This is a genomic window from uncultured Jatrophihabitans sp. (assembly GCF_964244045.1).
Classification (GTDB): Bacteria; Actinomycetota; Actinomycetes; order Mycobacteriales; family Jatrophihabitantaceae; genus Jatrophihabitans.
In genome coordinates this window covers 1-56,874 of sequence record NZ_CAXTHK010000008.1, presented here as the reverse complement: position 1 = coordinate 56,874, position 56,874 = coordinate 1, and the positions used below count along the sequence as shown (strand labels likewise).

General features: G+C 70.0%; 51 protein-coding genes and 2 pseudogenes (1 of these 53 only partly in view). 27 read left to right on the top strand and 26 right to left on the bottom strand.

Going from position 1 to position 56,874, the window contains the following annotated elements; translation table 11 throughout:
• The 3 genes in view from ACFFC4_RS08445 to ACFFC4_RS08435 are tightly spaced (at most 33 nt apart) and all read left to right on the top strand, a layout consistent with a single transcriptional unit that may run on beyond the window.
• On the top strand, positions 1-382 hold the 3' end of the coding sequence (locus tag ACFFC4_RS08445; protein WP_375499721.1) for a trypsin-like serine peptidase. The gene continues 422 nt to the left of window position 1, outside the view; the window shows 382 of its 804 coding nt (coding positions 423-804); its start codon lies off the left edge, out of view; its stop codon occupies positions 380-382.
• 33 nt (positions 383-415) lie between these two features.
• Complete coding sequence (locus ACFFC4_RS08440) at positions 416-1,864, top strand: aromatic amino acid lyase (RefSeq protein WP_375499719.1); 1,449 nt, start codon at positions 416-418, stop codon at positions 1,862-1,864.
• Positions 1,861-2,652, top strand: a complete 792-nt coding sequence (locus ACFFC4_RS08435; protein ID WP_375499717.1) for a class II aldolase/adducin family protein — start codon at positions 1,861-1,863, stop codon at positions 2,650-2,652. Before ACFFC4_RS08440 ends, ACFFC4_RS08435 begins: the two co-directional genes overlap by 4 nt.
• Before the next feature lie 4 nt (positions 2,653-2,656).
• Here the strand turns inward: ACFFC4_RS08435 and ACFFC4_RS08430 are convergent, their stop codons facing one another.
• From ACFFC4_RS08430 to ACFFC4_RS08420, 3 genes are all read right to left on the bottom strand, one after another.
• Positions 2,657-3,457 carry an alpha/beta fold hydrolase gene (locus ACFFC4_RS08430; RefSeq protein WP_375499715.1) on the bottom strand — a complete coding sequence of 267 codons (801 nt, stop codon included), beginning with the start codon at positions 3,455-3,457 and terminating at the stop codon, positions 2,657-2,659.
• Positions 3,458-3,554: 97 nt separating this feature from the next.
• Positions 3,555-4,862 (bottom strand): PQQ-binding-like beta-propeller repeat protein, encoded by a 1,308-nt coding sequence (locus ACFFC4_RS08425; protein WP_375499713.1) that lies wholly within the window; start codon positions 4,860-4,862, stop codon positions 3,555-3,557.
• Between the two features lie 209 nt (positions 4,863-5,071).
• On the bottom strand, positions 5,072-6,814 hold the full coding sequence (locus ACFFC4_RS08420) for a DEAD/DEAH box helicase (protein ID WP_375499711.1): 1,743 nt from the start codon (positions 6,812-6,814) through the stop codon (positions 5,072-5,074).
• 175 nt (positions 6,815-6,989) lie between these two features.
• Here ACFFC4_RS08420 and ACFFC4_RS08415 point away from each other — a divergent pair, with 175 nt between their 5' ends.
• A complete protein-coding gene (locus ACFFC4_RS08415; RefSeq protein ID WP_375499709.1) occupies positions 6,990-7,640 on the top strand; it encodes a ferritin-like fold-containing protein in 651 nt (216 codons plus the stop codon).
• 1 nt (position 7,641) lies between these two features.
• Here ACFFC4_RS08415 and ACFFC4_RS08410 read toward each other — a convergent pair whose 3' ends face one another.
• The 4 genes from ACFFC4_RS08410 to ligD (ACFFC4_RS08395) form a co-directional block, all read right to left on the bottom strand.
• Positions 7,642-7,869: a DUF3107 domain-containing protein gene (locus tag ACFFC4_RS08410; protein ID WP_375499708.1), complete on the bottom strand. Its 228-nt coding sequence runs from the start codon at positions 7,867-7,869 to the stop codon at positions 7,642-7,644.
• A 97-nt stretch (positions 7,870-7,966) separates the two neighbouring features.
• Positions 7,967-8,557: a TetR/AcrR family transcriptional regulator gene (locus tag ACFFC4_RS08405; RefSeq protein WP_375499883.1), complete on the bottom strand. Its 591-nt coding sequence runs from the start codon at positions 8,555-8,557 to the stop codon at positions 7,967-7,969.
• 82 nt (positions 8,558-8,639) lie between these two features.
• A complete protein-coding gene (gene ligD, locus ACFFC4_RS08400; protein ID WP_375499706.1) occupies positions 8,640-9,593 on the bottom strand; it encodes a non-homologous end-joining DNA ligase in 954 nt (317 codons plus the stop codon).
• On the bottom strand, positions 9,593-10,504 hold the full coding sequence (ligD, locus tag ACFFC4_RS08395; protein WP_375499704.1) for a non-homologous end-joining DNA ligase: 912 nt from the start codon (positions 10,502-10,504) through the stop codon (positions 9,593-9,595). Before ligD (ACFFC4_RS08395) ends, ligD (ACFFC4_RS08400) begins: the two co-directional genes overlap by 1 nt.
• A 48-nt stretch (positions 10,505-10,552) precedes the next feature.
• Here ligD (ACFFC4_RS08395) and ACFFC4_RS08390 point away from each other — a divergent pair, with 48 nt between their 5' ends.
• The 5 genes from ACFFC4_RS08390 (at position 10,553) to ACFFC4_RS08370 (ending at position 15,577) form a co-directional block, all read left to right on the top strand.
• Positions 10,553-11,539 (top strand): Ku protein, encoded by a 987-nt coding sequence (locus ACFFC4_RS08390; protein ID WP_375499702.1) that lies wholly within the window; start codon positions 10,553-10,555, stop codon positions 11,537-11,539.
• 42 nt (positions 11,540-11,581) lie between these two features.
• The gene (locus ACFFC4_RS08385; protein ID WP_375499700.1) at positions 11,582-12,577 is read left to right on the top strand and encodes an alpha/beta fold hydrolase; all 996 of its coding nucleotides are present in this window, start codon (positions 11,582-11,584) and stop codon (positions 12,575-12,577) included.
• Positions 12,578-12,624: 47 nt separating this feature from the next.
• Positions 12,625-13,698 (top strand): DUF3152 domain-containing protein, encoded by a 1,074-nt coding sequence (locus tag ACFFC4_RS08380; RefSeq protein ID WP_375499698.1) that lies wholly within the window; start codon positions 12,625-12,627, stop codon positions 13,696-13,698.
• 73 nt (positions 13,699-13,771) lie between these two features.
• On the top strand, positions 13,772-14,932 hold the full coding sequence (gene moeZ, locus ACFFC4_RS08375; RefSeq protein ID WP_375499696.1) for an adenylyltransferase/sulfurtransferase MoeZ: 1,161 nt from the start codon (positions 13,772-13,774) through the stop codon (positions 14,930-14,932).
• A gap of 27 nt (positions 14,933-14,959) precedes the next feature.
• The gene (locus ACFFC4_RS08370; RefSeq protein WP_375499694.1) at positions 14,960-15,577 is read left to right on the top strand and encodes a TIGR03086 family metal-binding protein; all 618 of its coding nucleotides are present in this window, start codon (positions 14,960-14,962) and stop codon (positions 15,575-15,577) included.
• 160 nt (positions 15,578-15,737) lie between these two features.
• On the opposite strand, the gene ACFFC4_RS08365 is transcribed toward ACFFC4_RS08370, so the two are convergent.
• Positions 15,738-16,106: a hypothetical protein gene (locus tag ACFFC4_RS08365; protein ID WP_375499692.1), complete on the bottom strand. Its 369-nt coding sequence runs from the start codon at positions 16,104-16,106 to the stop codon at positions 15,738-15,740.
• Between the two features lie 249 nt (positions 16,107-16,355).
• The gene (locus ACFFC4_RS08360) at positions 16,356-17,780 is read right to left on the bottom strand and encodes a hypothetical protein (RefSeq protein ID WP_375499690.1); all 1,425 of its coding nucleotides are present in this window, start codon (positions 17,778-17,780) and stop codon (positions 16,356-16,358) included.
• 83 nt (positions 17,781-17,863) lie between these two features.
• Here ACFFC4_RS08360 and ACFFC4_RS08355 point away from each other — a divergent pair, with 83 nt between their 5' ends.
• Positions 17,864-18,166 carry an MGMT family protein gene (locus ACFFC4_RS08355; RefSeq protein ID WP_375499688.1) on the top strand — a complete coding sequence of 101 codons (303 nt, stop codon included), beginning with the start codon at positions 17,864-17,866 and terminating at the stop codon, positions 18,164-18,166.
• On the opposite strand, the gene ACFFC4_RS08350 is transcribed toward ACFFC4_RS08355, so the two are convergent.
• Complete coding sequence (locus ACFFC4_RS08350; protein WP_375499686.1) at positions 18,156-18,923, bottom strand: DUF429 domain-containing protein; 768 nt, start codon at positions 18,921-18,923, stop codon at positions 18,156-18,158. The two genes, ACFFC4_RS08355 and ACFFC4_RS08350, sit on opposite strands and share 11 nt — an antisense overlap.
• 62 nt (positions 18,924-18,985) lie before the next feature.
• Between ACFFC4_RS08350 and ACFFC4_RS08345 the strand changes: the two genes are divergently transcribed.
• From ACFFC4_RS08345 to ACFFC4_RS08335, 3 genes are read left to right on the top strand one after another with little or no spacing between them, the layout of a single operon-like run.
• On the top strand, positions 18,986-22,057 hold the full coding sequence (locus tag ACFFC4_RS08345; RefSeq protein ID WP_375499684.1) for an ATP-dependent helicase: 3,072 nt from the start codon (positions 18,986-18,988) through the stop codon (positions 22,055-22,057).
• Positions 22,054-25,329, top strand: coding sequence for a UvrD-helicase domain-containing protein (locus ACFFC4_RS08340; RefSeq protein ID WP_375499682.1), 3,276 nt, complete (start codon positions 22,054-22,056; stop codon positions 25,327-25,329). The genes ACFFC4_RS08345 and ACFFC4_RS08340 overlap by 4 nt, the downstream gene beginning before the upstream one ends.
• Entirely contained in the window at positions 25,326-25,943 is a 618-nt protein-coding gene (locus ACFFC4_RS08335) for a VOC family protein (protein ID WP_375499680.1), read from the top strand. The genes ACFFC4_RS08340 and ACFFC4_RS08335 overlap by 4 nt, the downstream gene beginning before the upstream one ends.
• A gap of 10 nt (positions 25,944-25,953) precedes the next feature.
• Here the strand turns inward: ACFFC4_RS08335 and ACFFC4_RS08330 are convergent, their stop codons facing one another.
• Positions 25,954-26,424 (bottom strand): FAD-dependent oxidoreductase, encoded by a 471-nt coding sequence (locus tag ACFFC4_RS08330; RefSeq protein WP_375499678.1) that lies wholly within the window; start codon positions 26,422-26,424, stop codon positions 25,954-25,956.
• A complete protein-coding gene (locus tag ACFFC4_RS08325; protein ID WP_375499676.1) occupies positions 26,315-26,977 on the bottom strand; it encodes an FAD-dependent oxidoreductase in 663 nt (220 codons plus the stop codon). Before ACFFC4_RS08325 ends, ACFFC4_RS08330 begins: the two co-directional genes overlap by 110 nt.
• 23 nt (positions 26,978-27,000) lie before the next feature.
• Between ACFFC4_RS08325 and ACFFC4_RS08320 the strand changes: the two are divergent.
• The 4 genes and pseudogenes from ACFFC4_RS08320 (at position 27,001) to nudC (ending at position 31,675) form a co-directional block, all read left to right on the top strand.
• Positions 27,001-28,084, top strand: a pseudogene (locus ACFFC4_RS08320) (M20/M25/M40 family metallo-hydrolase).
• Positions 28,085-28,104: 20 nt separating this feature from the next.
• Positions 28,105-29,412, top strand: a complete 1,308-nt coding sequence (locus ACFFC4_RS08315; RefSeq protein WP_375499674.1) for a M16 family metallopeptidase — start codon at positions 28,105-28,107, stop codon at positions 29,410-29,412.
• Positions 29,409-30,752, top strand: coding sequence for a M16 family metallopeptidase (locus ACFFC4_RS08310; RefSeq protein WP_375499672.1), 1,344 nt, complete (start codon positions 29,409-29,411; stop codon positions 30,750-30,752). Before ACFFC4_RS08315 ends, ACFFC4_RS08310 begins: the two co-directional genes overlap by 4 nt.
• Positions 30,749-31,675: an NAD(+) diphosphatase gene (gene nudC, locus ACFFC4_RS08305; RefSeq protein WP_375499670.1), complete on the top strand. Its 927-nt coding sequence runs from the start codon at positions 30,749-30,751 to the stop codon at positions 31,673-31,675. Before ACFFC4_RS08310 ends, nudC begins: the two co-directional genes overlap by 4 nt.
• Before the next feature lie 7 nt (positions 31,676-31,682).
• On the opposite strand, the gene ACFFC4_RS08300 is transcribed toward nudC, so the two are convergent.
• Entirely contained in the window at positions 31,683-32,183 is a 501-nt protein-coding gene (locus ACFFC4_RS08300; protein WP_375499881.1) for a LysR family transcriptional regulator, read from the bottom strand.
• A 69-nt stretch (positions 32,184-32,252) separates the two neighbouring features.
• Positions 32,253-33,245, bottom strand: coding sequence for an NAD-dependent epimerase/dehydratase family protein (locus tag ACFFC4_RS08295; protein ID WP_375499668.1), 993 nt, complete (start codon positions 33,243-33,245; stop codon positions 32,253-32,255).
• Between the two features lie 207 nt (positions 33,246-33,452).
• On the opposite strand from ACFFC4_RS08295, the gene ACFFC4_RS08290 reads away from it, so the two are divergent.
• Positions 33,453-33,977: a TrmH family RNA methyltransferase gene (locus ACFFC4_RS08290; protein ID WP_375499666.1), complete on the top strand. Its 525-nt coding sequence runs from the start codon at positions 33,453-33,455 to the stop codon at positions 33,975-33,977.
• Here ACFFC4_RS08290 and ACFFC4_RS08285 read toward each other — a convergent pair.
• A complete protein-coding gene (locus ACFFC4_RS08285) occupies positions 33,953-35,446 on the bottom strand; it encodes an MFS transporter (protein WP_375499664.1) in 1,494 nt (497 codons plus the stop codon). The two genes, ACFFC4_RS08290 and ACFFC4_RS08285, sit on opposite strands and share 25 nt — an antisense overlap.
• Entirely contained in the window at positions 35,447-39,187 is a 3,741-nt protein-coding gene (locus ACFFC4_RS08280) for an ABC transporter ATP-binding protein (RefSeq protein WP_375499662.1), read from the bottom strand.
• A gap of 31 nt (positions 39,188-39,218) precedes the next feature.
• On the opposite strand from ACFFC4_RS08280, the gene ACFFC4_RS08275 reads away from it, so the two are divergent.
• Entirely contained in the window at positions 39,219-39,401 is a 183-nt protein-coding gene (locus ACFFC4_RS08275; RefSeq protein ID WP_375499660.1) for a hypothetical protein, read from the top strand.
• Positions 39,402-39,422: 21 nt separating this feature from the next.
• On the opposite strand, the gene ACFFC4_RS08270 is transcribed toward ACFFC4_RS08275, so the two are convergent.
• Positions 39,423-40,046 (bottom strand): uridine kinase, encoded by a 624-nt coding sequence (locus ACFFC4_RS08270; RefSeq protein WP_375499658.1) that lies wholly within the window; start codon positions 40,044-40,046, stop codon positions 39,423-39,425.
• Complete coding sequence (locus ACFFC4_RS08265; protein WP_375499656.1) at positions 40,043-40,276, bottom strand: mycoredoxin; 234 nt, start codon at positions 40,274-40,276, stop codon at positions 40,043-40,045. Before ACFFC4_RS08265 ends, ACFFC4_RS08270 begins: the two co-directional genes overlap by 4 nt.
• A gap of 108 nt (positions 40,277-40,384) precedes the next feature.
• On the opposite strand from ACFFC4_RS08265, the gene ACFFC4_RS08260 reads away from it, so the two are divergent.
• Together ACFFC4_RS08260 and ACFFC4_RS08255 are read left to right on the top strand one after the other, a co-directional pair.
• The gene (locus tag ACFFC4_RS08260) at positions 40,385-42,382 is read left to right on the top strand and encodes an ATP-dependent helicase (protein ID WP_375499654.1); all 1,998 of its coding nucleotides are present in this window, start codon (positions 40,385-40,387) and stop codon (positions 42,380-42,382) included.
• 1 nt (position 42,383) lies between these two features.
• Positions 42,384-42,815 carry an ASCH domain-containing protein gene (locus ACFFC4_RS08255; protein ID WP_375499652.1) on the top strand — a complete coding sequence of 144 codons (432 nt, stop codon included), beginning with the start codon at positions 42,384-42,386 and terminating at the stop codon, positions 42,813-42,815.
• A 3-nt stretch (positions 42,816-42,818) separates the two neighbouring features.
• Here ACFFC4_RS08255 and ACFFC4_RS08250 read toward each other — a convergent pair whose 3' ends face one another.
• The gene (locus ACFFC4_RS08250; RefSeq protein ID WP_375499650.1) at positions 42,819-44,369 is read right to left on the bottom strand and encodes an MFS transporter; all 1,551 of its coding nucleotides are present in this window, start codon (positions 44,367-44,369) and stop codon (positions 42,819-42,821) included.
• A 174-nt stretch (positions 44,370-44,543) separates the two neighbouring features.
• On the opposite strand from ACFFC4_RS08250, the gene ACFFC4_RS08245 reads away from it, so the two are divergent.
• Both ACFFC4_RS08245 and ACFFC4_RS08240 read left to right on the top strand, forming a co-directional pair.
• Positions 44,544-44,795 (top strand): hypothetical protein, encoded by a 252-nt coding sequence (locus ACFFC4_RS08245; protein ID WP_375499648.1) that lies wholly within the window; start codon positions 44,544-44,546, stop codon positions 44,793-44,795.
• Positions 44,796-44,938: 143 nt separating this feature from the next.
• Positions 44,939-45,238, top strand: coding sequence for a WhiB family transcriptional regulator (locus ACFFC4_RS08240; RefSeq protein ID WP_375499879.1), 300 nt, complete (start codon positions 44,939-44,941; stop codon positions 45,236-45,238).
• A 316-nt stretch (positions 45,239-45,554) separates the two neighbouring features.
• On the opposite strand, the gene ACFFC4_RS08235 is transcribed toward ACFFC4_RS08240, so the two are convergent.
• The 4 genes and pseudogenes from ACFFC4_RS08235 to ACFFC4_RS08220 form a co-directional block, all read right to left on the bottom strand.
• Positions 45,555-45,785 carry a hypothetical protein gene (locus ACFFC4_RS08235; protein WP_375499646.1) on the bottom strand — a complete coding sequence of 77 codons (231 nt, stop codon included), beginning with the start codon at positions 45,783-45,785 and terminating at the stop codon, positions 45,555-45,557.
• Positions 45,786-46,041: 256 nt separating this feature from the next.
• A pseudogene (locus ACFFC4_RS08230) lies at positions 46,042-46,404 on the bottom strand (iron-containing alcohol dehydrogenase); the annotation flags it as partial.
• 79 nt (positions 46,405-46,483) lie between these two features.
• Complete coding sequence (locus ACFFC4_RS08225) at positions 46,484-47,875, bottom strand: ABC1 kinase family protein (RefSeq protein WP_375499644.1); 1,392 nt, start codon at positions 47,873-47,875, stop codon at positions 46,484-46,486.
• Between the two features lie 4 nt (positions 47,876-47,879).
• Positions 47,880-48,971 (bottom strand): thiamine biosynthesis protein ThiF, encoded by a 1,092-nt coding sequence (locus ACFFC4_RS08220; RefSeq protein ID WP_375499642.1) that lies wholly within the window; start codon positions 48,969-48,971, stop codon positions 47,880-47,882.
• Positions 48,972-49,218: 247 nt separating this feature from the next.
• Between ACFFC4_RS08220 and ACFFC4_RS08215 the strand changes: the two genes are divergently transcribed.
• Positions 49,219-49,785 (top strand): M48 family metallopeptidase, encoded by a 567-nt coding sequence (locus ACFFC4_RS08215; protein ID WP_375499640.1) that lies wholly within the window; start codon positions 49,219-49,221, stop codon positions 49,783-49,785.
• Positions 49,786-49,788: 3 nt separating this feature from the next.
• On the opposite strand, the gene ACFFC4_RS08210 is transcribed toward ACFFC4_RS08215, so the two are convergent.
• Positions 49,789-51,090 carry a zinc-dependent metalloprotease gene (locus ACFFC4_RS08210; protein ID WP_375499638.1) on the bottom strand — a complete coding sequence of 434 codons (1,302 nt, stop codon included), beginning with the start codon at positions 51,088-51,090 and terminating at the stop codon, positions 49,789-49,791.
• A gap of 102 nt (positions 51,091-51,192) precedes the next feature.
• On the opposite strand from ACFFC4_RS08210, the gene ACFFC4_RS08205 reads away from it, so the two are divergent.
• Together ACFFC4_RS08205 and ACFFC4_RS08200 are read left to right on the top strand one after the other, a co-directional pair.
• A complete protein-coding gene (locus tag ACFFC4_RS08205) occupies positions 51,193-51,402 on the top strand; it encodes a hypothetical protein (protein WP_375499636.1) in 210 nt (69 codons plus the stop codon).
• Positions 51,403-51,424: 22 nt separating this feature from the next.
• Positions 51,425-52,516, top strand: a complete 1,092-nt coding sequence (locus ACFFC4_RS08200; RefSeq protein ID WP_375499634.1) for a PDZ domain-containing protein — start codon at positions 51,425-51,427, stop codon at positions 52,514-52,516.
• A 7-nt stretch (positions 52,517-52,523) separates the two neighbouring features.
• On the opposite strand, the gene ACFFC4_RS08195 is transcribed toward ACFFC4_RS08200, so the two are convergent.
• On the bottom strand, positions 52,524-53,045 hold the full coding sequence (locus ACFFC4_RS08195) for a PPA1309 family protein (RefSeq protein WP_375499632.1): 522 nt from the start codon (positions 53,043-53,045) through the stop codon (positions 52,524-52,526).
• A gap of 162 nt (positions 53,046-53,207) precedes the next feature.
• Between ACFFC4_RS08195 and ACFFC4_RS08190 the strand changes: the two genes are divergently transcribed.
• Positions 53,208-56,162 (top strand): UPF0182 family protein, encoded by a 2,955-nt coding sequence (locus ACFFC4_RS08190; RefSeq protein WP_375499877.1) that lies wholly within the window; start codon positions 53,208-53,210, stop codon positions 56,160-56,162.
• Positions 56,163-56,166: 4 nt separating this feature from the next.
• On the opposite strand, the gene ACFFC4_RS08185 is transcribed toward ACFFC4_RS08190, so the two are convergent.
• On the bottom strand, positions 56,167-56,784 hold the full coding sequence (locus ACFFC4_RS08185) for a pyridoxamine 5'-phosphate oxidase family protein (RefSeq protein WP_375499875.1): 618 nt from the start codon (positions 56,782-56,784) through the stop codon (positions 56,167-56,169).
• Between the last annotated feature and the right edge of the window lie 90 nt (positions 56,785-56,874).

The window sequence follows — 56,874 nt, the reverse complement described above, 5'->3', positions numbered from 1 at the left end:
GGTGCGCCTGCAGGACGTCACCGGCGGCTCGCTGCTCGGCGTTGCACCGCGGGCGGGTACGACCGTCACCAGCGTCGCCTACCCCTACGGCATCGACGACGAGCCGATCCAGTGCGTCAACACCATCGTGCTGACCCAGGGGTACCCCACGTTCAACTGTCACGGCTACCCCGGCGGGACGAGTGGCAGCCCGTTCCTGTTGACGCACCGCGGCCTGCCGAACATCGTCGTGGGACTGATCGGCGGCCTGAACCAGGGCGGTTGCTACGAGTGGAACTCGTTCTCGTCACCGTTCGGACGCGACACGTACATGACCTACTTGCGCGCGGCAACGGGACGGCCCGCCGACACCGTGCCCAGCGCGGGCAGCGACGGCTGTTGAACCGGTTAAACGCGATGCGCTAGCGTCTCGGGAGTGCTCGAGCTCGACGGATCCTCGCTGGCGGTTGCGGACATCGCGCGCGTGGCCGCCGGCGGCGAGACGGTCCGGGTCACCTCACTCGCCCGGGCAACAGCCGCGCAGGCATATGCCGATCAGGCGGCAGCGCGCCGCCCGGTCTACGGCCGCTCGACCGGGGTCGGCGGGAACCGGCTGATCCCGCTCGATGACGTGCTGCCCGGGGTCGGCGACGACCCCGCTTTGGCCCTGCTGCGCAGCCACGCCTCGTCGCTCGGGCCGCTGCGCTCACCCGAGCGCGTCCGGGCCACGTTGGTGGTCCGGCTCAACCAGCTGGCCGCCGGGGGGAGCGGCGTCGACCCGGTGGTGATCGACGGCCTGGCCACGATGATCGCTATCGATGCCCTGCCGCCGCTGCGTGAGCTGGGCGGTGTCGGCACCGGCGACCTGGCCGCCCTCGCGACGGTGGCCCTGACCCTGCTGGGCGAGATACCCGTCGCGCGTCCACTGCCGGCCCCGATCCCGGTCGGCATCGGCGACGCGCTGCCCCTGCTCTCGAGCAACGCAGCCACGATCGCGGACGCCGCGCTGGCCAGCACCGCGTTGCGTCACCTCGCCGAGGAGTCCTTACTCATCGCCGCCGCCACCTTTACGGGCGTGCGCGGGAACCCCGAGGCCTTCAGCCATGGGGTCGAAGAGGTCACGCCGTTTCCCGGCGCGCAGCAGGTGTGCCGTCGGATGAGGGAGCTCGTCGACGTCGAGAGCGGGGGAGCCCGCATCCAGGATCCGTTCGCGCTGCGGGCGCTGCCCCAGGTACACGGCCCGCTGCTCGACACCCTGAACACACTCGACGCAGTGGTGAGCAAGCTGTCCAACGCGCCGAGCGAGAACCCGATCTTCCTGCCGCACGAGGAGGTCGCCCACCACGGCGGCTTCCACGTGGCCTACCTGGCCCAGGCCCTCGACGCGGTGCGGCTGGCCCTGGCTCAGGCCGCGCAGCTGTCGCTGGCCCGGCTGTCGATGCTGTGCGACCCGTCGATCACCGGGTTGCCGCCGTTCCTCGGCGACGGTCGTCCCGGGGCGTCGGGGGTGATGACGGTGGAGTACGTCGTCGCCTCGGCACTGTCGTCCCTGCGTGCGCTCGCGACGCCGGCCAGCCTGCAGACGGTGACGCTCTCGCACGGCGTGGAAGAGGACGCCAGTTTCGCCTCGCTGGGGGCGCGACAGGCGCTTGACGCGGTTGGCGTCTACCGCAGCGTGCTGGCCGGCGAACTGATCGCCGCGGTGCGCTGCCTGCGGATGCGCAAGCTGGAACCGGCGCCGCTCGCCGGGTGGCTGACCCGCTGCGCCGGGATCAACCCGTCGCTAGCCGACCGGGACCTGACCGCAGACCTGCTGCTTGCGCAGGATCTGCTGACGGACCGAACGTGGGAATCTGTGCTAGGACGGGACATACTGCAGTGGTGACGACCACAGCCGCTCGTACCCTGCACGTCCCCAGCCCGCCGACCTTCGACTCGATCGAAACCGAGCGCGCACACCGCAAGACCACGCTCGCCGTCGCGTTCCGGATGTTCAGCAAGGCCGGCCTGGACGAGGGCGTGGCCGGCCACGTCACCGTGCGCGATCCCGAGTTCCCGCACACCTTCTGGGTCAACCCGTTCGGGCTGCACTTCGCGATGGTGCGCAGCTCCGACCTGGTCCGGGTCGACGCTGAAGGCGACGTCCTCGAGGGCGACCGGGCCGTCAACCAAGCCGCGGTCGCCATCCATTGCGCGGTGCACGCGGCCCGACCCGACATCGTCGCGGCGGCGCATGCGCACGGCCCGTACGGCAAGACGCTCTCCGCGCTCGAGATGGGCATCGAACCGCTGACCCAGGACGCCTGCGCGTTCTACGACGACTTCGGCGTGTTCGACGATTTCACCGGCGTGGTCCTGGACCCCGAGGAGGGCCGACGCATCGGCGCGGCCCTCGGTTCGCACAAGGCCGTCATCCTGCGCAACCACGGCATACTCACCGTCGGCGAGACGGTCGACAGTGCGGCCTGGTGGTTCCTGACCCTCGAACGCACCGCACAGAGCCAGCTGATGGCCTATGCGGCCGCCGCCGGGCTGGGTTCGCAGCCGCGCCAGATCGGCGACGCGGAGGCGACGATCACCCGTGGGCAGGTCGGCAACGAGCACGCCGGCTGGTTCCAGTTCCAGCCGCTGCGTGAGCGCATCCTGCGCGACCACCCCGACGTGGCTGACTGAGCGGTCAGCGCCAGAAGTCGAGCAGCACCGTTAGGAGGTCGACGGGGTTTTCGACGGCCGCCGAGTGCGCGGCGTGCGAGACCACGGCGTACCGCGCGCCGAGCCGCTCGGCCATGTCCTGCTGCGTCGCCGGATCCCACGCGTCGTCGTGCTCGCCGTGCACGACGAGGGCGGGCACACCGGTCGCGGCGAGCTCCGCGACGCGATCGGGTTCGAGCCGCAACGCCTCGCCCATACCCTGCAGCATGGCCGGTGAGCCGGCGAGGAAGCGCTGACGCAGGAACTCCGCGAGCTCGACCGGCGGCTCGACGTATCCGGGCTCAGCGGTGGCAGCCGCCTGCATCGCCGCATAGACGCCGTTGAGGCCGGACGCGGCCAGGAGTGGCTCGAGCTGCTCGATGCGCTTCCGTCGCACCCCACCCAGCGCGGCCGGACCGGACGACAGCAGCACAAGCGAGGCGAAGGCGGACGGTGCGGCGATCACCGCGGCCCGCGCAACGAGTCCACCGAACGAGTGGCCGAGCAGACGGACGCCCGGACCCAGTAGCTGCGCGGCCGCCACCACGGTTCTGGCCAGGGCGTCGGGGCGGTAGGCGTCCGGGTCGTCGGGGCCGGGGGACTCGTACTGCCCGGGCAGGTCGATGGCCACCGCGCGCAACCCCGCCTCGCCGATCGGACCCAGCAGCGGCGCGAAGTCCTCCTTGCTGCCGGTGTACCCGGGCACGAGCAGCACCGGCGGCGCAGCCGACGGCCCGGCCGTCAGCGCGACCAGGGACGCACCGTCGATCTCGAGCAGCTCCGTCACCGACACTCACCCCGACCACTCGCTGCGCTCGGGCCCGGCCTCGCGCCGATACGCGGCTGCGCCGCGATGATCACATCGTTCGCTCCGCAAGCGTCGCTCACCGGTACGCCACGGTGCCGGCCGGGCCGGTTGCCAGCTCACCCGCTCCGAGTGGGTAGATCGACGAGCCGGCCGGGGGGAGCGGGGTCAAGGTGACCGCGTGGACCACCTGTCCGGAGACGCCGTCGAGCACGGCTGCGCCCGTCGACGTCGGGACGGTGATGCGCGCGTCGTCGATGGTGAGGTCGGCCGAATCCGCAGTGGGCACGGCGGTCAACGGCGCGGTCACGCTGCGGGCCCAGGTCGGCCGGTTGGGATCGCCGCCCAGCGCGGCCGCCACGCCGCGCACCGTCACCAGCAGGTCGTCGCCCGCCGAGGTCACCGTGATGGCGCCCGACGCGGCCGGCGCGGGGGACAACGTGGTCGATCCGTTCGGCTGGCCGCTGGTCGAGCTGAACAGGTCGAGCTCGCTGGTCGTGGTGTTCAACGCCGACACCCTGTTGTCGACGGAGACCGGTACGTCGGTGTTGCCGATCAAATTCCAGATGATCTTGTCGTAGTTGGTGGGGTTCTTGCTCTTGTCGTCGGCCGGGTCGTTGCTACGCAGCAGCAGCTGCGGTCCCCGTCCACAGAACTTCAACGTGCCGCAGCCGGGGTCGGTGCAGGTCTGGCTGATCAGGACGTTCAGGCTGCCCAGCACAGCTCGCTGGATGCTGCACCCGAAGCGGGTGTAGACCCACTTGTCGTACGGCTGGGTCCCGCCGGTCTGGATCGTGTAGATGACGCCGGCGGTCGTGAACATGACCAGGTCGTTCATGACCTGGATCTGCGGGTGGCCGTTCAGCGGCCGGCCGTCCTCGTCGAGCGTGCGGGTCCACCTCCGGCGCCCCGTGCCGGAGTCGAGCCCGGTGAGTTCGTCGCAGTTGCCGCCGACCTCGTAGACCGCGACCGTTGTGCCCTGTGCCTGCGCAGCTGCGCACACCGTTCGGTTCGAGCGCGTGTATGACCAGGTCTGCTTGCCGGTGCGGGCGTCGACCCCGCGGACCGTGTGCCGGCTGTAGACCACGACCGTGCCGCCGGAACGCGGGTTGCCGATCGCGGCGCTGTCGCTGGTGCGCCATGCGACCTGTGCAGCGGCGGCCGGCGAGGCGATAGCCAGGTTGGCCGGCGGTGCGGTCACGGTGCGCAGCGTGGTGTTGGCTGCCTCGCCTCGCGACCAGGCGATGGACACCGTCACGACAAGCGCAACGACGATCGCGCCGACGACGGAGAAGTACACGAGCCGCTGTTTGCGCAGCCCGACGCGGTAGCGCGCAAGCGCCGCGTCCGACTCCTCCGCCGGCGCGTCAACCCGTGACGCTGTCATGCGACGACGTAGTCGGAGCAGGACGAGGGGGCGTGGCCTTCGGCGCCCGGAGCGCAGCGGAGGGTGGTCATGCGACGACGCAGTCGGAGCAGGACAGATCGGAATGGCCTTCGGCGCCCGGAGCGCAGCGGAGGGTGGTCATGCGACGACGCAGTCGGAGCAGGACAGATCGGAATGGCCTTCGGCGCCCGGAGCGCAGCGGAGGGCGGTCACGCAGATTCGCCGGTGGCCGTCCCGCCCGTGCTGGTGCCGGACTCGACGGCGCCGGCGGCGCCACCCCGGCCGCGCCCCCGGGAGCCGCGGCGGCGGCGGCGGGGCCCGTCGCCCTGCTCGCCGCTGGTCGACGTCGACTCGACAGGGCCGCCGGCCGCGACGACGCTGGGTGCGCTGTTGTCAGCGGTGCTTTGGCCACCGCGGGTCCGGGTACGTGTGCGGGTCCCGCTGCGGGCCGGGCGCTCGGGACGTTCGCGAGCAACCTCGCGCTCACCACCGCGCCCGCCACTGCGCCCACCTTGCTGGCGCTCGGTTCGGCCGGCGTCGCGACCCCGGTCGCGACCGCGCGCCGCCGGACGCCCGCCGAGGTCTTCGAGCTCCTCTGCGTCCAGACCGGCCCGGGTGCGCGATGAGCGGGGGAGCGTGCCGGAGACACCTTCGGGGATATCAAGGTCGGCGTAGAGGTGCGGCGAGGTCGAATACGTCTCGGCCGGGTCGGCGAACGGCAGCTCGAGGGTCGCGCAGATCAGCTTCCAGCGCGGTACGTCGTCCCAGTCCACGAAGGTGACCGACGTGCCCTGCTTGCCCGCGCGGGCCGTGCGTCCGATGCGGTGCACATAGGTCATCGCATCCTCGGGCGCCTGGTAGTTGACGACGTGCGAGATGCCCTCGACGTCCAGCCCCCGGGCCGCGACATCGGTGGCGACCAGCACGTCCACCTTGCCCGAGCGGAACGCGCGTAGCGCCTGCTCGCGGGCGCCTTGGCCGAGGTCGCCGTGGATCGCGGCGGCCGCGAAACCGCGGTCCTCGAGATCGTCGGCCACCTTCTGCGCAGTGCGCTTGGTGCGAGTGAAGATCAACACCAGCGAGCGGTTACGGGCCTGCAGGACCCGCGAGAGCATCTCGGCCTTGTCCATGGCGTGCGCCCGGTAGGCGAACTGATCGACGTGCGAGGTGCTCGGGATGGACGTCTCGGCCTCGGCCCGGATCTGGATCGGCTGGATGAGGAACTGCCGGGCCAGCGTGACGATCGGGCCGGGCATGGTGGCCGAGAACAGCATGGTCTGACGGGCAGCAGGCACCATCGTCAGCAGCTTCTCGATGTCCGGCAGGAAGCCGAGGTCGAGCATCTCGTCGGCCTCGTCGAGCACAAGGATCCGGGCGTCGGCGAGCGACAGGTGACCCTGCTGGGCGAGGTCGAGCAGCCGCCCGGGCGTTCCGACCACGACGTCGACGCCTTTCTTCAGGACCTCGATCTGCGGCTCGTAGGCGCGGCCGCCGTAGATGGTCAGCACGCGTGCGCCGACGAGCTTGCCGGCGCTCGCCAGGTCGGCCGACACCTGGACGGCCAGCTCGCGGGTGGGCGCCACGACCAGGGCCTGCGGCCGCGCGCCGGCACCGCCGGGCAGCGTGATGCGGTTGAGCAGCGGAACGCCGAAACCGAGCGTCTTGCCCGACCCGGTGCGCGCCTGGCCGATCAGGTCGTTGCCGGCCAGCGCGATCGGCAGGGTGAGTTCCTGGATCGCGAACGTGCGCTCGATGCCCACGTCGTTGAGGGCCTGGACGATCTCGGGCTTGATGTCGAAGCTGGAGAACAGCGGGCTCTCGGTGCTCACCGGGGCCTTGGCGGCCAGCGGTTCGGGCTCAACCGGCGCGATCTCGGCCTCGGTGAGGTCCGAGCGGTGGTCGAGTTCGGCCGGCGTCAGCTCAGCGGTCAAATCAGCCAGTTCTTCGGTCACAGCGCATCCTCGCGTAGGTGCGTCGACCGATGAGGGAAGGTGCCCGGCGGCTGCGACCCGCGTGGTGCGGGCGGCGCCTGCGGTCAACGCGCAGATTCATTAGTGGTGCTCTGGATTGGTTCCAGCACGTCCATGGTATCCGTTGGCTGGTCAGGGCGGACGCTAACCTGCGCGAATGGCCCCCGCTGCGGAAAACGCCGTCGTCGACCTGCTCGGCGTGCTGGCCTACGGCGAGCTGAGCGCGTTCGACCGACTGGCCGATGACGCGCGGCTTGCACCCAGTCTCGCCGGACGGGCCGAGATGTCGGCGATGGCCGCCGTCGAGTTCGGGCATTTCCGCCGCTTGGCCGACCGGTTGCTCGAAATCGGCCAGCAGCCCGACGAGGCCATGGCACCGTTTGTTGCGGCGCTCGAGACCTTCCACTCGCTCACCGCGCCATCGACATGGCTCGAGTGCGTCGTCAAGGCGTATGTCGGCGACGGAATGGGCGCGGACTTCTACCGCGAGGTCGCCGCGCTGGTCGACGACGCGACGTCCGCACTCATCCACGAGGTGCTCACCGACGAGGGCCGGGCGGAGTTCGCGGTGCGCGAGGTGCAGGCCGCGATCGCCGTGCAACCGGCCGTCGCCGGTCGGCTTGCGCTGTGGGCCCGGCGGCTCGTCGGCGAGGCCATCAGCCAGACGCAGCACGTGCTCGCCGATCGCGAGTCGTTGATGATGCTGCTGGTCGAGGGCACCGGTGGCCTTGCCGGCGTGCCTGCGTTGATCACCCGGATCACCGACCGGCACGCCGAGCGCATGGTTGCGCTGGGGCTCGACTCGTAACTCAGCCGGCGACGAACCCCACGCGGCGGGTGTCGCTCGGGGCGATGTCGACGTAGGCGACGAGGTTGGCCGGAACGATGATCTTGCGGCCCTTCTCGTCGGACAGCACAAGTTGGCCGTCGATGCTCTTCAGCGCGGCGTCGACGAGGGCCTGCACTTCCTCGCCACTCTGCGGGCTGTCCACGACGATCTCGCGGGACGTGTGCAGCACGCCGACCTTGACCTCCACGCCGAACCTCCAGCTCGTTGATAATGCGTACCGACCACGCTAGTCGAGCGTCGACGTGCTTGCCGCGGCGACCGCTGCGCCGACAGCGAACAGTCCGTCAGTCCTCGCGGCGCGGGAAGTTCGAGATGCCGCGCCACAGCAGCGTCTCGAGCAGGGTGATCGCATCCTCCTGGCTGACCGGGCGGTCGCTGGCCAGCCACCACCGGGCCACCACCTGTGCCGATCCGGTGAGCGCAGTAGCCAGCAGTTCGGCCTCGGCCCGGCTCAACCCGGTGTCGGACGCGACGGTGTCGGCCACCGCTTCCATGGTGCGGGCGGTGACGGACTCGACGCGCTTGCGGACCTCGGGGTCGTTGACGAGGTCGCTTTCGAAGATGAGCCGAAAGGCGCCGTCGTGATCGTCGCGGTCGACGAAGCCGAAGTACGCCAAGAGCACGCGGTGAATGCGTTCGCGGTTGTCGCGCGTGCCCTCGAGCGACGCGCGGACGCCCTCTGCCAGCGCCGAGGTCTGGGTGTCGAGCAGGGCGAGGTACAGATCGAGCTTGCCGGGGAAGTGCTGATAGAGCACCGGCTTGGAGACGCCGGCGCGCTCGGCGATGTCGTCCATCGCGGCGGCGTGATAGCCCTGCGCGACGAACACCTCCTGGGCGGCGGCGAGCAGCTGTATGCGCCGCGCCGACCGGGGCATCCGGCCGCCCCGGCCCAGTTCGGCACCTACCGCGCTCGACACGCTGTCGCCCCTTCTGCCGCTCGATCCTGTCCGCGGAATCCTACCCGCGGGTAGCTGTGGCCACCGTCTTCGCAGTAAGCCGCGCGCGCTGCCCGTCGTCGAGGACCCCGGCGAACAGGTCACCGAACTCGGCCACCCGCTCGAGCACGTCGGCCGCGGTGAATGACAGCAGTTCGCCGGATCCGGCTTCGTCCCACGTCAGCGGGGTGGACACCGTCGGCTGCGGGCGGGCGCGCAACGAGTAGGGCGCCACCGTCGTCTTCGCCGGGTTGTTCTGGCTCCAGTCGACGAGCACCTTGTTCGGCCGCAGCTCCTTCGCCATCCGGGAGACGACGAGGTCGGGGCGGTCGGTCTCGAGCCGCCGGGCGAGCAACCGCGCGTAGGTGGACGGCAGCTCGGGGTCGTCGCACTCGATCGGAACGCTGACCTGCATGCCCTTCGATCCGGACGTCTTCGCCACCGGCGAGAACCCGTCGGCCACGAGCAGATCACGCAGCAGGATCGCGACCTCGCTGCACTCGACGATCGTGGCCGGCGGCCCCGGATCGAGGTCGAAGACGATCAGGTCGGTGCGCGGCTTGCGAGCGCGTGGCGGCACCCGCCACTGCGGCACGTGCAGCTCCAGTGCGGCCAGGTTCGCCAGCCACACGAGGTCGGGCAGCGCCTCGACGACGACATAGTCGATCGTCTCGCGGTTCTTCGTCGAGCCCGGCACCGGCAGCGTCTTCGTTCGCACCCAGCCCGGGGTGCCGCGCGTGGCGTTCTTCTCGTAGAAGAACATGCCGTCGACGCCGTTCGGATAACGCTTCACCGTCAGCGGCCGGTCGGCCAGGTGCGGCAGCAGTACCGGCGCGATGCGCGTGTAGTAGTCGATCACCTCGCCCTTCGCGAAGCCCGCTTCGGGGTAGAGCACCTTGTGCAGGTTCGACAGCGTCAGGTGGCGGCCCTCGACGTCGACGGTCACTTTGTTGCCAGCCGCGGACGCAGCGTTCATCAGCCCCTCGCCTCCTGCACCGTCTTGTCGTCGCGGACGCCGCGGAAAACCGGGTGGCGCAGCCGGTGATCGCCCGTCCACGACGCGAACTCGACCTCGACGACGAGGTCCGGCTCGACCCAGTGCATCTGCCGCCCGCCGATCGAACGCGGCACGTCCGGGACGGCCGACGCCGTGGTCGCGGTCAGCCGGCGCTGGATCGTCGACGCCGTCCGTCCGGACAGCCCGCTACCGACCTTGCCCGCGAACCGCAGCCCGTCGTCGGTGACTATGCCGAGCAGCAGCGAGCTCAGCGTGTCCGGGTTCTCGGCCGCGCCCTCCCAGCCGATGACCGAGAAATCGCCAGAGCGGACGAAGCGCAGCTTGCGCCAGTGCTCGCTGCGCCGCCCGGGGTGGTAGTTGGAATCGGTGCGCTTGGCCACCACGCCCTCCAGGCCGTGCTCGCGCGCGACCAGCTCCGTCGCCGGGCCGTCGTCGAACGACGGGCTCAACGTCCAGCCCTCGTACTCGGCCGCGAAGCGTTCCAGCGTCGCGCGGCGCTCGGTGTAGGGACGGGTGGTGAGATCGACGCCAAAGCGGCGCAGCAGGTCGAATGCGACGAACGTCACCGGCGCGTCAACGGCCGCCCGTGCGACGTCCTTCGCCCCGCGCAGATGCATCCGCGTCTGCAGCTGTCCGAAGGACGGCCGACCGTCGACGAAGGCCACGATCTCGCCGTCGAGCAACGCGTCACCCACGTCCGCCGCCTGCGCCACGAGTTCGGGATAACCGGCCGAGATGTCGTTGCCGCGTCGGCTCGTCATCCGCACGCCGTGGTCGCCGACGTCTACCAGCGCCCGGATGCCGTCCCACTTGAACTCGTACGCCCAGCCGGCGCCGACGGGCAGCGCGGTGGTTGCGGTAGCGAGCATCGGGTACACCCGTCCAAACTATGGGCTAACCGTCGATGAGGAGAGTTCATGCGCTCGATCTGGAAGGGCAGTGTGTCCTTCGGGCTGGTGAGCATCGGCGTCAAGCTCTATGCCGCGACCGAGGAGAAGAGCGTCAGCTTCAACCAGGTCCGCCGTAGCGACGGCGCGCGCATCCGTTACAAGCGGGTGGCAGAGAGCGACGGCGAGGAGGTGCAGTACGCCGACATCGCCAAGGGCTACCAGCTCGGTTCGGGCGAGACGGTGGTGCTCACGGACGACGATTTCAAGGACCTGCCACTGCCCAGCGCGCGCGTGGTGGACGTCGTGCAGTTTGTGCCCGCCGAACAGATCGACCCGATCTACTACAACAAGAGCTACTACCTCGAGCCGGACAAGAGTGCGGTCAAGCCGTACGTGCTACTGCGCGACGCGCTTGCCGACAGCGACACGGTCGGCGTGGTGAAGGTGGCCATCCGCAACCGCGAGCAGCTGGCCGTCCTGCGCGTGCGTGATGGCGTCATCCTGCTCGAGACGATGATCTGGCCCGACGAGGTGCGCGAGGCCGACTTCGCCTTCCTGGACGAGGACGTCGAGCTGCGCCCGCAGGAGCAGCAGATGGCACGCTCGCTCGTCGAGAGCATGGCCGGCGACTTCGAACCCGAGTTGTACACCGACAACTACCGTGAGGCGCTCGAGTCGGTCATCGAGGCCAAGGTCGAGGGACGCGAGATCGTCGAGGTCGACGAGCAGCAGCCGACCGCGGGCAATGTCGTCGACCTGATGTCCGCGCTGCGGGCGTCGGTCGAGGCGGCCAAGAAGGGCCGCGGCGAGAGCTCGGCCGGCAGTTCTGCGGGCGGGGCGGCCGCGGCGAAGAAGGCGCCGGCGAAGAAGGCGCCCGCCACGAAAGCAGCTGCGAAGGCGGCTGTGACGGCGGCTGCGAAGGCGCCGGCCAGAAAAGCCGCGGCGAAGAAGGCCGCCAAGAAGGCACCCGCGAAGAAGGCCGCGGCCAAGAAAGCAGCGCGCAAGACTGCCTGACTTCACCAGGCGACGGACGCGTCGGAAAAGTACGCTGTTCGGATGCCGAAACCGCCGTCTCGTACCGCACCCACAGCTCCGCTCGCCGATCTCGAGCTGCCTGCCGTCGACCTCGATGCACCGTCGTGGCCGTTGCGCGAGGTCGACATCGGCGGCGTCAGCGTGACGGTGCGCAGCACGCCGAGCAACGATTCGGCGGCGGAGCCGGCCGTCTTCGTCCACGGGCTCGGTGGTTCGGCGACCAACTGGACCGATTTCGCCGGTCTGCTGAGGGGCCGGCTCGCGGTCGACGCCATCGACCTGTACGGCCACGGGCACTCCGGTCCGGCGCCGCGCGGGCGCTACACCCTCGACGCCTTCGCCGACCTCGTCATCGCCTACATCGAGCAGTCCGGCCGCGGCCCGGTGCATCTGGCCGGCAACTCGATGGGCGGCGCCATCAGCATCGTGGTGGCTTCGCGTCGTCCGGACCTGATCCGGACGTTGACCCTCGTCTCGCCCGCTGTGCCCGACAACCGGCTGCGCGTCTACCCGATGAAGCATGACAAGACGATGGCGGTGCTCATCCTGCCGCTGCTCGGCGAGCTGCTGGTCAAGCAGTTCAACAAACGCTACGCGGTGGACGTCCGGGTCAAGGGGACGATCAAGCTCTGTTTCGCCAAGCCCGAACGTTTCCCGCCGGCCCGCATGGCCGAGGCCGTCGCGGAGGCGACGTACCGCGCCGACCTGCCGTGGGCCGAGTCTGCGGTATTGCGTTCGCTACGCGGCCTGGCGCTGTCGCAGTTCCTGCGCAGCAGCACGGCCTGGAAGGCGATGCGGGCCATCACCGCGCCGACGCTCGTGCTGTGGGGCGACGAGGACCGGCTCGTGGCCCCGGACCTCGCGCCCTACGTCGCCGCGGCGATCCCGAACTCCCGGCTGCTCGTGCTCGAGGACATCGGGCACACCGCGATGATGGAGGACCCGGTGGCCTCGGCTCGCGCGGTCATCGCGCTGCTCGACTCGTCGCGGAAGGCTTCCGAGGGCTCGGTCGCCTGACGGCTGTCAATACCGCGGTTTTCGCGGGGCTGTGGAAGTGTGGATGCGTGTCGTCATGGCAGGACGGGCGGGGGCCGACGATGATCGACCCCCGCGAGGGGCGTGCGCTGCGTCAGCGCGACCCCCTCGACGACGTCCGTGCCGCGCATGACGGAGCGCGTCGCGCCCAGGTCGGGTACGGCCCGCGCTCCAGCCGTCGCCCGCCCAGGCGCACCTTCGCGTCGTTCCTTCGGACCTTCGTCCGGCGTTGGGGCTGGCGCGCGTATGCCATCCCGGTGCTGGCCGTGGTCACCGTTGTGGCCCTGATGACGTCGAGCGCGACGTCCAAGCCGGCAAAGCCCCTGGCCGAGGCCATGGGTGCCTCGAACAGCGCGACCTCGCCGCCGCCCGCGCCGGCACAGATGCCGCTCAAAGGCGATGCGACCAACGCGGGGGACAACAACGTCGCGCTCAAGGGCTACGCACTCCCGAGTGGCCCGGCGTACACGACCAAGGGCAACGGGACGTTCCGCGTGCTGAAAGGCACCTCGCCGGTCGTCGGTAGAGGCAAGCTATACCGCTACTCGATCGACGTTGAGAACGGCGTCAAAGGCATCGACCTCGCGCAGTACCAGGCGCTGATCGTGTCGGTGCTCTCGGACAAGCGCAGCTGGTCCGGGCACGGCGTCTCGCTGCAGCGCGTCGACTCGGGTCCGATTGACTTCCACATCACCCTGACGTCGTCGCTGACCGTGCGCACGTACTGCGGCTATTCGATCCCGGTCGAGACGTCCTGCTATGCCCCGGCCGGGGCCGTCGACGGGTTGACTACGAACCGGGTGATCTTCAACGACGCCCGGTGGGTACGCGGCTCGGCGGCCTACGTGGGCGACGTCGCCCTCTACCGGATCTACATGATCAATCACGAGGACGGGCACGCGCTCGGGCACAACCATGCCCACCAGTGCCTGCCCGGCGGGCTGGCGCCGGCGATGATGCAGCAGAGCTTCGGACTTCGCTCCGCGGTCACCAAGCAGATCTGCCAGGCCAACCCGTGGCCGTACCCACCAGGCGTCTCAGGCGCTCCCGGTGCCGAGCAACCCGACACGTCGAAGAACGACGAGTACAAGCTCGGCGACTAGCCTGGGGTGGAATGACGCGGGCACGCCCGTCGTTGTCCCAGAGTTCGTAGTCGACCCGTGAAGGACGTTCGTCGTGAGCCTGCCCCCACTCGTGCAGCCCGCTGAGTCGCTGTCGATCGATGAGGTCCGCCGCTACAGCCGGCACCTGATCATCCCGGACGTCGCCATGGACGGACAGAAGCGGCTGAAGAACGCCAAGGTGCTGTGCGTCGGCGCCGGTGGACTCGGGTCGCCTGCGCTGATGTACCTGGCTGCAGCTGGTGTCGGCACGTTGGGCATCGTCGAATTCGACGTCGTCGACGAGTCGAACCTGCAGCGTCAGATCATCCACGGGCAGAGCGACATCGGCCGCTCGAAGGCCGAGTCCGCGCGGGATTCCGTGCTCGAGATCAACCCGCTGGTGAACGTCGTGGTGCACGACACCCGCCTCGACAACGACAACGTCCTGGAGATCTTCGGCCAGTACGACCTCATCGTCGACGGCACCGACAACTTCGCGACTCGTTACTTGGTCAACGATGCGTGCGTACTGCTCGGTAAGCCCTATGTCTGGGGTTCGATCTACCGCTTCGACGGTCAAGTGTCGGTGTTCTGGGACGAGTTCGGCCCGAACTACCGCGACCTCTACCCCGACCCGCCGCCGCCCGGCATGGTGCCGTCGTGCGCCGAGGGTGGCGTACTCGGCGTGCTGTGTGCGGCGATCGGTTCGATGATGGTGGCCGAGGCGATCAAGCTGATCACCGGCATCGGCGACACCCTGCTTGGTCGCCTGCTCGTCTTCGACGCCCTGGAGATGACGTGGCGCGAGCTGAAGATCCGCAAGGACCCGGCCGCCCCCAAGATCACCGAACTGATCGACTATGACGCGTTCTGCGGCGTGGTGTCCGAGGAGGCGCAGCGGGCTGCTGCCGGTTCGACGATCACCGCATCCGAGCTCAAAGAGCTGCTGGACTCCGACAAGCCGGTCTACCTCGTCGACGTTCGCGAGCCGGCCGAGTGGGAGATCGTTCGGATCCCGGGTGCCACCTTGGTCCCGAAGGACGAGATTCTGCGCGGTGACGCCCTGGCCTCGATGCCGCAGGACAAGCAGATCGTCATGTACTGCAAGACGGGAGTGCGCTCGGCCGAGACGCTCGCCGCGGTCAAGGGCGCCGGCTTTAAGGACGCCGTGCACGTGCAGGGCGGGGTCACTGCCTGGGTTAATCAAGTGGATCCGTCACTGCCCGTGTACTGACGAGGGGTCCCGGGGTACGGGTCGTATGTGCCCGAACATGATCTTGTTCAGATCTTTCTCACCCTGCAGCGTGAGTTCGGCGCCCGAGTCCACGCGGTCACCGACGACCAGTGGGACGGGCCCACACCGAACGCCGCCTGGAGCGTTGCCGATCTTGTCGCACACCTGATCACCGAGCACCTGTGGGTCGAGCCGCTGTTGAACGGGCTCGAGCTCGACGCCGCTGCAGACGCGGTGGATCGAGCCCGCTCGTTCGTTCGTGAGGACGGGGTCGGCGCCTCTTACATACAGGCCTGGGACCAGACCGCGGAGCAGGCCGCCACGGCCGTGTCGGTGCCCGGCGCGCTGGAGCGGACGGTGTCGCTGTCGCGTGGGGACACCCCGGCCAGCGGTTACCTGCGCGAGATGATCTTCGACATCACCGTGCATGCGTGGGACCTAGGCCGGGCCATCGGCTACCCAGGCGCGCTGCCCGCCGACGTCGTCCAGGCCGTATGGCAGGAGTCCCGTAAGTTCGGCGACCTGTCCGCGAGCGGCATGTTCGACCACCCCGTCGCGGTGCCCCCCGACGCGCCGGCCCTTGATCGGCTCATCGCCATGACCGGCCGTGACCCGCGCTGGTCGGATTCGGTGTATGACCGCTGACCTTGCGTCCGTAGCCGGGCCGCACTGCGTCCGACCGCCTGTAGAGATCAACTTGCCGGCAATGTGCGGTACCAAGCCGGCCTGGGTCGCTTGTCACCCTCCAATCGCGCTCTTGGGCGGCCCAGATCGCGATTCAAGAGTGACAAGCAACGGCGTCGAGCTACGACGGGAGGAATTCCGGGTCGACACGGGAGAGCAGGTTCGGCCCGAACAGCGCTACGACCTTCGGCTCGTCCTGCACCATCTCCACAAACGACACATCGATGAGGTTCTGCACGTCCTCGTCTGCGGTTGGGTAGCTGGTCTCGAGCAGGTCGAGTAGCCGGGCCGCTTCGGTCGACGGGCCATGCGCGGTCGTCTGGTCGATGAACCATCGGCTGACGTCACCGAAGTACAGGTGCGGCAGCATCTCGCTGAGGTTGTCGTCGAGGTGCTCAGCAAGAACGGACGTCAACGCGGGTGCGACTTTCGTGGTGAGCCGACAGAACCGTTGGTTGACCTCGCTGGCGCGATACTCGCCGTCAGGCATCGTTCAGTGTCGCGAGCTGCGCCGTCGGGTCCCAATTCGGCGGCGGCTCTTCGTCTCCGTCCCCTCCCCAGGGCATCCCTCGCGCGATCCATTGCTCCCGCCACTGTGCAAACGTGAAGCCTTGGTCGTCATCGTCGTAACCGAATTGGAAGGTGCAGCACTCACAAATTTCAAAGGAAGCGTTGCCAGACGCCAGTTGATGGGGTCTCTCAAGCCCGTGGAAGCCGCAAACGGGGCACTGGTAGGCGCTCACTTTGTAGTCCCTCGTTGCTCGTTCCAATATCTGATGCCGTCTCTGGGTTTGAACATCGTGCGCGTTTTGCCTGTTTCCGTGTAAACGCCAAATGTGTTGCTGGATTCGTCATATATAAGCATGTCGCCCTCTTCATCAACCTTCATCGGTAACCCCTCCGCTTTCGCACGGTCATAGAACGCGGCAGCCGCGTCCGCATAGTCGTCGGCCGTCTCGTACTCAAACTCCTTCTTGTGCTTGGCAAAATGTTCGCGGAGCTTCTTGCCGCTGGTCCATCGGGCTCGACCCGTCCCAGCGGTTGAAGCTTCGACTGCAAGCTCGTCAAGCGCCGCCTCCTCGCCGGCGGTGACTCTCGTCGTGGTTGCTGCTTCGCTGCCAGTCCGTTCGACGCGCGCGACCTGGTAGACCCGCAGGCCGGGAACGGCGCTGACCTCGACCTGGACGATGCGTAGATCTTTGAGCCACGCAACGGCCGCACGGACGTCGGCGACGGCGCCGGCGAGCGGAGCGATCTCGGCGAGCACGGTCTGCACCGCCGCCATGAAGTCCCGCAGGATGGCGATCACCTTCAATGCCGTCGCCGCGATGCGCGCGGCCTGGCCGGCCTGCGTCGGCCCCTCTGCGGTGCCGAAGCTGAAGATCGAGGCGACGGCGCCGACGGCCTGGATGCCCCCCGTCCACGCGAGCAACTCGACCAGTTCGTGCTCGATGCGGGAGTGGGCGTTATCGATGTGCCCAGCGAGCTCGGTACACGCGTGTGCGAGCCCGCGGTGCGCACAGGCGACCGCCTGCAGGTGCCCGCTCAGCGCGTTGCAGACCGTCGAGATGTCCGGGCCCTCGCGTAGCCCGTCGACAAGCGGCCGGATGTCGATGAGGACTGCGTCCAAGGCGTAGTCGTCGAGGGCCTGGGCTGACGCAGTCCAGGCCCGGGCGGTGGCGCGCAGGCGGTCCTGATGACCGTTGGGCCAGACGAGGCCGCCCAGGCGATCGGCAATGAAGTGCCAGCCCGGTGGCCCGCCCGAGCCACCGCCCGCGGCGGACGGCACGGCTGACGGCAACCCGATGCGGGTGTCGTCCGGCAGCGTCGCGACGGCGCTGGTGATGTGCGGATCGACGTGATGGCCCCGCACCGTCGAGGCTGCTTCGGCCTGTGCGTAGTTGCGAGCGGTGGCTCCGAGCATCGCCGAAACGCGGTAGCAGGAGTTGATCACGTCTTCGGCAGCCTGAATCGCGCTGGGGGCGATGCTGTCGTAGTCGGAGGCCCACTGTGCGCCGGCCGGGTCGTCGCCGGCCATGCCGCCTCCGGCCATGATGCCGTCCAGCGCACCGCCCACCAGACGCAACAGCGGCTCGGCCACCGAGACGTTCAGCTGGCGAGAGGCTGCCGAGAGGTCGGCGACCTCGACCGTCACGGTTGGCATGCCCTGACCCTGACAAACCGCCCGCGAGTCCGCTGAACTTTCCGGCCACCTGTGGACAACTCTCGCGTGGCAGGGTGGGCGACGTGGCCGAGCAGGGAGACTTCGCGCGCCGCATCCTCGGTTGCGTCGAGTCGATCCCGGCGGGTCGGGTGATGAGCTACGGCGACGTCGCCGAGTTCGCCGGCACGCGTTCGGCCCGGGTCGTCGGCAACGTGCTGGCTGCGGACGGCGGCACCGTGCCGTGGCACCGCGTCGTACGGGTCGACGGCTCGCTCGCCCCGCACCTGCTCGACGAGCAGCGACAACGGTTGCTGTCCGAGGGCGTGCGCTTCGTCGGCGCACGAGTGGACCTCACGCGGTTCCGGTGGGACGGCGTCAGCGAGTAGCGAGGTCGCGCAGGGATCCAGCGGTGGGCACGGCGATCCAGCCCTCGACGCGCGCGCACTCACGCAGATGAATGGGGATCGGGTCGACGGCGCCGGGTTCCAGCGTCAACCGTGCCGTGATGCCCGCGATCACTGCGTCGAAGGCGTGGTCAGACGTCGTGCATGCCCGCTCCACCGCGTCCGAGCCGAAGGACAGCGGCAGCACATCCAACAGCCACGCGACCTTCGCCGCCAACCGAGCCTGCCCGGTGATGCCGCTGGACCGCTTGTAGCCATGCGGGTTCGCGTCGCCCCAGCGGCGCAGCGATCCGGCCGGGTAGGTCTCGACGACCCGACCAGCGCCGCTGCGATCGGTGCCCGCGTCGAGCCGGGGGAGCAGCGCGGCGGAGCGGAACGCGGCGTGCCCGATGCGGTCGGCCGACACGCTGAGCGGCCGCATGCCCAGTGTCTGGCAGTGCAGATCGGTGGCTCGATAGGCGAGTGCCCGGCGCTCGCCGACGGTGCCCGCAGGCGCCACGGGCCGGCCGTCGCGATGCGCGGTGACGAACTCGACGAACGGCTCCGGCCACCCCAGCGGACAGTCCAGGCCGATCTTCGTAGCGTCGCGGCAGGCGTTGACGACGGCGTCGTCGTCGGCCGGCAGGACGAGATCGACAACGTAGGGCGAAGACGTCCAGTCGAGCACCGCCACCGCGGTCGTCGCGGCCGACGCCGCAAGATCGACGCCGACGGTGAGCACGCGCTCGACGCTACGCACCGGCTCTCGCTCATCTGCAGGCCTGCGCAGAACTTGTCGGCACCCCATGCTCAGATGTTCGGGTGACCGACCCCACCTACCATCTCGTCCGTCCGCCGCGCGCGGCGGCGACTGCACCGGTGCTCGACGACGCCCAGCGCCGGGTGGTCGAGCACCCGGGAGGTCCGCTGCTCGTGCTGGCCGGGCCGGGGACGGGCAAGACCACGACGCTGGTCGAGGCAGTCATCGATCGGGTGACGCGTCGCGGCGTCGACGTCGGCGAGGTGCTGATGCTGACGTTCAGCCGGCGCGCGGCTGGTGAGTTGCGCGACCGGGTCGCGGCCAGGCTGGGCCGCACGATCCGCGAGCCCGTCGCGCGGACGCTGCACTCCTACGCATTCGGTCTGTTGCGGATGGCCAACCTGGCGCGCGGCCTGCCCGCGCCACGGCTGCTGGCCGCGGCCGAGCAGGACATTGTCGTCCGCGATCTGCTGGCGGCCACCACTGTGCAGTGGCCGCCGCAACTGCACCCTGCCCTGGCAACGACGGCCTTCGCAGGTGAGGTGCGCGAGCTGCTGATGCGTGCGGTCGAACGCGGTCTGGACGGGGCCGCCCTGCACGAGCTGGGCCGGCGACATCGGCGCGCTGACTGGCAGGCCGCCGGCGCGTTCCTCGACGAGTACCACTCGGTCTATGCGATGAAGGACCCCGGCGCGTACGACCCGGCTGAGCTCATCCGTAGCGCGCTCAACGCCCTGCACGACGATGCTGAGCTGCTCGCCCGTGAACGTGCACAACGCCGGCGGATCTTCGTCGACGAGTACCAGGACACCGACCCCGCACAGGCCGAATTACTTGCTCTCGTCGCGGCGGGCGCCGACGAGCTCGTGCTTGTCGGCGACCCCGACCAGTCGATCTACGCCTTCCGCGGTGCCGACGAGTCGGCGATCCGCGATGTCGAGACGAACTTCGGCCCGACGCCCACGGTCGCGTTGACAACGTGCCGCCGTTCCGGCCCGCAGCTGCTCGCGGCATCGCGGCGCGTCGCAGCCCGGCTGCCCGGCCCGTCCGCGCAGCGTGCGCTCGTGCCCGTCAACGGTGCCGAACCGGGCCGGGTGGAGGTCGGGGTGTTCCGCTCCGCGAGCGAAGAGGCCGCGTACGTCGCGGCGACGCTGCGCCGGGCCCATCTCGACGGGCTGCCGTGGTCGCGAATGGCGGTGCTGGTCCGCTCGACGTCGCTGTCGCTGCCCACCCTGCGGCGCGCATTCAGCACCGCCGGCGTGCCGGTCTCGGTGCGCGGTGACGACCTCCCGCTGGCCGATCACCCCGCGGTCGCCACGCTGCTGGACGTGGTCCGCGCTGTACTCGCGCACTGCGCAGCTCAGGACTCGGAGGAACTGGCCGAGCGGTTGCTGCTCGGTCCGATCGGCAGCGGCGACGCGGTGTACCTGCGCCGGCTGCGGCGAGCGCTGCGCCAAATGACCGCCGCGACGGGTGACGCCCCGACCCTGGTCGCTGCCGTGTGGGATGTGCCCGGAGCCGCAATCCTGCCGCAGGCTGTGCGGCGCCCAATGCAGGCAGTTGCCGCCGTGCTAGCCGCGGGTGCGGCCACGATCGACACTGGCTCGCCCGAGGACGTGCTGTGGTCGGTGTGGCAGGCGTCCGGGCTGGCGCGGCGGTGGGAGCAGGCCAGCCGCGCCGGCGGACCCGCCGGAGCCGCTGCCGATCGCGACCTCGACGCGATCGTCGAGCTGTTCGACGCCGCGGCCCGGTTCACCGACCGACTGCCACAGGCCGGCATCGCGCGGTTCACCGAGCATCTCGCTGCCCAGCAGCTGCCCGGCGACCCGCAGCCGACCCGACGCCTGCCGAGCGAGCACGTTCAGGTGCTCACGGCGCACGCGTCGAAGGGGCTGGAGTGGGACCTCGTGTGCGTGGCCAACGTGCAGGAAGGCGTCTGGCCCGATCTGCGCCGGCGCGGGTCGCTGCTTGGCTCCGAGGCGCTCGTCGACATCGTGGCCGGCCGCGATCCCGCGGTGCTGTCGCAGCTCGCGCCCCAGCTGGCCGAGGAACGCCGGCTGTTCTACGTCGCGGTCACCCGTGCCCGGCAGCGAGTGGTCGTCACCGCGGTGTCCGGCGACGAGGACCAGCCGTCGCGGTTCCTCGACGAGCTCGATCCGGTCGACGGCGACCGTCCGGTGCAGTTGGCCCCACGCGGCGTCCACCTCACCGGCCTGGTGGCCGAACTGCGGGCAGCCGTCTGCGACCCGGCAACCCCGGCCGATGACGCGCGAGCCGCGGCCGAGGCGCTGGCCGAGCTGGCGGACGCCCGGGTTGGCGGTGCCGAGCCGGCCGCTTGGTGGGGTCTTGCGCCGCTGTCCGACGACCGGCCGGTGGTGGCCGAGGACGAACCGGTCGTGGTCAGCCCGTCGCGCATCGACGCCTTCCTGCGCTGCGAGGTCCGTGCGTTGCTGACCGATCTCGGCGCGAAGGACGACGACCAGGTCTCTGCCTCGCTCGGCATCCTCGTACACGCAGTGGCTGCCGAGGCTCCGCCGGGTGCTGACCTCGCGGAGTACGAACGGCGCATCGATGAACAGTGGAGCACTCTCGAGTTCGGGGCGCGCTGGTTCGCGAGCAACGAACGGCGCCGGGCCACGGAGATGCTGTCGCGCCTGGTGGACTGGCTCGCACGAAGCCGCAACGGACTGGCCCTGGCGGGTGTGGAGGAGGCGTTCTCCGTCGACCTGGGTGAGGCCCAGCTGCGCGGCCGCGTCGACCGCATCGAGCGGGACAGCCACGGGCGCCTTGTCGTCGTGGATTACAAGACCGGTAAGAGCAAGCCGAGGGCGGACGAGCTGGCCCGACACCCGCAGCTCGCCGCGTACCAGCTCGCGGTCGAGCGGGGCGGGTTCGGCGAGGCCCGGTCGGGCGGCGCGTTGCTGGTGCAACTCGGAGCCTCGGGGTCGAGCGAGCAGTGGCAGACCCCGCTCGCCGAGTCCGACGAGCCGGACTGGATCGAGGCCAAGGTGGCGGACGTCGCCGACGTGCTGCACGGCGTCGACTTCTCGGCCACGAGCGGCCCCGACTGTCGACACTGCGCGTTGCGCAAGTGCTGCCCGCTGCAGCCCGAGGGCCGGCAGGTGACCCAGTGACTGCTGTCGGTGCCGCGGCACGGACGATCGGCGCGACCGAGCTCGCCGAGCGCCTCGGGCTGCATCCGCCTACTCCCGAGCAGGCCGCGGTCATCGAGTCCGAGCTCGCGCCCTCGGTGGTCATCGCCGGTGCCGGCTCGGGCAAGACCGAGACGATGGCCGCCCGAGTGGTGTGGTTGGTCGCCAACCGGGTGGTGAGCCCCGACGCCGTCCTCGGCCTGACTTTCACCCGCAAAGCCGCAGCCGAGCTGGGCAGGCGCATCCGGCGGCGTCTCGCCCAGTGGCGGGGTGTCGTCGAACGCGACCAACCCGATGACGTCGAGTATTTGACGCTGCTGCGGGCCGCCGAGCCGACCGTCTCGACCTACGCGGCCTACGCCGGGCGCCTCGTCGGCGAGCACGCGCTGCGCCTGGGCGCCGAGCCCGACGCGAGACTGATGACGCAGGCCGCGGCGTGGCAGCTGGCCGACCAGGTCATGCGCAATCACCCCGGCGAGTTGCCCGACGGCATCGGTGCGCTGTCGTCGGTAGTGCGCTACCTGCTGCAGATGTCGGGCCAGTTCGCCGACCACCTCGTCGACGTCGATGGCGTCGACGCGTTCTGCGCCGAGCTCGAGGCCTTCGTCGACGGCCTGCCCGGCAAGCGCAACAAGACCGGCGAGGTCGCCGATCTCGTCAGGTCGCTCGCCCACCGCCGAGCACTGCTGCCGTTGGTGCGCGCCTTCTCGGTCGCAAAAGCGGGCCGGTCGGCGATGGACTTCGGTGACCAGATGAGCCTTGCCGCCCGGCTGGCGCCCCTCGAAGAAGTACGCAGCGTCGAACGCGCCCGGTTCGGTGCCGTGCTGCTCGACGAGTACCAGGACACCGGACACGCGCAGATCGAGATGCTGCACGGGCTGTTCGGCGACGGGCATCCGGTCACCGCGGTCGGCGACCCGTTCCAGTCGATCTACGGCTGGCGCGGGGCCAGCGCCGGCAACATCGGCGCCTTCGCGCACACCTTCACCAGGGCCGGTGGCGCTCGGGCCACCGTGTATCCCCTGGCCACCAGCTTTCGCAACGACCGCATCGTTCTCGGCGCGGCGAACGCGGTGGCCGACCCGCTGCGAACCGTGAGCCGCGCCGGCACGGTGACCCCGTTGCGACCCGGACCGACGGCGGCCGACGGTCAGTTGCGAGTGGCCTTCACCGAAACGCATGCCGCCGAGGCCACCTGGCTGGCCGGGCGGATGTCCGAGGCCTGGAGCGAGCTGCCCGAGGTCGGGCGCACCGCCGCAGTGCTCGTGCGGCGCCGCAGCCAGATCCCGATCATCGCCGACGCGCTGCGTGCCGAAGGACTGCCCGTCGAGGTCGTCGGCCTCGGTGGGCTCCTGACCACTCCGGAGGTCTCCGACGTCGTGGCCACGCTGCGCGTCCTGGCCGGCTTCACCGCGGGCAGCTCGCTGGCCCGGTTGCTCACCGGCGCGCGCTGGCGGATCGGCCCCTACGACCTCGCCGCCCTGCACCGGCGCGCACGACGGCTGTCGCGCAACGACCTTCCGGTGCCGATCGCGGTCGTCGAGGACGCCGCCGGAACGCCCGGCCCGGCCGGCGCCGAGGACGAGCCGGTCAGCCTCATCGAGGCCCTCGACGACCTCGGACCCGAGCAGCACTACTCCACCGAGGGGTATCGCCGGCTCTCCGCGTTCTCGACCGAGCTGCACCGGCTGCGGCGCCGGGTGGGTTACTCGCTGCCCGAGCTGATCGCCGAGGTCGAACGCGTGTCCGGCGTCGACATCGAGGTGCTGGCCCGCCCCGACCACGCGGTGGTCGGGCGAGTGCACCTTGACCGGTTCCTCGACGAGGCCGTCCGCTTCGTCAACGACGCCGGGGACGCCTCCACCGCGACGCTGTCGGCCTTCCTAGCTTTCCTCGACGCGGCCGAGGACGAGGAGAACGGATTGGAAGCGGGGGAGGTCGAGGTTGCGACCGAACGGGTGCAGATCCTGACCGTGCACGGTGCAAAGGGTCTCGAGTGGGACATCGTGTCCGTCCCCGGCCTGGATCAGGACGTCTTCCCGGCACAGCCCAAGACGCTGAATTGGGCCCGCGCCCGGCAGCAGATCCCGGTGGCACTACGCGGAGACGCCGGCGACCTACCCGCCCTCACCCTCGCCGAGGTCGCCGACACCGGTGATCTCAAGCGGGTGCTCATCCAGCACGACGCCGACCTCAAACGCCGGCACGACGAGGAGGAGCGACGCCTCGCCTACGTCGCCCTGACCCGTGCCCGGCACGTCCTGCTGGCGTCCGGGTACGTGTTCGACGACGCGGGCGCAAAGGCGCGAAAGCCCTCGGACTTCCTCCTCGCGCTACGCGACTTCGCCGAGCCCGACGAGTGGTTCGAGCCCGCCGACGATGCGATCAACCCGGTCACGGGTCAGGCGGCGGTGGCCGGCTGGCCCATCGACCCCTTGGCGCCGCGCGATCCGACCCGGCCCAGCCGCCGGGCCGACGTCGAATGGGGCGCGGCACTGGTCGCAGCGGCTCGCGCCGACCACAGTGCTCAGCCCGAGCAGTTGCTACTCGGCGAGCCGATCACGCGCGCAGAGGTGTGGCGTCGCGACGTCGAGGTGCTGCTCGCCGAACGCGCACGTCTGGCCGGGGCCGACGCCTTCGCCGTCGAGCTGCCCGATCAGCTCTCGGTGTCGCAACTCGTCGAATTGCAGCGCGACCCAAGTGCGCTGGCTCGCGCATTGCGCCGCCCGCTTCCCCGCCCGCCGGCGCCTTGGGCGCGTCGCGGGACGGCATTCCACACCTGGCTCGAGCAGCGATGGAAGAGCCAGACCCTGCTCGACATCGACGAGCTGCCGGGCGCAGCCGATGAGGATGCCGACGACGCCGACTTCGACGAGCTGCGGGCCGCGTTCGAGCGCAGCGACTTCGCCGCGCGCACCCCGGCCGACGTCGAGGTGCCGTTCGAGATGACGGTCGCCGGCCGGGTGATCCGCGGCCGGATGGACGCCGTGTTCGGCGATGCAGCCGACGGCTGGCTGGTCGTCGACTGGAAGACGGGCACCCGTCCGACCGGAACGGCAGCCCAGGCAGCGGCGGTACAGCTCGCCGCCTACCGCCTCGCCTGGGCCCGGCTCAACGGGATCTCCGACGTCGACCTCGGCACCGTGCGGGCCGCCTTCCACTACGTCCGCAGCAACGAAACGGTCGAGCCCGCCGCCCTGCTCGACGCCGACGGGCTGCGCGCACTAGTTGCCGGAGAGCCGGAGGCACGATGAACCAACCTCCTGACCTGCTCGACCACCTCGTGCTCGCGACACCCGACCTCGCCGCCACCGTCGCCGACTTCGCTGCACGGTCGGGCGTGAACCCGGCACCCGGCGGCAGCCACACCGGGCTGGGAACGGCGAACGCGCTCGTCGGGCTCGGTGGCGACGCCTACCTCGAGATCGTCGGGCCCGACCCGCAGCAACCCGAGCCGAGCAGGCCACGCCCGTTCGGCATCGACGACCTCGACGCCGCCACCCTGGTTACGTGGGCGGTGCACCCGCCCGATGTCGACGCCGTCATCGCACGCGTGCGGCAAGCCGGCTACGACCCGGGCGACGCGAAGCCTATGTCGCGACGCACGCCGGACGGGGAGCAGCTGAGCTGGCGGCTCACCCCGCCGCGCGGACTGGTGCCGTTCCTCATCGACTGGGGCGACACGCCGCATCCGAGCTCTCGCGGGCTCCCCGCGGTCGAGCTCGCGTCGTTTGCCCTGCGCCACGCCGACCCGGCTTCGCTGCGGCGGCACCTCGACGCACTGCAGTTGACGATCCACGTCGAGCCCGGCGAGCAGTCTGCGCTGGTCGCGTTCCTGGCCACGCCACGCGGCCCGCTCGTCCTGTGACCAACCGCGGTCACAGCGAGACGGCCCCGCGGCGAGCCTGTGCGTGCGGCGCGAGCCTGAACCGTTCGGGCACGCCGCCACGCCCGTCGACCAGGTCGGCCACCCACTCGCCGACGAGCGGCGCGAACTTCGCCCCGTGCCCGGAACATGGTGAGCAGACGACGACCGGCCCGACGCGGTCGATCACGAAGTCCTCGGACGGCGTCGTCGTGTACAGGCAGCTGGCCTCGCCGCGCGGCGTCGGGTCCAGGCCGGGCAGCCAGCGTCGGACGTAGTCCACGACGCGCTCGCGAACGGCGGGGTCCAGGTCGACGGGCGTCCCGGCGACAACGCTAGGGCCAGCGTCGTGCTCGCCGACCTTGCGGTCGTCGTCAGGGCCGCCGTCGCGACCGCCCGCCAGGTGGTACGTCGCGCGACCTTGCTCGTGAATCACGCTGGGCCACGGCGGAGCCGCCGGGTCCAGACGGGGGAAGTGGAACACCTGCTGCTGGGTCACCGTCAGCGGCGGCAGCGACACCACGCCGTCGAGCAGCACGGGCACCCGACTCGAACCTCGCCTCGGCGCCGTGGGCGACTGCGTCGGCCAAGAGCGCGGTGACGGCCGCGTCTGCGTCGAGCGTGCCGGCCTGGGCGTGTAACACGACGTCACCCGCGAACTCCATCCCCGGCCAACGGCGCGCCGCCTCGCTCGCGGGCATGAGCTCGTGCGCGACACCCGCTGCACTGAGGTGTCCGGCGATGGAAGCGACGTCGCGATCGGGGCCGAAGTCGAGCGCGCCGAGCATGCGCAGCAGGGGATCGGGCGACGGAACAGCCGACCACAGCTCGAACGCCCGCCCCGTGAACGAGGTGTACATCGCGTCGCCGTACGCGCGGCGCACGATGCGGGCCGAGCCGTGCGAAGACCCGTTGCGGTGCCCTGCCGCGAACTGCTCGAGCACCACCACCGGCCGCCCCCGACGCGCGATCGCGCGCGCTGCTGCAGCGCCCATCAGACCCGCGCCGACGATCACCACGGGCTCGTCCGACGCCATGACGCGAAGGTTATCGTCGCCTGGTGACCAGCGAACGCGACTACATCGACGACCACAAGCAGGACCTGCTCGACGACCTTGACGCCTGGCTGCGGATCCCGAGCATCAGCGCCCAACCCGACCGGCATGCCGACGTCCGCCGCAGCGCGGAATGGTTCGTCGACGCCGCTCGGCGCACCGGCTTCCCGACCGCCGAGCTCCTCGACGACGGCCCGTGGCTCCCGGCTGTCTACGCCGAATGGCGCAGCGACGACGCCGACGCCCCGACCGTCCTCGTCTACGGCCACCACGACGTCCAGCCCGTCGACCCGCTCGAGCTGTGGCACACCGATCCGTTCGACCCCACCCTGGACGGCGACGTGCTGCGCGCCCGCGGCGCGTCCGACGACAAGGGCCAGCTGCTGTTCCACCTGCTCGGCGTGCAGGCGCATCTCGCGGCTAGCGGCCGCAGCACGCCGGCCGTCCACCTGAAGCTGCTCATCGAGGGAGAAGAGGAGTCCGGCTCGCCGCACTTTCGAGAAGCTGCTGGAGGCGCACCGGGACAAGCTCGGCTGCGACGTCGTGGTCGTCACGACGCTCGAGCGTATCGGCGCCCGGCCGACGGCCGACGTGAACGGCATCGGCGGCGGTTACCAGGGCGCGGGCACCAAGACGATCATTCCCAGCGACGCCTTCGTCAAGCTCAGTTTCCGCCTCGTCGCGAACCAGGACCCGGCGAAGATCATCGCCGGCGTCGACCGGTTCGTCTCCGAGCACACGCCCGAGGGCATCGTCGCGAACGTCGAGTGGGAGGGCGACGGGGTGCGGCCGTGCCTCGTACCCCTGGGTACGCCGGCCTACCGCGCCCTCACCGAGGCGATCAGCGGAGCCTTCGACGGAGCCCAGGTGCTGCCTACCCGCGAGGGCGGCAGCGGGCCCGAGGCCGCGCTGCAGCAGGCCACCGGAGTCCCGCTCGTCTTCCTCGGCTTCATGCTGCCCGACGACCAGATCCACGCGCCCAACGAGAAGGTCTTCGTGCCGCTGCTCTACAAGGGCGCCGAGGCGGCCGCCCGACTGTGGTCCGGGTTCGCCGAGGTCGGCGCTGCGGCCCTGCGAAGCAGCAGCTGAGCCTCCGTAAGGTGAAGGACGTGCCGAGACCTCCGAAACTGCCGAGCCCGACCTTCGACCTCGTCCACCACACGCTCAGCAATGGGTTGCGGGTTGTGGTCGCACCCGACCGCTCAGCACCGGTCGTCGGGGTGGCCGTGCTCTACGACGTCGGCATCCGTTCCGAACCGGAGGGTCGCACCGGCTTCGCGCACCTCTTCGAGCACCTGATGTTCCAGGGCTCGGCGAACCTGGAGAAGCTCGAGCACTTCCGCTACGTGCAGTCCAGCGGCGGGACGTTCAACGGCAGCACGCACTTCGACTACACCAACTACTTCGAGGCGCTGCCGTCCAACGCCCTCGAGCGCGGGCTATTCCTCGAGGCCGACCGCATGCGTAGCCCGCGGATCACCGAGGAGAACCTCGCCAACCAGCTCGAGGTCGTCAAGAACGAGATCCGGGTCAACGTCATGAACCGGCCCTACGGCGGCTTCCCGTGGATCTCGCTCCCTGCTGTCCTGTTCGACACCTTCGCCAACTCGCACAACGGTTACGGCGGCTTCGAGGACCTCGAGAGCGCCACCACGGCTGATGCGAAGGACTTCTTCGACACCTACTACGCCCCGGCCAACGCGGTGCTGGCCGTCGCCGGTGATCTCGACGCCGACGAGACGCTGACCCTCGTCGAGCAGCACTTCGGCGGCATCACCAAGCGCACCGCACCGACGCGTCCGAGCTTCGCCGAGCCGGCGCTCACTGCCGAGCGTCGCGACACCATCGACGACGCGCACGCGCCGATCCCTGCCGTGGCAATCGGGTACCGGGTGGCGAATCCGGTCAGTGAGCTGGACGCGTTGCTCGCGCTGCTGTTGCTGGCAGAGGTGCTCACCGACGGCGACGCCTCGCGCCTGCAGCGCCGCCTCGTGCAACGCGACCACCTCGTCACCGACATCTCGGCCTACCTCGGGGAGTTCGGGGATCCGTTCGACGAGCGCGACCCCACAGCTCTGACGATCACTGCGCACTACCCCGATGCCAAGGCGCTCGAGGGCATCCTGCGCGCCATCGACGAAGAGCTCGAGCGCATCGTCGTCGACGGTCTCGAGCCCGGCGAGCTCGACCGCGTCCGCACCCGGCTCGTCAGCACGATCCTGCGCGACATGGACGCCGTCATCAGCCGGGCGTTGGAGTTCGCCAAGTTCGAGCTCATCCACGGCCGGGCCGAGTTGATCGCCGACCTGCCCGGCCGCATCTCTGCGGTAACACCCGACGACGTCCGCAAGGCGGCGAGCACGTTGACCCCTGATCGACGAGCCGTGCTCGAACTCATCGCCGGAGGCGCGCGATGACGACCACCCAGGAACGACTGCCGGTCCCCGCCCTCACCGCACCGCGCACCGCCAGGTCGTTGCGGGTCAGTGAGGCCGTGCTCGACAACGGCCTGCGGGTCGCCGCTGTGCGCAAGCCGGGCGTGCCGATCGTCGAGCTGCGGCTACGCCTGCCGTTCCTGTCGGCAAAGGCCGCGCACCCGGCCCAGGCCACCCTGCTGTCCGAGGCGCTGCTCACCGGTGCCGGCGACCTCGACCGCGCCGGGCTCGCCGCTTCCGTACAGGCGCTCGGCGCGGACATCGGCGTCTCGGTCGACGCCGACCGGCTCGTGGTGAGCGGCAACGCATTGGCCACCAGCCTCAAGCCGCTGCTCGAACTCGTCGCATCCGTGCTCACCGAACCGACCTACGCCAAGGCCGAGTTGACCACCGAGCGCGACCGGCTGCTCGAGAAGCTCGGCATCGCCCGGGCCCGCGCCGGCGTGGTGGCCAGCGAGGCGCTGGCGCACCGCATGTGGGGCGAGCACCCCTACGCCCTCGACCTGCCCACGCCCGACGACGTCGCCGCGGTTACTCCCGCGCAGGTCAAGGCACTGCACAAGGCCATGGTGCGGCCCGACGGCGGCACGCTCGTGCTCGTCGGTGATGTCGCGCCGGCGCGCATGATTGCCTTCGCGCAGGAGGCGCTCACGGGCTGGACAGGCACAGCCAGCAAGCCGCGCATTCCCGCCCTGCCCACCCCGCCCGGCGGACCCCTGCTGCTCATCGACCGCCCGGGTTCGGTGCAGACCTCGGTACGGATGGGTCGCATGGCGCTGACCCGTACCGACCCCGACTATCCGGCGCTGCAGCTGGCCAACCTGATCTTCGGCGGCTACTTCTCCTCCCGCTGGACCGAGAACATCCGCGAGGACAAGGGCTACACCTACGGCCCGCACAGCCGCCTCGAGCACCACGTCCTCGGCTCGACGCTCAGCCTCGAGGTCGAGGTCGCCACCGAGGTCACCGGCCCGGCCATGCTCGAGACCGCCTACGAGCTGGGCAAGATCGCGTCGCTGCCGGTAACGGCTGCGGAGCTCGAGTCAGTGCGCCAGTACGCGATCGGCAACCTGGCCATGTCGACGGCCACCCAGGCCGGTCTCGCGTCGACGCTGTCCGGCCTGTCGGCGTTCGGGCTCGGTCTCGACTGGGTCAAGGAGCAGCCGTCCCGGTTGCTCAAGACGACTGTCGACGACGTCTCGGCTGCTGCCGCTGAGTACCTTGCGCCGTCCGGTTTCACGTCCGTCCTCGTCGGTGACGCGGCCAGCATCCGCGGCCCGCTTGCTGCGCTGGGACCGGTCGAGTCGCAGGCACTCGAGTGACCCAGGTCGGGCCCGGCGGTGTCGTCCACGACGGGCCGCCCCTCGCGCGCGCCACGTGGGACCGCGCCGGGTTGCACCGCGGTGACGACGCCTGGCTCGAACAGGCCTGGTCCCGTGCACAGGTGCTGCTGATCAGCCCCAACTCGGCCACCCCGGTCGACGCAGCAGGCCGCGTCCTGCTTCGGTCGGCTGCCGACGCTCCGGACGGCCCGCGCCGCCTGCTCGGCGTCCTCGACGACGTGCCGCACTTCGCGGTGACCGCCGAACCCGACGGCGACGGCTGGCTGACGCTGCGCGACGTCGGTGCGTCCGTTGGCGACCTGCACGCCGGCCTGCTCGCGACCGCGATCGGGCTCGAGCAGTGGCATCAGAAGCACACGCACTGCCCTCGCTGCGGCACGCCGACCGCGGAGACGCAGGCGGGTTGGACACGCACCTGCCCTGGCGACGGCAGCACGCATTTCCCGCGCACCGACCCGGCCGTGATCATGCTCGTGCACGACGGCGGTGACCTCGCCCTGCTGGGTCGTAACCCGAATTGGCCCGACGGCCGGTTCTCCACCCTCGCCGGATTCGTCGAGCCGGGGGAGACGCTCGAGGGCGCGGTGGCCCGGGAGGTGTTCGAGGAGGTCGGCGTCGTTGTTCGCGACGTGCGCTACGTGGCCAGCCAGCCGTGGCCGTTCCCGGCCTCGCTGATGCTGGGCTTCACGGCCCGCCTCGACGGCGATCCTGAGCTGAGCCTCGACCCCGTCGAGATGGCCGAGGCCGGGTGGTTCACCCGCGATGAGATCCGCCGAGCCGCCGACTGGACGGATGACCGGACCGAGACGCCGCACCCGGACGGGATCCGGCTACAAGCCATCCCGCCACAGTTCTCGATCTCGCGCTTCCTCATCGACCGCTGGGTGGACGGGGACAGCTGAACCGCCGCTACGCCGGGCGCCGCAACCGGTCGCCCGGCCCGTTGTCGGTGTGCACCCGCAAGACGTCTGCCAACGCCGCAATTGTCACCTCGACGATCTCGCGTCGGTCGCCCATAGGGAACGCAGCATGGGTGTTGACGTGACCGAGCACCGCACCGAAGTCGTCTGCGGCGATCGGGGTCAGTCGAGCCTCGGAAGCGGGGCGGACATCATTGAGGCAGAACGGGTCCATCCAGCTGCGCAGGCGTGAACGGGACTCCCGCGAGCACGTCCAGGTGCACGGTGCGGACCGGCGAGCCTTGCGCGCCGCCGCGAGCGCCAGGTCGTGGGCCGCGAGCAGCGATGCGGCGGCAACCGAGAACCGATCACCGAGCGCTGTGGGTGCGCCCGCTGATCCCGGGCCGCGCAGGAACAGCGCCGACCCCAACTCCCGCTCCAGGCTGCTGACGTGCTTGCTCACCGCAGAGGTTGTGAGATTCACCCCGCATGGCGGGGAAGTCACGGCCATCGACATGGCCATCACGGCGACCTTCTGTCGATGACCTTGGTCCACCAGACCTCCGGGCCCGCGGCCCTGTCAGAGCGAGCGTTCGAGCTCGCGCAACGTCTGCTGCGACGTGTACTTCGGCTCCCAGCCGAGTAGCGAGCGAGCCCGGAAGGTGTCCATGACGACCGACGTCCGGCCGATGTGGACCCACTCGGCCATGGCCGGCATCAGCGGCAGCCGGGCGATCGCGGCCGAGGCGGCGCGCACCGTGGCCTGCGGGACGCGTACCGACCGGGTGCCTGTTGCGCGAGCAACGTCGCCGAGGGTGATCTCGCCCTCGCCGGCCAGGTTGTAGGCGCCGGGCACGCCGGCGCCGACGGCGGCCAGCGCGATGGCGGCGGCCACGTCGTCGTGGTGCACGAGCTGCAGCGGCACGCCCGGGTTCGGCGCGAGGGGCAACACACCCTGGAGCAGGCCCACCGCGCTCGCGAGCGGACTGGGCAGGGACTCGCGGATCGTGCGCCAGGGCATGTTGTCGGCCAGCGCCGGAGCCTTGGGTCCGGCCACGATGCACGGCCGAAGTACATACACATCGAGGTCGGTGCCGTCGGTGACCTCATGCAGCACCTGCTCGCACTCTGCTTTCTGCGCCGAGTAGTAGTGCTCGTCGGACCCGCGGGTCGGCACGTCCTCGGTCAGCGGCACGGGGTTGTCGGCGTGGTAGCCGTAGGCCGCGACGCTGGAGGTGTAGACCAATCGGTTCGCGCGCTCGGCGGCAACGGTGGCCTCGAAGACGTTGCGGGTGCCGGTGAGGTTGACGCGCCGGCTCTCGGTCCGGGAGCCCAGGATCAGGTAGGCGAGGTGGACGACGACGTCGGCGTCGGCCACCAGGTCGTCGACCGAGGCGCGGTCGAGGATGTCGCCCTGGCGGTATTCGGTGCGCGTCCAGCCGTGCGCGGCCGGGTCGAACGGGCGGCGGGCCATGCCCACGATCCGGTCCACCTCCGGGTGCTGCTCCAGCGCGGCCACCGCCGACATGCCGATCTCGCCGGTCGGGCCGGTGACGGCCACGGTCAACCCCATCGCATTGTCCCCTCTACGTGTGCCACGTCGTCGCAGCTGTTGCGACCTACCCCGAACCGTCGGTGTCGTCACGCGCGGAAGCCGGCCTGGCCGCGTGGCATCATCCAGGGGGTCGGCCCGAACGACGGGCCCCGTCGATGGCCCGGACGCGCCGCGAAGCGTCCTGTGCATGATCCGAGTACCGCGAAGGACCGCACCCCCCAACGCATGACGAGCGCGCCACGGGTCACCACCCGTCGCGAGCTCACGCAACGTCGTCGTCGGCGGCCGCACCGCTGCTGGGACCACCTGCTCGTGGCTCCGTTGTGGCCGATGCACGGCGCCAACCTCGGCACCCTGTTGCGCACCTGCGATGCGGTGGGGGCCTGCCTTGTGGTCCCGCGATTGCCGTGGGTGCCCGAGGCGCTCGCCCGCGGCAACACCCTGCGCCGACCGGCCTGCGTCCACTGGGTCGGACGCGACGGTGCGGTCTGGCTCGCGCGGCAGAGCGAAGACGCGGACACGACCGTGCTTGCCGTTGAGCTGGCGGACGAGGCGATCCGGCTGGGCGACCTGCCTGCGGCCCGAGGCCGGACCGTGGTTCTGCTCGGCCACGAACGGGACGGGGTGCCGCCGGCCGCCCTCGAGTACGTCGACCAGGCCGTGGAGATCCCGATGATGGGCACCGGCGCCAGTCTCAATGTGGCCGTGGCCGGGTCACTGGTGCTCTATCGGCTGGCCGGGCTGCTCTGACCGGCCACGGTGGAACGGCTCTCGACGCGCGCCTCCCGCGCGGCGAGCGCCAGCGCCGCGAGGGCCATGCCAATTGTCACGAGGAGCGCGGTCGAGTAGGCCTGGCCGTAATGCGCCGCGCGTGCGGTCCCGGACGCGGGGATGTGCGTGGACAGCTGGCCGTAGAAGACCGCGGTCAACGACGCCGCCCCGACGGCCGCGCCGACTCGCTGAGCGGTCTGCAGCATGCCGCCGGCCGTCGAGCCGCCCGCGACGTTGACCTCGCGCAGCGACAGCGCCTGGTTGGGGGTGATCACCCCGCCGCCACCCACGCCGGCCACGAGCAGCGAGGCCGCCAGGAGCAGCGCGACCGAGCGGTCGGAGAGCTGCCCGGACGACAAGTGCACAGACAGTGCCGCGCAGGCGATGCCGACGAGGAACGTGCAGAGCGCGACGACCAACACCTGCCGCCCGCGCGTGGTGACGAAGCGACCGGCCACAGGCGCGCCGATGACCGTTCCGACGGCCAGCGCCGATGCGGTGAGCCCCGACTCGAACGCTGAGAAGCCGAGGCCGTCCTGCAGGAACAGCGACAGCACCAGCGCGGTGCCGCTGAAGCCGGCGAAGTACAGCAGGGACAGGCCGAGCCCGTCGCTGTAGCTACGCACGCGGAACAGCGCGGTGTCGATGAGCGGGTGACCGCGGCGCCGCCCCGGCCCGCGTTCCCACCAGGCGAACACGCCAAGGACGGCCAGGGCCGGGACGATGAGCAGCAACCGGGTGAGGTTGCGATCGGCGTCGTACTCGACCACGGGGAACAGCACGCCGGCCAGGCCCAGCGCCAACAGTGCTGCACCTGGCAGGTCGAGCCGGCGCGGGTGAGCGCGCCTCGTGTCGCGCGGCAACATCCGCCAGACCAGAATGAACGCCACCGTACCTACAGGTACGTTGATCAGGAACGTTAGTCGCCAACCGATCTGGTCGCCGCCGAGCGCGATGATCGCGCCGCCGACGACCGGCCCGAGACCCTGCGCCAGTCCGATGTTCAGCCCCAGCATGCCGAACGCCCGGCCACGTTCGCGCTGCGGGAACAGCTGCTGAACCAGCCCGGACACCTGCGGGTTGATCAGCCCACCGGACAGTCCTTGCAGCACCCGGGCGCCGAGCAACACCGCCGGTGAGGGCGCGAGGCCGGAGGCCAGGCTGGTGAGCGCGAACCCGGCGATGCCGATCAGCAGCATGCGGCGCCGGCCCCGGTCGTCGCCCAGGCGGCCGGCGATGATCGGCACCATGCCGAACGCCAGCGCGTAACCCGACACGACCCATTGCAGCTGCGAGGCGTTGGCGTCGAGGCTGTTGCCGATCGAGGGCAGCGCAACGTTGACGATGGTTGCGTCCAGGATCGTCATGAACAGTGCGCTGAGGGCGACGGCGAGCAGGAACCAGCGCTGGGGATTCAGGTCGCTCTCGCCCGCAGTGTGGAGGTCCACCTAAGCTGCGCCGACGGTGTCGAATGCGCGCCACATGCGCGCGTAGCCACCGCCCAGCGCGAGCAGCTCGTCGTGTGTCCCGATCTCGGCCACCGTGCCGTTGTCGAGTACGGCGATGCGGTCGGCGACCTGCGCGGTCTGCAACCGGTGCGCGATGACGATGGTGGTGCGATTCGCGGACACTGAGCGCATGGCCGCGGTGACCTTGGCCTCGGTGGCAAGGTCGAGGTTCGACGTCGCCTCGTCGAGCAACAGGAGCGCCGGGTCGGCCAGCTGGGCCCGGGCGAGCGCGATGAGCTGCCGCTGACCCGACGACAGCGACGAGCCGCGCTCGGCGAGCTCGGTGAGATAGCCACCGGGCAACCCGGCCACGACGTCGTGTGCGCCGACGGCCCGGGCTGCGGCCTCGACCTCGGCGTCGGTCGCCGACGGACGTCCGTAACTGATGTTGTCGCGGACGGTGCCGGTGAACAGGAACGGCTCCTGCGGCACGTAGCCGAGGTGGCTGCGAAAGCCGTGCAGGTCAAGGGAGCGCAGGTCGTGCTCGTCGAAGCAGACCCGCCCGGTGACCGGGTCGTAGAACCGGGCGAGCAGCTTGAGCACCGTCGACTTGCCGGCGCCTGTCTCGCCGACGAGCGCGATGGTCTCGCCCGGCCGGACGGCCAGGTCAACGCCGCGCAGCGCGTCACCGGAGGCCGCGGACGGATAGGTGAACCGCACCTCCTCGACGGCCACTTCGCCCCGCGGTTCCGTGACGAACGCAGGCTGCGACGGTTCCGGCGTGAGCGTGTCCAGCGCCATCAGCTCGGCGATCCGGGCCACCGACACCCGAGTCTGCTGCCAGGCGTCGAACACCTGTGACAGCTGCTGGATGGGCGAGAAGAACAGGTCGATGTAGAGCAGGAATGCGATCAGCGCGCCGACGGTGAGCGATCCGTCGCGGATCAGCGAGGCCCCGACGCCGAGCACCAGCGCGTCGGCGACGGCGGCCAGGAACTGCACGAACGGGAAGTAGGTGGCCACCAGCCGCTGAGCTGCGATGCGGGACGACAGGTAGGCGCGGCCCAGGCCGTGGAAGTGCTCGCGGGTGGCCGCCTCGTGCACGAACGCCTGCGCCTCGCGCACGCCGGACAGGCTCTCCTGGAAGTCGGCGTTGACGACCGCGATGCGCTCGCGGGAGAGGTCGTAGAGCTTCGAGGCGCGCCGACGGAACCAGACCGTCGCGAACGACAGCGGGATGATCACGCTCAGCACGACGAGCCCGAGCTCGGCGTTGACGACCACCAGGGCCACGCCGACCCCGAGGAAGGTCACCATCGCGATGAGCGCCGACAGCAGGCCGTTCGACACCAGCGCCTCGAACTGGTCGACGTCGGTGGTCATCCGGGTCATGATCCGGCCGGCGAGTTCGCGTTCGTAGTAGTCCAGCGAGAGCCGCTGCAGCTGCGCCCAGATGCGGATGCGCAGCGAGAGCATGATCCGCTCGGCCGTGCGCCCGGTGATGAACGTCGAGCCGATCTGGACCACGAAGTCGATCAGAGTGACGCCCAGGTATGCGACGGCGGCGAGGACCAGTACGCGCTCGGCGTGGTGGGACACCCCGTCGTCGACCCCGGTCTTGACCAGGATCGGTCCGGCCACGCCGGCGAGCGCGTCGAGCACGACCAGCACGAGCCCGACCAGTAGCGGACGCCGGAACTGGCGCAGCAGACCGGTGAGGCTGAACAAGCGCTGGTGCGCGCTCTCGCGGGGCAGGTCGACCTCGGCAACGTCGCGTACCGGTGGCAGCTGCTCGACCTGCGCCAGCAGCTCGGGCGTCGGCGGCATTGCTCCGATGATCGAGTTGGTGCCGCCCCCGCCCTTGAGCCCGGCGCCAATGGTGTTGACAACAGTGGCGTGCCCTGGCCGCGCAGCTGCAGCACCCGTCCAGGCCGACGCGGTGACGCCGTTTTTCGTCAGCGAAGCGAGTGCCTCGATCGAGTCCCCGGCCGCGCGCAGCGGTGCCTCGTCGAGACCCGACAGCAGGCTGCGGTACAGGGCGCTGCGACCCGTCAGCTCGGCGTGGCTGCCGCTCTCGACAACGCGCCCGTCGTCGAGCACGACCACCCGGTCCGCGAGGTGCAGGGTCGACACCCGGTGCGCGATCAGGAGCGTGGTGCGATCCGCGAGGACTGCACGCAGCCCGTCGTGGATGGCCTCCTCGGTGCGGGCGTCGATGGCGCTGGTGGCATCGTCGAGCACGAGGATCGCCGGATCGGACAGGATGGCCCGGGCGAGCGCAATCCGCTGGCGTTGACCGCCGGATAGCGTCAGCCCACGCTCGCCGACGACCGTGTCGTAGCCGTTGGACAGCTCGGTGACGAACTCGTGGGCCTGGGCGGTGCGGGCCGCAGCCTCGATCTCGGCCTCGCTAGCGTCCGGACGGCCGTAGGCGATGTTGGCCCGGACGGTGTCGGAGAACAGGAAGCTCTCCTCGAACGCGACGCCGACCCGTCCACGCAGCGAATTCAACGTAAGTCCGCGGACGTCGTGCCCGTCGACCAGCACGCTGCCGGCATCGGGGTCGTAGAAGCGCGACACCAGCGTCGCCACAGTGGACTTGCCACTGCCGCTCGTGCCGACGATCGCCACCCGCTCGCCGGCCGCGATGTGCAGGTCGAAACCGTCGAGGACGGGGGCGTCGGGGTCGTAGCCGAAGCGCACATCGTCGAAGCGCAGTTCACCGCGCACCGGGGCCTTGAGCTCGACGGCGTCCGATGCGTCGGCGATCGCGGTCGGCGTGTCGATCAGCGAGAAGATCCGCTCGACGCCCGCGCGTGCCTGCTGGCCCACCGTCAGGACGGCAGCGAGCTGGCGCGCGGGGGAGACGAACTGGCCGACGTAGGTGCTGAAGGCGAGGAAGGTGCCGAGCGAGATGTGGCCGTGCAGGGCGAGCAGGCCGCCGCAGAGCAGGACCGCGACCTGGGCCAGCGTCGGGATGGTCTCGAGCAGCGGTTGGTAGCGCGCGTTCAACCGGGTGGCTCGCATGCGCGCGCCGTACAGGTCCTCGGCCGCCGCGGCGAGGCGCTCGAGCTCGCGGGTCTCCTGCCCGAAGGCCTTGACGACGCGCACGCCGGTGACGCCCTCGTCGACGATCTGCGCGACGTCGCCCTCGCGCTGCTGCCCGTCCCAGGTGGCCGGGAAGACCCGCCGCCGCATCCGGTACGACACGACGAACAGGGCCGGCATGACGACGAGTGCGAGCAGCGCCAGTGGCGGCGACAGCACGAACATGACGACGAGCGCCAGCAGCATCATGATTAGGTTGCCGGTCATCAGCGGCAGGAACTGCAGCAACCCCTGGACGAGCGCGGAGTCGGAGTTCGCACGCGAGACCAGCTGGCCGGTCGGCATCCGCGACAGCGTTCGCTGGTCCATCGTCAGCAGGTGGTCGTGGATGGCGTTGCGCAGGTCGAACTGCACGTCGAGCGCGAGCTGCCCCCCGCGGTACCGGCGGACGTACGCGAGCGCGAAGGTGATGCCTGCTGCAACGAACAGGATGATGAGCCACGGCCACAGGGCGTCGGTGCCGTCGATGACGTTGTCGACGATCTGCCGGGCGACGAGCGGCACCGAGATCTGCGCGGCGCTGCCGAGAACCGCCGCGACGAAGGCCAGGACCAGATTCGTGCGGTGGCGCATGAGCTGGCGCCACAGCAGACGAACCCACCCGGGTTGCTGTTCCCCGGGATCGTTAGTCACGTTAACTAATACTACGTGCGACGTGCTGGCGATGGCTGGCATGTCGATCACCTCGATCACGCTGGTGACCACCGTCGTGTCCGGACGCATCGGCGACGTCAACGGGCGCATCGACGATCTCCACACCCGTTTCGACCGGCTCGACTCGAAGGTTGATTCACTGACCGACGCTGTAGCCGACCTCGGTGGACGGGTCGCCGCCCGCGAACGCTAGCTTCGTTCGACGTGTCTCTCGTCAGAGTCCTCGGACGGCCGGGTGCTTCGGGTCGTCGAGCTTGATCACGACGTCGGCCACCCGGATCGGCTCGACGTCATGGTCGTAAGCATCGAAGGCGGGCAGCGTCCAGGCTTCGTGCTCGGGTGTTCGGCGCGCCCGGGCCGCGGCCGACATGGTCAGGTGGACGGTGCGGTCAAAGGGCAGCTCCTGGCCCAGCAGCAACGCGCCGCTGACCAGCACGACGGTGCCCGGCTCCGCATGCCGGACCGCCTCGCGGGTCGAGCGGTTCGTCCGCGGGTCGCGCAGTGACGGCAGGTACGTGCCGGACGCGACGAGCGGATCGAGCACCTCACGCCGCAATGCGCCGGCGTCCAGCCAGGTCCGGTAGCTCTCGACGTCGTGCCGGCCGTACTCGAGGCGCAGAGACGCGTCACGCCAGAACGTCTCGGCCCGCACGTGCGCGCCGGGACGCCCCCGGAACCGCAGCGGCTCGATGAGCGCCTCTGCCAGCACCTCGGGCTGCGCACACGGCGGACCGTCGATCGCCACGCGCACGAAACTCGGACTCCGTTCGATCAGGTCGGCGAGCCGCTCGATCGCGACGTCCAGGTCGAGCGGGACGAAGTGCCGTCCCAGGCTCAAGCCGCCAGCTTGTCCTTCACCTGCGCCACGCTCGGGTTGGTGAGCGCCGTACCGTCCTCGAACACGACCGTGGGCACAGTGCGGTTGCCGCCGTTGACGTTCATGACGATGTCGGCCGCGCCCTCGGTGCGCTCGATGTCGACCTCGTCCCACTCGATGCCCTCACGCTGCAGGCCGCTCTTGAGCCGCGCGCAGAAACCGCACCAGGTGGTGGTGTACATCGTCATCATCGGACGTCGCCTCTCGTCGGTAACTGAGACGGGAACGCGGACCGGACGATCCACATTCCGGCCCACCAGCCGACGGACTGTCGTAGCTCGCTGGCAGTATCGGTCAACGTGCCAGACGCGGACCGCATCCTCGAGGGTCTCGACCCCGAGCAGCGCGAAGCCGCTGCCGCGGTACGCGGGCCGGTGTGCATCCTGGCCGGCGCGGGGACCGGCAAGACACGGGCCATCACCCATCGCATCGCCTACGCCGTGCGCACCGGCGCGATCGAGCCCAACCAGCTGCTGGCCGTCACCTTCACCGCCCGCGCGGCCGGCGAGCTGCGTACCCGGCTGCGCACCCTCGGCGCGCACGGGGTGCAGGCCCGCACCTTCCACGCCGCCGCGCTTCGCCAGCTGCAGTATTTCGCACCCCGGGTACTCGGCGGCGGCATGCCCCAGGTCGTCGACAATCAGCTGCGCCTGGTCGGCAACGCCGCGGCCCGGCTGCGGATGCGCGTCGACCGTACCGAGTTGCGCGACCTCACCGGCGAGATCGACTGGGCCAAGGCGGTGCTGGCCACGCCCAAGTCCTATCCGGCGAAGGCACGCGCGGCCGGCCGGGAGACCACCTCGACGCCCGAGACGGTCGCCAAGCTCTACGCCGAGTACGAAGCAACCAAGAAGCGCAGCGGCCAGATCGACTTCTCCGACCTGCTGCTGATCATGTCCGCAGCCATGGAGGAACATCCCGACGTCGCCGAGCAGGTGCGCAGCCAGTACCGGCACTTCGTCGTGGACGAGTACCAGGACGTCAGCCCGCTCCAGCAACGGTTGCTGGATGCGTGGCTCGGCGACCGCACCGATCTCTGCGTGGTCGGCGATGCGAACCAGACGATCTACTCCTTCGCCGGGGCCACCCCAGAACATCTGCTGGGCTTCCGCCGTCGCTTCCCGGACGCGGTGCTCGTGCGGTTGCACCGCGATTACCGCTCCACCCCGCAGGTCGTCGAGCTGGCCAACAGGCTGGTGGGCGGGGGAGCGGCCGGCGTGACGCTTGTGGGCCAGCGACCCGAGGGCCCGATGCCGACCTTCGCAGAGTTCGACGACGAGCCGGCCGAGGCCGCCGACGTCGCCACTCGATGCAAGGCGTTGATCGCCGCCGGTACGCCGGCGGCCGAGATCGCGATCCTGTTCCGCATCAACGCCCAATCCGAGGTGTACGAGGCCGCGCTTACCCGCGAGGGCGTGCCCTATGTTCTGCGCGGCGGCGAGCGGTTCTTCGACCGCGCCGAGATTCGCGAGGCGCGCCTGCTGCTGCGCGGCGCTGCGCGCAGCGGCGAGGTCGGCGACGATGCCCTGCCCGACGCGGTCCGCGGGGTGCTCGGCAGCCTGGGTTGGTACCCCGACAACGCACCGCCGAGCGGTGGAGCGCGAGAGCGCTGGGAGTCCCTGGCCGCGCTTGTCACACTTGCCGACGACCTGCTGGCCACCGTGCCCGACGCCACGCTCGAGATGTTCGTCGCCGAGCTCGACCAGCGCGCGAGCGCTCAACACGCACCCACCGTGCAGGGCGTCACGCTCGCGTCGCTGCACTCCGCCAAGGGCCTCGAGTGGGACGCGGTGTTCCTGGTCGGGCTGACGGACACGACGGTGCCCTACCAACACGCCACCACGCCCGAGCAGATCGCCGAGGAGAAGCGGTTGCTCTACGTCGGCATCACCCGGGCCCGCGAGCGGCTCGCGTTGTCGTGGGCGCTGGCCCGCAGCCCCGGTCAGCGCCGCGGTCGCAAGGCCAGCCGCTTTCTTGACGGGCTGCGGCCGGCCACCGGCGCACGGGTCTCCCCGAAGCGCGTCAAGTCCGAGCGTCCCGAGGCCGCCGACGCCGAGTTGTTCGGCCGGCTGCGCGAATGGCGCAAGCTGCAGGCCGCGGCGCAGAGCGTCCCGCCCTACGTCGTGTTCAGCGACGCGACGCTCGTGGCCATCGCCGACGCCCGACCGAAGAGCCGCGCCGGGCTGGGCCAGATCTCCGGCGTCGGCCCGACCAAGCTCACCCGCTACGCAGACCCGCTGCTCGAGCTACTCGGTGGCGCCGACCCGGCAGCGGTCCAACCGGTGGAGGTGGTCTGACATGTGTGACGCGACGCTGGGTTTCGGTTACGACGGCGACGGCGGGCTGGGCGATCGGCTCGTCGCGGCCGTCGTGCGTGGCGACAAGACAGCGACGTCGTCGCTGGCCATCGAATATCTCAGCGGCGAACCGTTGCCGAGGGTCGGGCAGTTCCTGACCCTTGTCGACGGCGACGGACGCGCGCACGGCACCGTCCGAACCACCGGTGTCACCATCACCCCGCTGCATCTGGTCGGCGACGACGTCGCGTTCGCCGAGGGCGAGGGCTACGCCGACGCGGCCGCCTGGCGGCGCGGGCACAAGGCGTTCTGGCGCGACATCACCGACCTGGTCCGCGCCGACGCCGGCGACCCGACCTGGCAGCTGCGCGACTCCGAGCCGGTCGTGGTGCACCACTTCGAGCTGGTCGGCGTCCTGCGTGCGGCAGACTGACGATCAGACGACGGTCGCGAGCTCGGCGTCGTCGTCGACCAGGGCGGGCGGTTCGCGCACGACGGCGGCCAGCAGGGCGGCGGCGAGCGTCAGTACCACGGCCACGACGAGCGCCAGCTGCACGCCGTCCAGGAACTCGGCGACGAAGGGCCGGAACGGTGCCGTCCGCGCCAGCTGCTTGAGGTCGAAACCGCCCGGGCCACCGCCGGTCTGCAGGAGGGCGACTGCCTTGTCGCGGCCGCCGACGAGCTTGAGCAGGAACGGGTCGAACTTGTCGACGGCAGCGGTCAGATGCGCGTTGACGATTGCGCCGAGCGCGGCCACGCCGACCACCGCCCCGAGCTGGCGTGCCGTGTTCGTCGCCGAGGCTGCCATCCCCGAGCGCCGTGCCGGAATGTGCGTCAGCACCGCTGACGTCAACGGGACCACCGTGATGCCGAAGCCGAGCCCCGCGACGGCCAGAGCTACCGACAGCAGGCCGAAGGACAGCTGTGAACCCTCGCCGAGCTCGGCGCGCGCGAGCAGCATGCCGGCGGCACCGAGCACGCAACCGACCACCGTCGGCGATTTGGCGCCGGCCCGTGCCACCCACGCGCCGGCCGCGAGCCCTCCGACCACGATGGCCGCGGCCATCGGCGCGAACATGCCGGCCAGCCGTTGACCGGAGTAACCCAGCCCGATGTCTAGGTACAGCGCGGTGAAGAAGAAGATCGCGAACACCCCGAAGTAGACGGCGAACGCCGCGAACAGCGACGAGCCGACGATCGGGGTCCGCACGGCCCGCAGGTCCAACATCGGCGTCGACGCCCGCAACTCGACCGGCACGAACGCGATGAGGCACAGGGCCCCGACAACGAACAGGGCGATGACCCACCATGTCGAGTAACCGTCGTACTCGCCGGAGATCGCTGCGAAGATCACCGCTGCCAGCCCCGTCGCGCTGAGCAGGACGCCGGCGCCGTCGACCGCGCCGGGTTCGGGGTCTCGGCTCTCGGGGACGAAGGCGAGCACCGTCACGAGCAGCACCAGCGCCGCGGCCAGGTTGAACCAGAACACCGAGCGCCAGTCACCGGCAGCGACAAGCAGTCCGCCGAGCACCGGGCCGAGGGCCAGCGCGAGTCCCGACACAGCTGACCAGGCGCCCAGCGCCCGCGCCCGCTCAGCCCGCGCGGGATAGAGCTGGCGGATCACCGACAGCGTGCCGGGCTCGCACGCAGCAGCGCCCAGGCCCATGACCGCACGGCCGGCAATGACCACTGCAATACCCGATGCGAGGGCGCACATCAGCGAGCCGATCCCAAAGATCACGACACCTGCGAGCATGAGGCGTCTGCGTCCGAACCGGTCGGCCAGCGTGCCACCGAGCAGCATGAGGCTGGCGAACACCAACGCGTAGGCATTGATCACCCATTGCAGCGGCACGACGCCCGCTGAGATGTCGGACTCCAGATCGCCCAACGTGACGCTGACGATCGTCGTGTCGAGGAAGGTCAGGAACAGCACCGACAGAACGGTGGCCAGGGCGGCACCTCGGGACGCGCGCAGCTCGGCCATGTCGGACAGTCTGGCAAAGCGATCAAGGACCGGCTCGCGAGCACTCGTTGCGACCACCAAGAACTCACCGAATAAATGAGTTGCGGGCTGTTGCAGGCCGCCGATAGCCTTCGCGCACAGAATCGAATCGGGCGTATCGACGCGCCCCGCGAGCGCAGAAGGGTGGTGGCCGACGTGGAGTACACGACTGACAACCCGTCAACGGTCGTCGCGTTCCCCTCTGCCGCCGCCGTGCCCATGCCGAATGTCCGGTCGTGGAACCACGTCCTGACGTCACAGGTCGCCGGCCGCCGCATCGACGGGACGCGCGTCTCGATCGCCGACAACTACACGAGCAACAACCACTACACCGCCGAAGGCTTCACCGGCACGTTCGTGGCAGCACTCACCAAGCAGGGCGCACCACCTCGAGGAGAACCCCGCTGACACCCGTCAGCGAACGGCACTCCTCGAGGCCGCGGCTCCCTACCTGGGAACCGCGGCCTCATTTGTTTTTCCGCCATCGATCCACCGCACCGAGAAGAAGAAGGAGGTGACCCGACGTGTTGACCAGCTGCACCGACGACCTCGTGCTCGACCCGATCGGGATCAACGCGCTTGACCCGCTCTCGAAGGAGTGTCCGGAAGACCTGCCCTGCCGGGTGGAGAACGCTGATCTGTGGTTCGCCGAGACCCCGACCGAACTCGACCGGGCGAAGTCGTTCTGCCACGCGTGTCCGGCCCGACTGACCTGCCTCGAAGGCGCCCTCGAGCGTCGGGAGCCGTGGGGAGTCTGGGGTGGCGAAATCTTCGAGCGCGGGACGGTCATCGCTCGCAAGCGGCCCCGCGGACGTCCGCGCAAGGCCGACCGGAACGAGGTCGCCGCGTGATCAACAGTTCAGCCATCAAGAACATCGAGCCACACTTCTGACCACAGCCAAGGAGCATTCACATGTACGGACTGCACGAAGCATTAGCTCGAGAGCGAATGCGCGACGGGGAGCGACGCAGCCGCCAGGCCAACCTGGCTCGGCAGCTGTCCGCCCAGCGTCGTTGGCACCGCGTCTCGCGCTACGCCCGGGCCGCTGAACAGCGTCACGCACGCCGGGCGGACTGGGCACTGGCGCGTTAGTCGCACCCGACGCGGCCGCCGGATCACTGCGATCCGGCGGCCGTCGTCGTCTCGCGAACCGCGACCCGCGCGGCTTACCACCACTCGGGGTCGAGCTTGGCTTCGATCGAGCGCACGAACTGCCGCGTGCACTGCGCACAGGCCCACCGCGGACGGATGCCGGCACTGGTCTCGACAAGTTCCGCCGACCAGCCGAGGGGAGGGGCGCCGTTGACGCCGCTCTCGGCGGCCACCCCACACATCGTGCAACGTGGGGAGGACCCGTCACTCAGGTCACCGTCGGTGGTCTGTTCCGTACCGATCACCTGTGCCATCCAACGCCCAGTAGGCCGTGGATACAGCACCGGAAGGGTGAAACTCCGTCAGTACAGGGTCATCGACCGCGAGAAGATGCCGGCGAGGTCGTCCGCTGACGGTGTCCTGGGCGCGATCGCTCCAGCAGCTGGGCGGCACGGATGTGCCGATCGGGCGAGGCGTCGAAGGTGAAGCGGAACGACTCGGGTGCGGTCAGCGAGACCGACATTCCGTGCGGAACCATTGCCCCATCGGCCGGATAATCGTCGTGGTCGTCGGTATCGCGACCAGTGGGTGCAAGGCGTTGACTGTTCGACCCCGCCGCCGACCGGGGCATTGACGTAGTCGAGCAGCTCACCGGGGTTGGTGAGCAGCAGGTCGACGGCCTTGGCCGTGTCGATGCTCGACCCGCCGCCTACCGCGACGAACGCATCGAACGGCCCGTGCTCGCGCGCCCGGTCGACAGCGTCCTGCATGCTGCGGTCGGGAGGGCTCGACGCGCACACCGGCGAAGACCACCGCCTCGACCCCGAAGCGGCCCATCTGATCAGCAACCCGGTCGGGCAGGCCGGTGGCCGCGACTCGGGGGTCGGTGATCACCAGCGCGCGGGTCGAACCGAGTTGCGACAGGTCCTAGCCGACCTCATCGGACGCGACGTCGCCGAACTTCAGCGTCGGCGCTCCGTAGGTGAAGATCGACTCGGGCGTATCAGTCATGAGCGAATCCCGGTTGCCATTTCTCGGCGAGCTCGCGGTAGGGGGCGGTGGCGCCCAGCTGGCAGAGCACCGCGAGCGACCCGAGCGTCACCCGGTGGATCAGGAAGAAGTCCGGCGGCAGGTTGAACGACCGGCCCACACGGCTCTCCTCGCTGCGGGGGTCGCCCACGCGGGCGGCCTGGCCCCGCATCCACTCGCGACTGAAGGTGAACGTCGGCTCTCGCAACGGCTCGAGGATCGGACCGAGGTAGTCCATGACCTGACTCGCGGTGACGTCGACGTCCGGACGCACGAACCTCAGGTTGCGCAGCAGGGCCAGCGCGCCTTCGGCATCGTTGTCCACAGCAAGACGGGTCAACCGGCCGAGGCCGGGCGGATACCCGTCGGGCAGGCGGGCCACCGCGCCGAAGTCGATGACGCCGAGCCGGCCGTCCGGGAGCATGCGGAAGTTGCCGGGGTGCGGGTCGGCGTGCAGCAGGCCGGCGCGTGCAGGGGCGGAGTAGTGCAGCAGCGCCATGAGCGAGCCGGCGCGGTCGCGCTGCTCCTGCGTGCCACTGGCGATGATCGTCGAGAGCTGGGTGCCTGCAATCCATTCGCTGACGACGGCCTTCGGCGCACTGGCCACTACGCGCGGCACGGCGATCTCGGGATCGTCTGCGTATGCCGCAGCGAACGCGCGCTGGGCCTGCGCCTCGAGCGTGTAGTCGAGTTCCTCGAGGACGCGGTCCTTCAGCTCGGCCAGTAGCGGCTTGACGTCGAGGCCGGGGGAGATCTTGCCGAACAGCCAGGCGAAGCGGGTCAGCTGCGTCAGATCGGCCATCAGCGCCGGGCCGGCGCCGGGGTACTGCAGCTTGACCGCGACCTCGCGGCCGTCGGACCACACGGCGCGGTGCACCTGGCCGATGCTGGCCGCCGCCGCCGGCCGCTCGTCGAACTCGCGGAAGCGTTCGCGCCAGCTGGTGCCGAACTGCTCGTCGAGCACCTTGTGCACGGTGCTCGCGGCCATCGGCGGCGCGGCTTCCTGCAACTTGGTGAGGGCCTCGCGGTAGGGCGCGGCGTGCTCCTCGGGAAGGGCAGCCTCGAACACCGACAGCGCCTGGCCCAGCTTCATGGCCCCGCCCTTGAGTTCACCGAGCACGCTGAACAGCTGCTCGGCGGTCTTGGCCTGCAGTTCGGCGGCGACCTCCTCCTGCGAGCGGCCGGTCATCCGCCGCCCCAGGCCGAGCGTTGCGCGACCTGCGACGCCGAGCGGCAACGAGGCGAGCTTGGCGGTGCGGGCACCGCGGCGCTGCGGGATCTCGGGCTTGTCGGCGCGCTTCGCGGCGCGGGTACCTGGCCGGCCGTCCCGCGCACCGTCCGAGCCGGAGCGGGAATTGTCGGTCACACGGTCATTCTGCCCAACGCAGCCCGCGGCTGCTCGTGTCGGCCGGTGCGAGGCCGCAGTCACACCCCGGGTGCGGCGTCCACGACCGGCGCCGCACCCGCCAGTCGGGCGGGTGGATCTCGAGGGTGCCGTCTATGCCTGCCGGGTCGCCACCGTCGAGGAAGGTGAGCACCTGCATCGCCGCGACGCCGACGGCGAGCGTCGAGACGACGGCATCCGCGGTCGGGCCGTAGCGCCGGGGTACGGCCAGCTGGGCCGAGAGCACCGACCAGGCTGGATCGCGGTCGAGACGGTGCAGGTCGGCGCAGCGTAGGCAGCTGGTCAGGCCCGGCAGCACCAGCGGGCCGACCACGGCGTGGTCGACGCCGACCGCGAACCGCAGGTGGGCTGATCCGGTGGCGTGCAGCGCAGACCGCCGATCGTCGTCGACCGGGCCGGCCTGCGCCAGGACGGTGAGGTCGGGCACGTCATCGGACGGCAGAGGTGTTACATCAGCCTCCGGCGCGGCACGCAGGACGGCCTGTACGCCAGCCACCTGCAGATCGTCGCCCTCGTCGGCAGGTTCGACTCCGCCCGGTACGGCGTGCAGTAGCCGGACCGTGCCGTCGACCGCGCAGCGGACCCGGCCCACCCCGGCGGCGGCGAGCAGCGCGGCCAGGTGGACGGTAGCCGCGGTGTTACCGGTGACGACCACGGCGTAGTGCCGGCGGGCGTGCAGCAGCTCCGCAGCGTCCTCACCGTGCCGAGCGGCCAGCGCGGTCAGCTGGCCGGCCAGGCGAGGCACGGGCGGCGTGTGGCGGACCTCGTCGCCGGCCGATCGGGGCCAGAGGAAGCCGTCCTCGGTCAGGACGTCGAAGGCTGTGCGCACGCTCGGGTCGAGCGCGGGCCGGTCGCCGGCCACCGGTCGGCCGGGCGCGACCTGGTCGATGGCCGAGGCCGGCAGCCCGTCGACGACGACGCTGCGGTCGCCCAGCTCGAGGTGCACCGACTCCGCGGTGCGCCAGAGCAACCGGGCGGCGGGGCTCAGCACGAAACCCTTTGCCGGGCCCGCTCCGCTGGCCGGCTGATCCAACGAGGACGTGCTGGGCGGTGTCACCCCGACATCCTGTCTGGCCACCGGCACCGGGTACGGGTTTTCCACAGCTGCCGGGACCGGGCTAGCAACGTGTTGGTGACCGGTCACCTAGGGTGATCGGGAATAACCCTGAAGTGAATATTCACACCTGTGGATCGTTGTGTGGACAACCTGCAGACACCTGTCGGCCGGGCTGCAGGACGAGACCGGCAGGGTTGGCTACGGTAGCGCTCGTGCCCAGTCCAACACCGACCGCTCCGCACGCGTCATGAGCTTCACCGGTCAGGTCGAGGTACGACGCAGCACGAAACGGCGACGCACGGTATCGGCGTACCGCGACGGCGACCGGGTGGTCGTCCTGATCCCGGCCCGGTTCAGCGCCGCCGAGGAGCGGGACTGGGTCGAGCGGATGGTCGCGCGGGTCAACGGCACAACGCGGCGCGGGCCGGCCGGCGACGTCGAGCTGGCCAAGCGGGCCGCCGAGCTGTCCGCGCGCTACCTGAACGGGCAGGCGCGGCCGTCGACCGTGCGGTGGGTGCCGGCCATGCGTAGCCGGTGGGCGTCATGCACCCCGGACGAGGGCAGCATCCGCCTCTCGCGCCGCCTGCTGACCATGCCGGCTTGGGTGCAGGACTACGTGCTCGTGCACGAACTCGCGCACCTGCTCGAGGCCGGCCACGGTCCTGACTTCTGGGCCCTCGTTGCCCGCTACCCGCGCACCGAACGCGCCCGTGGCTATCTCGACGGGGTCAGCGCCGCGGCGCACCTGCCCATCGCCGACGACCTCGCCGACGATCTGGGCAGCGACGAGGACCTGGACTCCGCGACCGGCTGACCGTCAGGACGTCGGGGGATCCGTCGGATCGTCTGGTTTGCCCTCGCCAAGCAGATCGCTGAGGTCGTCCGGGACAATGAAGTCCTGCTCGGACATCACCTTGTCACCGAAATCGAGCGGATCGTCGAGGTCGTCGGCGGTGGGCAGCAGGTCCGGGTGCGTCCAGATGGCGTCCCGTCCGCTGACCCCACGCTTCTCCGTGACGCTCCACCACAGCGTCGCTGCGTCGCGCAGCCGGCGGGGCCGCAGCTCGAGGCCCACCAGGGTGGCGAACGTCTGCTCGGCCGGACCGCCCGAGGCGCGTCGCCGGCGGGTGGCCTCGCGCAGCGCGACGGCGCCGGGCATCCGCTCAGTGGCGGCCGCAGCGACGACGGTGTCGACCCAGCCCTCGATCAGGGCGAGCAGTGTCTCGAGTCGGCGCAGGGCATTCTGCTGCTCAGCGGTCTCCTGCGGCGCGAACAGGCCGCCGCCGAGCGCGTCCTGGATCCCCTGCGGATTCATCGGGTCGATGGTGCGCATGGCGTCCTCGAGGGCCGACATGTCCAGCGTGATCCCGCGCGAGTAGGTGTCGATGGTGTCGAGCAGGTGCTGACGCAGCCACGGCACATGGGCGAACAGCCGCTGATGGGCGGCCTCGCGCAGCGCCAGGTAGAGGCGGATCTCCTCGGCGGGCCGCTCGAGACCTTCGCTGAAGGCGGCGATGTTGGCCGGTACGAGGGCAGCGACGCCGGCCGGGCCGAGCGGGATGCCGATGTCGGTGGCTGAGACGACCTCGCGGGCGAGGCCGCCGAGGCCTTGGCCGACCTGGGCGCCGAACATAAGGCCGCCGACCTGCTGCATGATCCCCGCCAGCGGATTGCCCTCGCCGAGCATCTGCACCTGCTCCTCGGGGATGGCCGCCGACATCGCCGCAACCACCCGCGCGGCAACCGGCTCGCACAACGCGGACCAGACGGGCAGTGTCTTGTCGAGCCACTCGGTGCGCGACCACGACTCGATCGACTGCACGCCGGACGGCAGGTCGGTCACGTCGTCGAGCCAGAGGTCCGCGAGGCGGATCGCCTCTGCGACGCCGAGCCGCTCGGCCGGGCTGACAATCGCGTTGCCACTGGTGCCACTGCCGCCCTGCGTGAGCGTGGTGGCCGCGAGTTGTTTGGCGAGATCCCAGTTCACCGGACCGCCGGACCAGGACAGCATTTTCTGCAGTTCGGCGAAGAACGGCATTCCGCCCATCGGGTTGGGGTCGCCGTCGCCCCCGTCTCCACCGGGACCGCCGAGTCCGAAGCCGAAGCCGAAGTTGCTCATGGGGTTCACGGTAGTAGCGACGAACAGACAGTGCGCGCGGTTCCGCAGGCGTCCCGCGTTGCGCCGGGGGCGAACGCGCCGCCGCCGGTAGCGTCGGCCGGCATGACATGGGCGCTCTGGCTGGCCGTGCCGGTCGGGGTCACGCTGCTGGCAGCGCTCTGGACGTGGGTACGTGCGCGGCCGCGCCGGCTGCCGGATACCGCTGAGTCGATGCGCGCGCACACCGCTTACCTCGACGCCCTGGGCGCCTCGACCCACACCCGCACGGCACCGCGGGAGTCGCCGCCCCACCATCCGGACGAGCTGGACTGACCGGCCCGGATACGCTTCCGGGGTGGCTCGCCTTTCGCTGCCGTCGGCCGAGCGTGTTCCGGGCGGACGTGCCTGGGTTGCCCTGAGCCGACGCGTACGCACCCTTGCCGTGGCCGGCGTGTTGTTCCTCGTCCTGTTCATCCTGTCGCTGACGATGCCCGTCCCGTACGTCATCCTGTCGCCCGGCCCGACCTACAACACGCTGGGCAGCGACGAGCAGGGCAACTTGATCATCAAAATCGTCGGTCGCACGCCCAACCGCACCGACGGACACCTCAACCTCACGACGGTCAGCGTCACGACGCAGTCGGTGAGCGCGTTCCAGGCCTTCGCCGGTTGGTTGAAGCACGACGAGGTCGTGGTGCCGCGGGCGTCGGTGTATCCGCCGGGCAGGTCGCAGAAGCAGACCGACCAGGAGAACACCCAGGACTTCCTGACCTCGCAGGACAGCGCTACCCAGGCTGCACTGTGCGAGCTGAAGTACCCGCGCGGCTTCGGCGTGGTGAGCGTGCTGGCCGACGGTCCGTCGAAGGGCAAGCTGCGTCCTGGCGACAAGCTCGAATCTGTCGCCGGGAAGGCCGCGACCACGGCCACGACACTCTCCACGGTGCTGTCCGCGCTGAAGCCCGGCACGACGGTTCCGGTCGCCGTGTCGCGCCAGGGCAAGGACGTCGTCACCGAGGTCACGGTCGGCACCCCGCCCAAGAAGGGCAAGGGCGCGCGGCTCGGCATCGAGGTGGCCGACACCTGCCTCGCTCCGTTCTCCGTCGACCTCGGGCTCGGCAACGAGATCGGCGGCCCGTCGGCCGGGCTGATGTTCGCGCTCGGGATCATGGAGAAGGTCGGCAGCACCGACCTCACCAAGGACCGGTTCATCGCCGGCACCGGCACCATCGACGGCAGCGGCAAGGTCGGCCCGATCGGCGGCATCCAGTTGAAGATGATCGCGGCCAAGCACAAGGGCGCGACGGTCTTCCTGGCTCCGTCCGGAAACTGCAGCGACGTCCGAAAGGACACTCCGAGCGGGCTGCGGGTCGTCAAGGTCGATACTCTGCACGGCGCGGTGCAGGACCTGCTGGCCATCGAACAGGGTCGGCCCGTCCCGCACTGCTGAGCCGCGGTCAGCTCAGTGTCGCAAGCAGCGCCTCGACGAGGTTCGGGGCCAGGTCCGCGCCGGTGAGTCGCTCCTCGTCCGGTTCGTCGGCGCCGTCGGTGGAGCGCAGGCGCAGCAGCGCAGCGCTCGAGCCGTCGCGCAGCACGCCGACCGCGATGCGCGCCTCGCGCCGTTCGGGGTGCGCCGCCGCGGCCGCGGTGTCGCCGTCGGCCACCTCGGCTTCCGCCGACGGCGGCAGGATGACGATCTCCTGGGTCACCGCGCAACCGAGCACTGCAGCCGGCCACTCGAGCCCGGCGAGCACCTCGTCCAATGGCTGGTCGGGCAGGTCCTCCTGTTCGATGGGGGTCAGCGTCTGCGGCGGCAGCTGGTCGATGCCCAACCGGGCGGCGGTCTGCGGGTCGTCGACGGCGAACTGACCGGAACTGACAAGTGCGAACAGCGCCGGCCCGCGATCCCAGCCGGCGGCGTGCACGTGCTGCTCGATCTCGGCCATCGCCTGCTCGAGCACGCTGAGGAATTCGCTCACAGTCCGATCATGGTGGAGGCGCACCTGAGAGCTACGACCGGTCCGTCCAGCACCGATGTCGGAACCCGGACAACGGCCGGTACGTTGACCGCAGCGTTACGCCACGAGCGACTTCGATGCCCGTGGTCAACCTGTGTCTCACCGAGGAGCTCGCCCGTGGCGATGCGGCAACCCATCCCGTCCGTGGTCCTGTCGCGGCGGGCGAAGATCGCACTGTCGGTCGTGGCCATCCTGATCGTGCTGCTGATCCTGTTCGTCAAGCTCGCGGGCGTGTACGTCAACTACCTCTGGTTCGGCACGACCGGCCACCGCAACGTCTACGCCACCATGTTTTGGACGAAGCTGGTGCTGTTCTTCGTCTTCGGCCTGATCATGGCGTTGATCATCGGCGGCAACCTGCTCGCTGCGTACCTCATCCGGCCGCCGTTCCGGCCGATGTCACCCGAACAGCAGAACCTGCAGAACTACGCGCTGATGATCGAACCGCGGCGCAAGCTCGTGCTGGCCGGCGTCACGCTCATCGCGTTCGTCGCCGCCGGTGCGTCGGCGCAGGGCAAGTGGCAGCAGTGGCAGCTGTACCTGAACGGGGGTTCCTTCGGGCAGAAGGATCCGCAGTTCCACCTCGATATCGGCTTCTACGCCTTCGACTACCCGATCTACCGGATCCTGCTCGGTTTCGGCTTCACGGCGATCATCTTCGCGTTGATTCTCACGGTGGCCGTGCATTACCTCAGCGGCGCGATCCGGCTGCAGACACCGGGGCCGAAGATCACCATCGCGGCACGTCGGCAGATCACCATTCTGGTGTTCGTCTTCATGGCGTTGAAGGCCGCCGCCTACTGGCTGGACCGGTACGGACTGGTCTTCTCCGACCGCAGCAAGTTCACCGGCGCCTCGTACACCGACGTGCACTCCGAACTGCCGGCCAAGACGATCCTGTTCTGGCTCGCCATCGTGCTGGCGCTCGGCGTGCTGGCCAGCATCTGGCTCAAGAGCGCCCTGCTGCCCTTCATCGGATTCGTCATGCTCATCATCCTGTCGATCGTCATCGCCGGCATCTACCCGGCGATCGTGCAGCGGGTGTCGGTGAAGCCGAACGCCAGCGACAAGGAAGCGCCCTACATCAAGCGCAACATCACTGCGACGCGCGACGCCTACGACATCCAGACGCAGAACGCCGCCGGTACCAGCGGAACGGTCACGTACGTGCCGTACTCCGCCACGGCGAAACCGGCCCGCGGTGCGGTGACCACTTCGGACACGACCGTCGACAACATCCGCATCCTGGACCCCAACGTCGTGGGCCCGACGTTCACCAACCTCCAGAAGATCGCACAGCCGTACGGGTTCGCGGACAAACTGAACGTCGACCGCTACGCCAATCCGGCGGGAACGGTCAACGACTACGTCGTCGGAGTCCGCCAGCTCGAGCCGGCGAACCTGAGCGGTTCGTTGAACAACTGGATCAACCAGTACACGGTCTACACGCACGGGTACGGGTTTGTGGCCGCGCAGGCCGACGAGGACGTGACGAACGGCGACATCCCGTACGCCGAGGGCGGCATCCCGTCCACCGGACCGCTCGGTCTCAAGGTCGTCAAGCCGGAGGTTTACTTCGGCCAGGGCATGAACCCGTACTCGATCGTGGGCGACAAGGACCGCAGGCGTGAGTACAACGGCAACGCCGGCGCCACTACCTACACGGGAGCGGGTGGCGTCTCGCTGGCCGGCACGTTGACCAAGCTGGCGTTCGCAGTCAAGTACAAGGAGACGAACTTCCTGCTCAACGACGCAGTCGGTGCCTCGGGTGCCAGGGTCATCCTCAACAGGGATCCGAAGGCACTTGTGCAGAAGTTGGCGCCGTTCCTCACGATCGACGGCGCGCCCTATCCGTTCGTCGACCAGCAGACCGGGCACATCATGTGGATGGTCGACGGCTACACGACGATGGCGAACTTCCCGTACTCGGAGCGGCAGTCGCTGTCGGAGCTCACCGGCACGTCGCTGCGCCGGGACCAGCAGGACCGGCAGATCAACTACATCCGCAACTCGGTCAAGGCCACCGTCGATGCCTATGACGGAACCGTGAAGCTGTACGCCTGGGATGCCAAGGACCCGATCCTCAAGGCCTGGCGCAAGATCCTGCCGGGTCTGGTGCAGGCCAAGAAGACGATGCCCACGGACGTGTTGGACCACGTCCGCTACCCGCAGGACTTGTTCAACACCCAGCGGGCTCTGCTGGCGCAGTACCACATCAGCGACCCGATCGACTCCTACAACGGCAAGGGCAAGTGGGCCGTGCCCGAGGACCCGAACTTCGCCGGTGCAGACCAACCGGCGTACTACGTGCTGGCCAACGCGCCCGCAGCGTCGAACAACACCCCGCAGTTCCAGCTCACGTCGCCGATGGTCGTCAACAACGCCCCGAACCTGGCCGCCTACATCTCGGCCGACAGTGACCCGGGGCCGGACTACGGCAAGTTGACGGTGCTCGAGGTCCCCGGCAAGTCGGCGGTCCAAGGTCCGAGCCAGGTCGCGAACGTGTTCAAGACCCAACCGGTGATCTCGCGGGACATCTCGTTGCTCAACACCGGGCAGTCGACGGTGAAGCACGGCAACCTGTTGACGTTGCCGCTGGGCAACTCGTTCCTGTACGTCGAGCCGCTGTACGTGCAGTCGACGAATGCAAGCAGCAGTTCCTACCCGACGCTCGCACGCGTGCTGGTGACGTACGGCGACAAGGTCGGGTACGGCGCGACGCTGGACGATGCGTTAGCAGATATTCAGGAGGGTCGCACTCCGGGTTTCTCAGTCAACACCAGCGGTTCGGGCGGGTCGTCGGGCGGCACTACAACCCCACCATCCGCCACACCGAGCACGTCTGCGTCAACAAGCCCTTCGTCCGGTTCGACCGGCACGCCCGTGACGCAGACCCTCGGGTCGGTCGTTGCGCAGCTCAAGACCGCGAACACGGACCTGAGCAATGCCTACGCCACCAAGGACCCGGTTCAGATCGCGACGGCCCAGGCCAAGGTCAACAAGCTAGTCGACCAGCTCATCGCTCTGCGGGGCCTGCCGACGTCGAGCCCGAGCGCCGGCGCATCGCCGAGCAAGTGACGGCTCAGCTGCGGTAGAGCCCGTCGGCGTAGCTCGAGCCGTAGTAGGTCTCGAGCTCGTCGACGGGCGTCTCGGGCCGCTCGAGCGCGTGCGCGATGTGCGCCCGGGACGGCACGGCGTCCGGCGTCCACGTCTCGGGCTGCCACAGCGACGAGCGCAGGAACGCCTTGCTGCAGTGGTGGAAGACCTGCTCGATCTCAACGACCACGGCCAGGACGGGCCGGTGACCCTTCACGAGCATGAGGTCGAAGAACGGCGCGTCGCGCACCAGCCGGACCCGGCCGTTGATGCGCAGCGTGTCGCCGCGGCCGGGAATGAAGTACACGAGGCCGACGTGCGGGTTGCGCAGGATGTTGTGGAACCCGTCGGCTCGACGGTTTCCTGGCCGCTCGGGGATGGCAATGGTGGTGTCGTCCAGGACGACGGTGAAGCCGGGCGGATCGCCCTTCGGGGAGACGTCACAGTCGCCGTGCTCGTCCGAGGTCGCCATGAGGCAGAACGGTGACGCCGCGAGCCACGCGCGGTCGACGTCCACGAGCCGGGTCCGCTCCTTGTTCCTGGCGGCCGGGGTCGGTTCACCCAGCAGGTCGCGTAGCTGTTGCTCGTCGGAGATCTCGACCATCGTCACCGTGACATGGTCGCATCGCTGTCGCTGTCGTTAGCCCGGAACTTTCATGAGGGCGCCGCTGAAGATTGTTTCGGCGGCGGTGCG

Bases quoted from the DNA above. Each gene is read 5' to 3' on its own strand.
- ACFFC4_RS08310 (WP_375499672.1), top strand. From the start codon at position 29,409: ATGACGACCACCCAGGAACGACTGCCGGTCCCCGCCCTCACCGCACCG.
- ACFFC4_RS08365 (WP_375499692.1), bottom strand. From the start codon at position 16,106: ATGCCTGACGGCGAGTATCGCGCCAGCGAGGTCAACCAACGGTTCTGT.
- ACFFC4_RS08255 (WP_375499652.1), top strand. From the start codon at position 42,384: ATGTGTGACGCGACGCTGGGTTTCGGTTACGACGGCGACGGCGGGCTG.
- ACFFC4_RS08325 (WP_375499676.1), bottom strand. From the start codon at position 26,977: ATGGCGTCGGACGAGCCCGTGGTGATCGTCGGCGCGGGTCTGATGGGC.
- ACFFC4_RS08360 (WP_375499690.1), bottom strand. From the start codon at position 17,780: ATGCCAACCGTGACGGTCGAGGTCGCCGACCTCTCGGCAGCCTCTCGC.
- ligD (WP_375499706.1), bottom strand. From the start codon at position 9,593: ATGAACGCTGCGTCCGCGGCTGGCAACAAAGTGACCGTCGACGTCGAG.
- ACFFC4_RS08250 (WP_375499650.1), bottom strand. From the start codon at position 44,369: ATGGCCGAGCTGCGCGCGTCCCGAGGTGCCGCCCTGGCCACCGTTCTG.
- ACFFC4_RS08405 (WP_375499883.1), bottom strand. From the start codon at position 8,557: ATGCCCCGGTCGGCGCGGCGCATACAGCTGCTCGCCGCCGCCCAGGAG.
- ACFFC4_RS08265 (WP_375499656.1), bottom strand. From the start codon at position 40,276: ATGATGACGATGTACACCACCACCTGGTGCGGTTTCTGCGCGCGGCTC.
- ACFFC4_RS08210 (WP_375499638.1), bottom strand. From the start codon at position 51,090: ATGAGCAACTTCGGCTTCGGCTTCGGACTCGGCGGTCCCGGTGGAGAC.
- ACFFC4_RS08275 (WP_375499660.1), top strand. From the start codon at position 39,219: ATGGCTGGCATGTCGATCACCTCGATCACGCTGGTGACCACCGTCGTG.
- ACFFC4_RS08185 (WP_375499875.1), bottom strand. From the start codon at position 56,784: ATGGTCGAGATCTCCGACGAGCAACAGCTACGCGACCTGCTGGGTGAA.
- ACFFC4_RS08215 (WP_375499640.1), top strand. From the start codon at position 49,219: ATGAGCTTCACCGGTCAGGTCGAGGTACGACGCAGCACGAAACGGCGA.
- ACFFC4_RS08425 (WP_375499713.1), bottom strand. From the start codon at position 4,862: ATGACAGCGTCACGGGTTGACGCGCCGGCGGAGGAGTCGGACGCGGCG.
- ligD (WP_375499704.1), bottom strand. From the start codon at position 10,504: ATGCTCGCTACCGCAACCACCGCGCTGCCCGTCGGCGCCGGCTGGGCG.
- ACFFC4_RS08335 (WP_375499680.1), top strand. From the start codon at position 25,326: ATGAACCAACCTCCTGACCTGCTCGACCACCTCGTGCTCGCGACACCC.
- ACFFC4_RS08390 (WP_375499702.1), top strand. From the start codon at position 10,553: ATGCGCTCGATCTGGAAGGGCAGTGTGTCCTTCGGGCTGGTGAGCATC.
- ACFFC4_RS08290 (WP_375499666.1), top strand. From the start codon at position 33,453: ATGACGAGCGCGCCACGGGTCACCACCCGTCGCGAGCTCACGCAACGT.
- ACFFC4_RS08205 (WP_375499636.1), top strand. From the start codon at position 51,193: ATGACATGGGCGCTCTGGCTGGCCGTGCCGGTCGGGGTCACGCTGCTG.
- ACFFC4_RS08295 (WP_375499668.1), bottom strand. From the start codon at position 33,245: ATGGGGTTGACCGTGGCCGTCACCGGCCCGACCGGCGAGATCGGCATG.
- ACFFC4_RS08300 (WP_375499881.1), bottom strand. From the start codon at position 32,183: ATGGCCGTGACTTCCCCGCCATGCGGGGTGAATCTCACAACCTCTGCG.
- ACFFC4_RS08385 (WP_375499700.1), top strand. From the start codon at position 11,582: ATGCCGAAACCGCCGTCTCGTACCGCACCCACAGCTCCGCTCGCCGAT.
- ACFFC4_RS08190 (WP_375499877.1), top strand. From the start codon at position 53,208: ATGCGGCAACCCATCCCGTCCGTGGTCCTGTCGCGGCGGGCGAAGATC.
- ACFFC4_RS08415 (WP_375499709.1), top strand. From the start codon at position 6,990: ATGGCCCCCGCTGCGGAAAACGCCGTCGTCGACCTGCTCGGCGTGCTG.